Origin of the sequence: Atlantibacter sp. (assembly GCF_032062175.1) — a bacterium.
In the GTDB taxonomy this organism is placed as follows: domain Bacteria; phylum Pseudomonadota; class Gammaproteobacteria; order Enterobacterales; family Enterobacteriaceae; genus Atlantibacter.
The window spans coordinates 1-57,671 of the sequence record NZ_DAMBQK010000015.1; the positions used below are offsets into that span (position 1 = coordinate 1).

The window sequence follows — 57,671 nt, forward strand, 5'->3', positions numbered from 1 at the left end:
ACGACCTTCGGGTTATGAGCCCGACGAGCTACCAGGCTGCTCCACCCCGCGTCCGTGGATGCGCACTATACTCCGCTGACATTTCGATGCAACCCTTTTTGTAACAAAACCGCTGATTTTGGCTCTCCCAGGCTAAATATCTCGCCAGGTGCGCAATTTTTAGACGTTATGGCGATATTGGGCTGAGTGCGCATTTCATTAGCCGGAACGGTTTGCTATCTTCGCCTGCACGGCGCGGTAATCTGAGACTCAAGAATGAAAGGACGTTGGACAAAATTTTTACTCACAGGGGCGATGGTCGTAGTACTCGCCTCCTGTTCATCAAAACCGACCGATCGCGGTCAGCAATATAAAGACGGCAAATTAAACCAGCCGTTCTCTCTGGTTAACCAGCCCGACGCCATGGGCGCGCCGATTAACGCAGGGGATTACGCCCAGCAGGTTACGGAAATTCGTAATGCGTCGCCGCGCCTGTATAACAACCAGAGCAACGTCTACTCGGCGGTTCAGCAATGGCTGCGTTCCGGCGGCGATACGCGCACCATGCGCCAGTTCGGCCTTGATGCCTGGCAGATGGAAGGCGCGGATAACTACGGCAACGTCCAGTTTACCGGCTACTACACGCCGGTTATCCAGGCGCGACATACCCGCCAGGGCGAATTCCAGTACCCGATTTACCGCATGCCGCCGAAGCGCGGCGGGCGCTTGCCTTCACGTGCAGAGATTTACGCGGGCGCGCTGAGCGAATCCTATGTGCTGGCGTACAGTAACTCCCTGATGGATAACTTCATTATGGACGTGCAGGGCAGCGGCTATATCGATTTCGGTGATGGCAGCCCACTGACGTTCTTCAGCTATGCGGGAAAAAATGGTCATGGTTACTACGCCATTGGCAAAGTGCTGATCGACCGCGGCGAAGTGAAGAAAGAAGACATGTCGATGCAGGCGATTCGCCACTGGGGTGAAACTCACAGCGAAGCAGAAGTGCGCGAACTGTTAGAGAACAACCCCTCATTCGTATTCTTTAAACCGCAAAGCTATTCACCGGTGAAAGGCGCCAGCGCCGTGCCGCTGATTGGCCGCGCATCGGTGGCCTCCGATCGTTCCATCATTCCGGCGGGCACGACACTGCTGGCGGAAGTCCCGTTGCTGGACAACAACGGCAAGTTCAACGGACAATATGAACTGCGCGTGATGGTAGCGCTGGATGTCGGCGGGGCAATTAAAGGCCAGCACTTCGACATTTACCAGGGTATCGGCGCTGACGCCGGGCATCGCGCGGGTTGGTATAATCACTATGGCCGCGTCTGGGTGCTGAAAGCCGCACCGGGCACGGGCAACGTATTTAACGGTTAATCCTTTCTTATGGCGGGTCTCAGACCCGCCTTCTGGTTCTGAGGTTTTCATGGCTGTGGTAATGACGGACGCCTGGCGTAGCCGCTTTGGCGGCACGGCGCGTTTATATGGTCAACAGGCGCTGCAACTGTTTGCGGACGCGCATATCTGCGTGGTGGGTATCGGCGGTGTAGGCTCGTGGGCGGCGGAAGCGCTGGCGCGTACCGGTATTGGCGCCATCACGCTGATCGATATGGACGATGTCTGCGTCACAAACACCAACCGGCAAATCCACGCGTTGCGCGATAATGTCGGCCTGGCGAAAGCGGAAGTGATGGCGGAGCGTCTGCGGCAGATCAACCCGGAATGCCGCGTCACCGTGGTTGATGACTTCGTGACGGCGGATAACGTTGCCGCGCTGCTTGGCCAGGGCTTTAGCTATGTGATTGATGCCATCGACAGCGTACGGCCAAAAGCGGCGTTAATTGCTTATTGCCGCCGTAATAAAATCCCGCTGGTGACCACCGGCGGAGCGGGCGGGCAGATCGACCCGACGCAAATTCAGGTAACCGACCTGGCGAAAACCATTCAGGACCCGCTGGCGGCAAAACTGCGCGAACGACTGAAAAGCGATTTTGGCGTGGTGAAAAACAGTAAAGGTAAGCTGGGCGTGGATTGCGTGTTCTCAACCGAAGCGCTGGTTTATCCGCAGGCGGACGGGTCGGTTTGTGCGGCGAAAAGCACGGCTGAAGGGCCGAAGCGGATGGATTGTGCCTCCGGCTTTGGCGCGGCGACCATGGTCACGGCGACCTTTGGGTTTGTCGCCGTGTCCCATGCGCTAAAGAAAATGCTCGCTAAAGCGGCGCGCACCGCGTAAGGGCTACGCTTCCCGCGCCGCCTGCACCACCGCATTCGCCAGGGCGTCTAATCCCTGGCTGCGGGAAGCGCTAATCTGGGCGCGTAAACCTAACATATCGAACAGCGCCAGCGGATCCTGGCGGGTCAGTTGCTCCGGCGTTTTACCTTCAATCGCCGTCAGCAGGATCGCCAGCAGGCCGCGAACTATCCTGCCTTCGCTGTCACCATAGAAATGCAGCGTGCCGTCGGCCTGGCGGGTATGCCCTAACCAGACGCGGTTTTCACATCCGGCAATCTCGATATTTTCTTGTTTCAAATCCGCAGGCAGCGGCGGCAGCTGTTTGCCCAGTAAAATCAACTGGCGATACTTCTCTTCCCACTGGTTGAGCGGCGCAAACTGCTGGCGCAGCGTCTCTTCCGTGATCGAGGTGCCGAACGGGTGCCCGGCCAGAAATGTACTTGTCATTTAATCCACCAAAAGTTCCAGCGCCTGGTCCACAGCGGCAACCAGCGCGTCTACATCCTGACGGGTATTATAGGGCGCAAATGAGGCGCGCAGCGTACCGCTGACGCCAAGCTCCGCCAGCAACGGCTGGGCACAGTGTTGCCCGGCGCGCAGCGCGATGCCGGATTGCGCCAGCAGCGTGACCATGTCGCTATGGTGAACACCTGCAAAATCAAAGGCTAACAGGCTGGAGTCCTGACAGCGGAAACTGCGAAAACCAGGACGCTTAGCCAGCGCGTCTTCCGCCAGCGTTGCCAGCCCGCGGCTGTAATTTTCTGACTCCACGACATCTACCGTCGCCAGCCATTCCAGCACCGCGCTTAGCCCCATCACGCCCGCCACGTTCGGCGTACCGGCTTCAAAGCGCCAGGGGGCAGGCTTAGGTGTAAAGCCCTCGAACGACACCTCAGTGAGCATTTTTCCGCCGCCGAGCCAGGGTTCCATACCGTTTAGTAAGGCGGTTTTGCCGTATAGCACACCAATGCCGGTTGGGCCGTAAAGCTTGTGACCGGAGAAGGCATAAAAATCGATATCCAGCGCCTGGACATTGGCCGGGCAATGCACCACGCCCTGCGCGCCGTCCACCATCACAACCGCCCCTGCCGAATGAGCGATATCAACGGCTTTTGCCAGATCCGGGCAACCGCCCGTGACGTTGGACATTTGCCCCAGCGCCAGAATGCGGGTGCGTGGCGTGATTAACGCCGCCAGGCCGTCGACGTCCGGTACATAGCGGGCATTAAGCGGCAACTTGACGACTCGCGCCCCGGTTTGCTGCGCCACCATCAGCCACGGCACCAGATTGGCGTGGTGCTCGGCAACGCTGACGATAATTTCATCGCCCGGCTTGAGGCGCGGGCGCGCATAACACTGGGCGACAATATTAATGGCTTCAGTGGTGCCGCGCGTCCAGACGATGTCGTGACTTTGCGGCGCGTTAATCAGCCGGGCGACGCGGTCGCGTGCCGCTTCATACTGCGCGGTCAGGCGCTGGGCGCTGGCGAACTGGCTACGATGAACATTGCCAGCGCTTAGACTATAAAACTGCTGTGCGGCGTCGATGACTGCCTGCGGTTTCAAAGCCGTGGCGGCGCTGTCCAGATACACGCCTGCATCGGCCAGCGCGGGAAAGGCGCTGCGAAAAAGGGTGGGGTTGAATGCTGTCATGGCGATCCTCTCATTTCACCCGATCGTGGCGCATTTCACTGGCTGACACAAGGCGATTGATAATCCTCGGATTAGTCTGTTTATCCAGGCAACCCTGTGAAAGAACGTTATGCTAATTATTGTTTGGCAAATATTTTTGCCTGTTAGTAGATGAGCTTTACAGAGCATGAAACTCTACGAGGAGAAGAATATGAATAAGACAGCCGCAGTAGTATCCGCTTGTGTAATGGCCTTTGCCCTGAGCGCATGTTCAAGCCCGAACTATGTGATGCACACCAACGATGGTCGTTCGATTGTGTCTGAAGGTAAACCGCAGACCGATAAAGAAACCGGTATGATCAAGTACACCGACGCCAACGGCAATAAGCAGCAGATCAACCACAGTGATATCAAAGAAATGGTTGAGCTGGAGCGCTAAGCGTTCATAAACAGTAGATAAAAAAAAGCACCGCAATTTGCGGTGCTACATTAATCACTATGGACAGACAGGGTAAATGTACAGGAAGTGAAAAGGGGTAGTCTCGCTACCGAGGTCTGAATTCCAGACCAATTGCAAACACAACAACACAACATCACAACCGTAAGCCAAAAGCCCTCAGAACTATCGTTCACAACGACCATCCCAATGACTTTTCGTTCCGGCTCAGGAAGTGGCGCCATGATAGGTATTTGCTGGTGCAACCTCAACGGACAATTTATAATGGCTCAGATAAAAAAAACTAATAGGTTAACTCTTGTTTCCTGTTTGTTACTGAGCATTAACATACAAGTCCGGTGACCATGTCAAAGCGATTACCCCCACTAAACGCATTACGCGTATTTGATGCAGCAGCCCGCCATTTAAGCTTTACCAAAGCGGCGGAAGAACTGTTCGTTACCCAGGCGGCAGTGAGCCATCAAATTAAGTCTCTGGAAGACTTTCTCGGATTAAAACTATTTCGTCGACGCAATCGCTCGTTATTGCTCACGGAAGAGGGCCAGAGTTATTTTCTGGACATCAAAGAAATTTTCTCGCAGCTTACCGAAGCGACCCGTAAACTTCAGGCGCGCAGTGCGAAAGGCGCGTTGACGGTTAGCCTGCTACCGAGCTTTGCCATCCACTGGCTGGTGCCTCGTCTTTCCAGTTTTAATATGGCGTATCCCGGCATTGACGTGCGTATCCAGGCGGTCGATCGTCAGGAAGATAAGCTGGCGGACGATGTCGACGTGGCGATTTTCTACGGGCGCGGCAACTGGCCGGGACTGCGGGTTGAAAAACTGTATGCAGAATATCTGCTGCCGGTTTGTTCGCCGATGCTGTTAACCGGTGATAAACCGCTGAAAGTGCCGGAAGATCTGGGCCGCCATACGTTATTGCACGATGCATCGCGCCGCGACTGGCAAACTTATACGCGCCAGCTTGGTCTTACACATATTAACGTGCAGCAGGGACCGATTTTCAGCCACAGCGCCATGGTGCTGCAGGCGGCGATCCACGGCCAGGGCATTGCGTTGGCGAATAACGTGATGGCGCAAACCGAAATCGAAGCCGGGCGTCTGGCTTGCCCGTTTAATGATGTGCTGGTGAGTAAAAACGCGTTTTATCTGGTATGTCATGACAGTCAGGCAGAACTGGGTAAAATAGCGGCCTTTCGCCAATGGATCCTGTCGAAAGCAGCCAGCGAGCAGGAAAAATTCCGTTTTCGCTATGAGCAATAATCAATTTTTTGCGTACAACTGGTACGGATTACTTTAGGGCTAACACATGACCAGCCGATTCATGCTGATTTTTACTGCCGTTAGCGGCTTTATTTTTGTGGCGCTTGGGGCCTTTGGCGCACACGTATTAAGTAAAACCATTGGGCCGATGGAAATGGGATGGATCCAGACCGGCCTGCAATATCAGGCGTTCCATACCCTTGCGATTTTAGGGCTGGCGGTTGCCATGCAGCGCCGTATCAGCATTTGGTTTTACTGGAGCAGCGTGTTTATGGCGCTGGGTACCGTATTGTTCAGCGGCAGTCTGTATTGCCTGGCGCTGTCACATTTGCGCCTGTGGGCGTTTGTTACGCCGGTAGGGGGCGTCAGTTTCCTCGCCGGTTGGATATTGATGTTAATTGGCGCGGTGCGTCTGAAACGAAAAGGCAGTGGGCATGAATAAGGTAATTTTGTATTGCCGCCAGGGTTTTGAGAAAGAGTGTGCGGCGGAGATTACCGATAAAGCGGCTCTCCTGAACGTTTATGGGTTTGCACGCGTTAAAGAGCAATCCGGCTATGTGATTTTTGAATGCTACCAGCCAGAAGAGGCCGATAAACTGGCGCGCGAGCTGCCGTTCAGTTCGCTGATTTTTGCCCGCCAGATGTTTGTTGGCGGTGAACTGCTGCAAAATCTTCCCCCGGAAGACCGTATTACGCCGATTGTCGGCATGTTACAGGGCGTGGTGGAAAAGGGTGGCGATCTGCGCGTGGAAGTAGCCGATACCAACGAAAGCAAAGAACTGATGAAGTTCTGCCGCAAATTCACCGTGCCGCTGCGCGCTGCGCTGCGTGAAGCCAATGTGCTGGCGAAGTTCGAAACCCCGAAGCGCCCGGTGGTGCATGTTTTCTTTATCGCTCCTGGCTGCTGCTACACCGGCTATTCGTATACCAATAACAATTCCCCGTTCTATATGGGCATCCCGCGGCTGAAATTCCCGTCTGATGCGCCAAGCCGCTCAACGTTGAAACTGGAAGAAGCGTTCCACGTGTTTATTCCGGCGGATGAGTGGGACGAACGTCTGGCGAACGGCATGCACGCCGTCGACCTCGGCGCGTGCCCCGGCGGCTGGACCTATCAGCTGGTGAAACGCAATATGTGGGTGGCGTCAGTGGACAACGGCCCGATGGCGCAAAGCCTGATGGATACCGGGCAGGTAACCTGGCTGCGCGAAGACGGTTTCCGCTATCGCCCAAATCGTAACAACATCTCCTGGCTGGTGTGCGATATGGTGGAGAAGCCCGCCAAAGTGTCGGCGCTGATGGCGCAGTGGCTGGTGAACGGCTGGTGCCGCGAGGCGATTTTCAACCTCAAGTTGCCGATGAAAAAGCGCTACGAAGAAGTCTCGCAGAACATCGCGTTTATTCAGGAACAGCTGGATGCTAACAACATCAGCGCCCAGATCCAGGCACGTCAGCTTTATCACGACCGTGAAGAAGTGACCGTTCACGTGCGCCGTATGTGGGCAGCGGTGGGCGGACGCCGTGACGAGCGTTAAGTCACGTTCTCTTGCATTATCACAAAGGGCCTTCGGGCCCTTTGTTGTTTCTGAGGATCAGCGCCTCGTCAGGCGCAGCTGTTGTAAATTGCCGTCCAGTTGTAAATCCGTTTTCAACGTCGAGATGGCGCGGCTCATAAAGGCAGCTTCACGGTGCGCTTCAAGCTTTTTGCGCCATTTCTCCGGTACGCTTTCCAGATTGGCGTAAATGTTTTCCAGCGAGCCGAACTCGCCAATAAGTTGAGTGGCGCTTTTGGGCCCGATACCCGCTACGCCGGGGATTTTTGAACTGCTGATGCCCGCCAGGCCCCAGTAATCCGGCAGCATCTGCGGCGCAACGCCATATTCATTTTCGATAAACGGCGCATCCAGCCAGCGCTTCTGAAAGTAATCGCGGATCTGAATGGCCGGTGACAACAGCTGGCAATAGCCTTTATCGGTGGAAACAATCATCGCCTGGTGCCCGGCGCTGGCGATTTTTACGGCCAAAGTTGCGGCTAGATCGTCCGCCTCATTGCCTGGAGAGTGCCAGCACGCCACGCCGTAGTCGGTAAACGCCCGGCGCAGGGCAGGCATTTCGGCATGCAGATCGTCCGGCATCGGCGCGCGTCCGGCTTTGTAATCCGGGAAAAGTTGATGTCGCCAGCCGCTATCGCGCGCCTCGTCGTCAAACACGGCAACGGCGTGGGTCGGGTTACTGTGTACAATTAACTGCTGAAGCGCATGAACGCAGGTTTCAGCGCAGGGCGAACCCTGCACGGCATGAATGCGACGAATCAGATTGAGTGCGTCAACGATTAACAGTACTGCCATGTATTCCGCCTCCGTGTAAATGTGGGGCTACCCTATCATTTCTCGATAGCATGAACCACAAACGAGGGGAAATCAGGAAGATATGCCGCAAAAACAGCTCCGCCTTCACGGTGGAAGGCGGAGAAGGAAGGATTAATCGCAGGAGACTTTCATCGCCAGGCCGCCGCGTGAGGTTTCGCGGTACTTGGCGTTCATGTCTTTACCTGTTTCGTACATGGTTTCGATGACTTTATCGAGGCAGACGCGCGGCTCGCTGGTGCGGCGCAGCGCCATACGCGCGGCGTTTACCGCTTTAACTGCGGCAATCGCGTTACGCTCGATGCACGGCACCTGGACTTGTCCGGCAACCGGGTCGCAGGTCAGGCCAAGGTTATGTTCCATGCCGATCTCCGCCGCGATGCATACCTGCATCGGACTTGCGCCCAGCAGCTCCGCCAGACCCGCCGCCGCCATGGAGCAGGCTACGCCCACTTCGCCCTGGCAACCCACTTCCGCACCGGAAATGGACGCGTTCATCTTGTAAAGCGAGCCAATAGCGCTGGCAACCAGCAGGTAACGCGCCAGCGAGTTAGCGTTCACTTCGCGGATAAACTTGTCGTAGTACGCCAGCACCGCCGGAACAATGCCGCAGGCACCGTTGGTTGGCGCGGTGACGACGCGTCCGCCAGCGGCGTTCTCTTCGTTGACTGCCAGCGCGAACATGTTGATCCAGTCCACCACCGCCATTGGGTCCATGGTGGTTTTATCACTGCTGACCAGCATACGACGCAGCGCCGCGGCACGGCGTGGTACGCGCAGTTTGCCCGGCAGTACGCCTTCGGTGGTGATGCCGCGCTCAATACCGCCGCGCATCACTTCCCAGACCTGGGTCAGATGGGTTTCGAGCTCCTCTTTGCTGTGCAAAGCGAGTTCGTTTTTCATCATCAGGCCAGAGAGCGACAGGCCGGTTTCGCGGCAATGGCGCTGTAGATCCGCCGCGTTTTTATACGGATAAGGCACTTCAACGGGTGACGCACTGGTCACGCCGAAGTGGTCTTCATCCACAATAAATCCGCCGCCGATAGAGTAATAGGTTTGGCTGTAAACCACCTTGTCACCGGCAAGCGCGGAAATGCGCATCCCGTTTTCGTGCAGGGAAAGGTTATCAGCGTGGAAATTCATGCACTCATCGACCGGGAACTCGACTTCGTGTTCGCCGTTCGCCAGCAGCAGGCGTCCATGGGTATTAACGTCCTGGATAAAACCAGGGATGCTATCGATATCAACTGAGTGCGGCAGGTTGCCCGCCAGACCCATAATGATAGCAATATCAGTGTGGTGCCCTTTGCCCGTCAGGGAAAGTGAACCGTAAACATCAACAACGACACGGGTAACATCACGCAACAATCCTTGTGCGATTAAATCATCCGTAAACTGCTTGCCCGCTTTCATCGGCCCGACAGTATGGGAACTGGAAGGACCGATACCGATTTTGAAAATATCAAAAACACTGATCATGATGCATCCATTGCGTAGTGAGAGGTAAGGGCATGCGCCGCTCTGCGAGCGGCGCGGATGAGGCTATTAGCCGAACAGCGAGTAGAAGATAGCGGAGATGGCAATCAGGCCCATCACAACCACGAATACGTTGCTGATATGGCCGCTGTACTTGCGCATAGCCGGTACTTTCTGGATGGCATACATCGGCATCAGGAACAGGATCATTGCGATGATCGGGCCGCCCAGGGTTTCAATCATGCCCAGGATGCTCGGGTTCAGGGTTGCCACAATCCAGGTGGTAACCAGCATGAACAGTGCAGTGATGCGGTTCAGTTTGTTGATTTCGATAGATTTACCTTTGCCGCGCAGAGATTTAATCACCATACCGTTGAAGCCTTCACGTGCGCCCAGGTAGTGGCCAAGGAAGGATTTGGTGATAGCGATAATCGCAATGATCGGTGCCATCCAGGCGATGATCGGCGCGTTAAAGTGGTTAGCCAGATAAGACAGAATTGAGATGTTCTGCGCTTTTGCTTCCGCCAGGTCAGCCGGGGAGAGGCTCAGTACGCAGCTGAACACGAAGAACATCACCGTCAGCACCATCATGATGTGTGCGAAGGCCAGAATACGTGAACATTTTTTCTCGGCTTCCACGCCGTACTCTTCACGCTTCGCCACAGCGAAGGAGGAGATGATCGGGGAGTGGTTGAAAGAGAACACCATTACCGGGATCGCCAGCCACAGGGTCATCCACAGGCCGTTGCCGGTAGAGGTCGCCGCAGAGCTGAAGGAGAGAGTATCCAGCGCCGCACCGCTCCACTGTGGGATCAGGTAAAGCGCCAGCAGCATCAGTGCTGCGACAAACGGGAACACCAGCACGCTCATCGCTTTCACGATCATCTGCTCACCGAAACGCACGATGGTCATCATGCCGATAATCAGAAGAAGAGAAAGAATCGCACGTGGCGGCGCAGTCATGCCCAACTGGTGGGTAATGAAGCTGTCCACCGTATTGGTAATTGCCACGCTGTATACCAGCAGGATTGGGTAAATCGCGAAGAAGTAGAGCAGGGTAATCAGTTTACCTGCGCCAACGCCGAAGTGTTCTTCAACCACTTCCGTGATGTCTTCGCCCGGGTTTTTGCCTGACAGCACAAAGCGGGTCAGCCCACGGTGTGCAAAGAAGGTCATCGGGAAAGCAATGATCGCCATGATGATTAACGGGATCATGCCGCCGACACCGGCGTTAATAGGTAAGAAAAGAACACCTGCGCCGATTGCTGTGCCGTACAGGCCAAGCATCCACATGGTGTCGGTTTTGCGCCATGAACTGCGCGTCGCGGTTGACGCAATGGTGCTGGTTTGGGTGGTTTCCATCTGTTTCTCCTGGAGGAAGCATAAAAATCAGGCTTTTAGAGACATCCAATGCAAAAGCGCCTGACTGTAAAACGAAATACTGGTAAAGAGGGGATTTTTATAATTTTTTCCCGTAACTATTTTCGGGCGGAAAGATACATTTATGGCGTCAATCTATCAGTGATCGGGATCTCAATTGCCATAATCTACTTTTTATAAGGGTATTTTTTGGGCCTTTGCGCTGATTTTTTACTCCTTTGCCACATTATTGGACGCGAAGCCTAGCATTCGCAGGGTGGCGCAGGATACAGCCGGCGAGAGATATCAGATTTTACTCTGTTAAATTGAGGTTAAACGGGATTTATTAAGGAAAATTCATTAGTTAGGATGATGTTTTTCGCCAGGAACACCAAAGCAATCGTTTCCGTTTTGCCGTCAGGGCGAAAAAAAGGGCGGCTCATGGCCGCCCGGGTATTTTAGATTATGCTAGGTACAGATCTCATAGCAGGGGATATACGCACTGCCCGGCAATTTCATACGGTGCTGCGCGACAAAGCCCTGTAGCAGGTGATCCATCTGCTTCATCATGTGTGCATCGCCATGAATTTTATACGGGCCGTATTGCTCAATCGCGCGAATGCCGTTTTCCTTCACGTTACCCGCAACTATGCCGGAGAAGGCGCGGCGCAGATCCGCCGCCAGCACTTCTGTCGGCTGGTCAGGATAAAGTTTCAGGTTCGCCATGTTGGTGTGGGTCGGTTCAAACGGCACTTGCAGATCCGGCGAGATGCGAATTGACCAGTTAAAGCTGTACGCATCGCCAGTTTCACGACGGTTCTCTTTCACCTGCGGCATCGCTTTTTTCATCTGACGCGCCACTTCCGGTGCATCGTCAATAATGATGCGGTAGTAACGGCGCGCCTGCTCACCCAGGGTACTGACAATAAACTCGTCCAGAACCCGGAAATAATCCGCACTCTGCTTCGGCCCGGTGAGGATCAGCGGGAGTACCTGGTCCTGGTTGTGCGGGTTCATCAGAATGCCCAGTAAATAAAGCAGCTCTTCCGCCGTGCCCACGCCGCCGGGGAAGATGATGATCCCGTGGGCGATACGCACGAACGCTTCCAGACGCTTTTCAATATCCGGCATGATGATCAATTCATTGACCAGCGGGTTCGGCGGTTCCGCCGCGATAATGGATGGCTCGGTCATGCCAATAAAGCGGCCATCTTTATAGCGCTGCTGGGCATGGCCCACCGCCGCGCCTTTCATCGGCGCTTCCATCGCGCCCGGCCCGCAGCCGGTGCAGATATTCAGTTCGCGCAGACCCAATTGGGTGCCGACACGACGGGCATAAAGATACTCGGTTTCGTTGATGGAGTGACCGCCCCAGCACACCACCATATTCGGCGCTTCACCCACGTGAAGGGCACGGGCGTTGCGCAGGATCGAAAACACCATGTTGGTAATATGGGTAGAGTCTTCCAGGTCGAGATGATGAAACCGACCGGCGCTGGTGATTTGCCCGTTAACGAACAAAATATCGCGCAGTACCGCGAACAAGTTGGCCTGCAGCGAGCGGATAATGCGGCCGTCAACGAAAGCCTCATCCGGCGGATTAATGAGCTCGAGCTTCACGCCGCGCTCGCGACGCAGCACGTTAATGTCGAAGTTTTCGAAGCGAGAAAGCAGTTCTTTACTGTTGTCGGTCTGACTACCGGAATTCAGTACGGCCAGTGAACAATTGCGGAAAAGTTGATAAAGGTCGCTGCTGGCCGTGCGTTTAAGCATATCGACTTCCAGCTGCGACAACATATCCATTGAGCCAAGCGGGCTAATATGTGTAATCAAGTGAACTCCTTACGGGCACAACGCGCCGATCCCTGTGATTACAATAGCCCTGCCTGCTCCGGTTTAACAACTCGCTAACGTAAAATGGTGTGTCAAATGCGAGACATATTCCAGTTATTGGCGCACCAGCCGGCCCGTGGCGGGCGTGAAATCGGTATTACTGCGCCAGGGGTTGATATCCAGCCCGCCGCGACGAGTGTAGCGCGCATAGACACTCAGCGTTTGCGGGCGGCAGAATCGCATAATGTCGCTAAATATCCGCTCCACGCACTGTTCGTGGAATTCGTTATGGTGGCGGAAAGAAACCAGGTAACGCAGCAGTTTTTCGCGGTCGATTTGCGGGCCGCGGTAGCGGATTTGCACTGAACCCCAGTCCGGCTGATGAGTTATCAGGCAGTTGGATTTCAGTATATGGCTCACCAGCGTCTCTTCGACCTGTTGTTCCCCGGCTGCGCCTTCTAGATAAGCGGCATCAAATTCATAGCTATCAATGGTGATGGGCTGGTCATCAATACAAATGCCATCGAACGCGGCGACCGCCTGGCCTTCAATGTCATGCAGCCGATAGAGTTGAACTTCGACGTTGCCCTGGGCGCAGTGGCTTAAATCCCGCGCCAGGGTTTGTTGTACCTCATCCCAATTGGTGAAGCGGCTCTGGTTAAAGCTGTTGAGATAGAGTTTGAAACTCTTGGACTCCACCAGATTTACGCTGGTGGAATCAATACTGACGTGACCGACCGCCACTTGCGGTAAGCCGTTACTGTTAAGCCAGGATAGCTCATATAGCGTCCAGATATCCGCACCGTGAAACGGTAAGTTACCACCACTGAGCCCCAGCGGATCGCGGTTTAAACTGCGCGGCACCGGCTGCAACAGGCTGGCGTCATAGATATCCCGGTAATCCGTGGATTTGCCGAGCGTCAGTCCGCTTAACGCCGCGTGGTTTTCATAAGAAGTCATGTGTCACCAAAATAAAGCAGGTACAATATTCGGCCTAGTGTACCGTACCTGGCAAAGAGAGAGAAACGTGGTGGAAAGTGACGTGCAGCAAGCCCTGAAAGCCTTTACCCATCGATTTTGCGATGCGTGGCATGACGTTTATGCGACCTGGCCGCAAAGCGAGGAGCTGTATGGGGTGCCCTCGCCGTGCATCATTTCTACGTTGCAGGATAAGGTTATCTGGCAACCGCAGCCTTTTGAACCTGCCGCCGATCTCAGCGCCGTGGAACGTGCCATGGATATCGTCCTGCAAGCGGATTTCCATCGTTTCTATACTTCGCAATTTGCTGGCGATATGACGGCGCGTTTCGACGGCCAGCCGCTTACCCTGCTGCAAACGTGGAGCGAAGACGATTTTCGTCGCGTCCAGGAACACCTTATTGGACACCTCGTTACTCAGAAGCGTTTAAAGCTCTCCCCCACGCTGTTTATTGCGACGTGTGACGATGAAATGGACGTGATCTCCGTCTGTAATTTAACCGGGGAAGTGGTGCATGAAAAGATAGGCACACGCCAGCGGACCGTGCTTTCACCCACACTCGTCGCGTTCCTTTCGAGCCTTGAACCGCAGGTGTAAGCTTATTTTGCCAATCCGCTTGTGAGATATCTCTTACAAGTTTGTGAGAGATCGCCGCTAACACTTTAGGGTATTTACCTGCGTGTAAAATTTAATTACATATTTATCAGCGTATTGCGCGTTATTTTGTTGGTTTCGAATGAAACTTAACTGCAATTTGTGACCGCCGTTCGCTTGTAAGACGAGTCGTAATAGAGGATTCTATACGTGTCGACAGGACGTCGCGATATGAAGTGTACATCAGGAAGATGTTACTTCTACTGGGAACACACCGGGAAGGTGATTCAGGGAAGGCTTCAGGATGAAGCAAGGATAACGCAAGGCTGCGTTAAAGGACACCTCCAGGAGGGAGAACGAGAGCCGGTCGGGATGTTCGGTGGATCAGGATGATCAGGGACTCAGCGCCAGGAAGGTGCAAATAAGCCATCAGGATGATGTCGTGCAGGATGCATCGATAAGGATATTGAGCTCTTGAGCTCACAGGAAAAGTTGTCACGGATGAGCAGGGAGCAACAAAAGTAGCTGGACTGCTGCGAAACGAACCGGGAGCACTGTTTTTACAGTGCTCCCTTTTTTTATTCCCGCCATGAAATGCTATGCTTCGCGCCTGTTTGCCGGAATTGAGGTCATCATGAACAGAGCTGAAGCTGTTCGTCAGCAACTTTTACGTATTGAAGCCACGCTGCGCCAACATCAACAGTGGCAGGGTACATCTCCTGACGCCGCCGCGTTTACCAGCGATAAACCGTTTTGTCTGGATACCCTTGCGCCTTACGAATGGCTACAGTGGATATTTATTCCACGGATGCATGCACTACTCGACAGTAATAGCCCGTTGCCGCAGGCGTTTGCCATCGCGCCTTATTATGAAGTGGCGCTGCATCCCGGCCATCCGGCGCGGGAAATTATGCTTGAACTCCTTCAGGAATTAGACGCCTGGTTTACCGAGGAAAAAGAGTGAACCTGGAGATCCTTTATCAGGATGAATGGCTGGTGGCGGTGAATAAGCCTTCCGGCTGGCTGGTACACCGTAGTTGGCTCGATCGCGATGAAAAAGTGGTGGTGATGCAAACCGTGCGCGATCAGATTGGTCAGCACGTTTTTACCGCCCATCGGCTGGACAGGCCGACCTCCGGCATATTGCTGATGGGGCTATCCAGCGAGGCTGGACGGTTACTGGCCCAGCAGTTTGAACATCATCAGATCCGCAAACACTATTACGCCATTACCCGCGGCTGGTTGCAGGATGAGGCGGTGCTGGATTACCCGCTGACCGAAGAGCTGGATAAAATCGGCGATAAATTTTCCCGTACCGATAAAGGCCCACAGCCGGCGGTGACGCATTATCGCGGCGTCGCTACCGCTGAAATGCCCGTCGCGGTTGGCCGCTATACCACGGCGCGCTACAGCCTGGTGTCGTTATTGCCGCAAACCGGGCGCAAACACCAGCTACGTCGCCACTTAGCCCATCTGCGCCACCCCATTATTGGTGATAGCAAGCATGGCGACTTACGGCAAAACCGCGCTGCGGCGGAGCATTTTGGCTGCGATCGCCTGATGCTGCACGCCAGTTCGCTTGCGCTGAATCATCCGGTAACGGGTGAAGCCCTTACCATCACGGCTCCGCTGGATGCGGTCTGGATGTTGGCGTTATCACATTTCGGCTGGCGCGGAATTCTCCCCGATATTGAAAGGGTTGAGTTTCCCTCCCTCAACGGTCAGGATGGCTCTCATCAGGGTTAATCGTAAGGAGTCACAGCAATGGCTAAGATAGGGATTTTTGTCGGGACTATGTATGGCAATGCCTTACTGGTGGCGGAAGAGGCGGAAGCCATTTTGCGCGGCCAGGGGCACAGCGCCAGCGTGTATGAAGATCCAGAGCTTAATGACTGGCGGCAATATGAGAACGATCACGTGCTGGTCGTCACGTCGACAACCGGCCAGGGCGATCTACCGGACAGCATTGCGCCGCTCTTTCAGGGAATTAAAGACCAGCTCGGCTATCAGCCAGGGCTGCGCTATGGTGTGATTGCCCTGGGCGACAGCACCTACAAGCATTTCTGCGGTGCCGGAAAGCAGTTCGATGCATTGCTGGCAGAACAAAGCGCCACACGTGTGGGCGAGGTGTTGATGATTGACGCCAGCGAAGATCCAGAACCGGAATCCGTTTCCAATCCCTGGGTCGAAGCCTGGGGCGCGCTGTTAAAATAAGCATGAGCCCTCGCCCGGGGGCTCGCGTTGATTTTTTTGAATCAAGCGATAGTGGTTAATGCTATCGCATTACGCTGATAATTAATGGTTTTATCTCGGCGCTTTTATTTCCATTCTGCCCCGCCTTTTTCTTCGTCAAGCGACAAGCCTCACATTCTTTATCTTCATACCCGTTGAAACAACGTTTCATGTGCCTGCGGTTTCATTTCCGTGAAGCATCGCCCACTCCGTTGTGCGGATGCCATAAACCCTTAAGGTAATGCCCTGCAATGTTGTGGCGCTGCACGGTGAGCTCTTTTCGTCCCCTTCATATACTTTTTTCGCCAGTTCTTAAAACGCAGAAATCAGGGCGGTGACGCCTCTGGGCTAACAATACTGCGACTTACAACTAAAAAGCTCATTCTGATTACCCTCCAGGTTGTGCTGTTCAGAATGAATGTAGCAACACGCTATGATTCAGGAGTGCAACAATGAATACGATTAGCCAGACGGCGAGCGCCGTGCAAAAGCGCACCAATGCTCGTTATTGGATAGTGGTGATGCTGTTTATCGTCACCTCGTTTAACTATGGCGACCGCGCCACGCTCTCTATCGCTGGTTCAGAAATGGCCAAAGATATTGGGCTGGACCCGGTTGGGATGGGTTATGTGTTCTCCGCGTTTTCGTGGGCCTATGTAATCGGTCAGATCCCAGGCGGTTGGCTGCTTGACCGTTTTGGTTCAAAACGCGTCTACTTCTGGTCCATCTTTATCTGGTCGATGTTTACCTTACTGCAGGGTTTCGTCGATATCTTCAGTGGTTTCGGCATCATCATTGCGCTGTTTACCCTGCGCTTCCTGGTCGGGCTTGCTGAAGCGCCTTCTTTCCCCGGCAACAGCCGAATCGTCGCGGCCTGGTTCCCGGCGCAGGAAAGGGGCACGGCGGTCGCCATTTTTAACTCCGCGCAATACTTCGCCACCGTTATTTTCGCGCCAATTATGGGTTGGCTGACGCACGCTGTAGGCTGGTCGCACGTGTTCTTCTTTATGGGTGGTCTGGGGATTCTGGTCAGCTTCCTGTGGCTGAAAATGATCCATGAACCCAACCAGCATCCGGGCGTTAACCAGGCCGAGCTTGATTACATCGAAGCCGGTGGCGCGCTGATCAATATGGATCAGAAGAACAACAACAAACAGACCGTTCCGTTCAGCCAGAAATGGGGGCAGATCAAGCAACTGCTGAAGTCCCGTATGATGATCGGCGTGTATATCGGCCAGTATTGCATCAACGCCCTGACGTACTTCTTCATCACCTGGTTCCCGGTGTATCTGGTGCAGGCGCGCGGGATGTCGATTCTCAAAGCGGGTTTCGTGGCGTCTATCCCGGCTATCTGCGGTTTCGTGGGCGGTGTGTTAGGCGGCATTATTTCCGACTGGCTGATGCGCCGTACCGGCTCGCTGAACATCGCCCGTAAAACGCCTATCGTGCTCGGTATGCTGCTCTCCATGACCATGGTGTTCTGTAACTATGTGGATGCAGAGTGGATGATCATCGGCTTTATGGCCATGGCATTCTTCGGTAAAGGCATCGGCGCGCTGGGTTGGGCGGTGATGGCGGATACCGCACCGAAAGAGATCAGCGGCCTGAGCGGCGGTCTGTTCAACATGTTCGGCAACATCTCCGGTATCGTGACGCCGATCGCTATCGGTTATATCGTTGGGGTTTCCGGTTCGTTCAATGGCGCGCTCATTTACGTGGGTGTCCACGCCTTTATCGCGGTACTGAGCTATCTGGTGATCGTCGGTGATATCAAACGTATCGAACTTAAACCTGTTATCGGGAGCCGCGCATGACCACTCAATCCAGTCCCGTCATCACCGGAATGAAGGTGATCCCGGTTGCCGGCCACGACAGCATGCTGATGAATATCGGCGGCGCGCATAACGCCTGGTTCACCCGTAATATCGTGGTACTGACAGATAACGCCGGTAACACCGGCGTTGGTGAGGCCCCCGGCGGCGAAGTGATTTATCAGACCCTGGTGGATGCTATCCCCACCGTGGTCGGCCAGGAAGTGGCGCGTCTGAATCGCGTAGTGCAGCAGGTGCACAAAGGCAATCAGGCGGCGGACTTCGACACCTTTGGTAAAGGTGCCTGGACGTTTGAACTGAAAGTCAACGCCGTCGCAGCGCTGGAAGCGGCACTGCTCGATCTGCTGGGCAAAGCGCTGAACGTACCGGTGTGCGAACTGCTCGGCCCAGGTAAACAGCGCGACGCGGTGACGGTGCTGGGCTATCTGTTCTACATCGGCGATCGCACCAAAACCGACCTGCCTTATCAGGCGGGCGAGCAGGGCAAACATCCGTGGTATCACCTGCGCCATCAGGAAGCAATGGACAGCGCATCGGTGGTGCGTCTGGCGGAAGCGGCGCAGGATCGCTATGGGTTCAAAGATTTCAAACTCAAAGGCGGCGTACTGCCGGGCGAGCAAGAGATTGAAGCCGCTCGCGCCCTGAAAAAACGCTTCCCGGAGGCGCGCATTACCGTGGACCCGAACGGGGCCTGGCTGCTGGATGAAGCCATCGCGCTGTGCAAAGGGTTGAACGATGTACTGAGCTACGCCGAAGATCCGTGCGGTGCGGAGCAGGGCTATTCCGGCCGTGAAGTGATGGCGGAATTCCGCCGCGCCACCGGGTTGCCGGTCGCTACCAATATGATCGCCACTAACTGGCGTGAAATGGGCCACTCGATCATGCTCAATGCAGTAGATATCCCGCTGGCGGACCCGCATTTCTGGACGTTAAGCGGCGCGGTGCGCGTGGCGCAGATGTGCGACGACTGGGGCCTGACCTGGGGCTGCCACTCTAATAACCATTTTGATATTTCGCTGGCGATGTTTACCCACGTCGGCGCGGCGGCACCGGGCAACCCGACCGCCATTGACACCCACTGGATCTGGCAGGAAGGCGAATCACGGCTGACCCGCGATCCGCTGCAAATTAAAGACGGCAAAATTGCCGTACCAGATGCGCCGGGTCTGGGCGTGGAGATCGACTGGGATCAAATCCACAACGCCCACGAAGCGTATAAGAAGCTGCCCGGCGGCGCGCGCAACGATGCCGGCCCGATGCAGTATCTGATTCCTGGTTGGACATTTGACCGCAAACGCCCGGTATTCGGGCGTTCCTGAAGGCTTAGATAAAGGATTTACATGATGACGACTTATCAATCCACGCCCGTAGTCACCGAAATGCAGGTTATCCCGGTGGCGGGTTACGACAGTATGCTGATGAACCTGAGCGGTGCCCATGCCCCGTTCTTCACGCGTAATATCGTGATTATCAAAGACAACTCAGGCCATACCGGCGTGGGCGAAATCCCTGGTGGCGAAAAAATTCGCCAGACCCTGGAAGACGCCGCCGCGCTGGTGGTAGGCAAAACGCTCGGAGAATATAAAAATATCCTCAATACCGTGCGTGCCACTTTTGCCGACCGTGATGCGGGTGGCCGTGGTCTGCAAACCTTCGACCTGCGCACCACTATCCACGTGGTCACCGGTATTGAAGCCGCATTGCTGGACCTGTTAGGCCAACATCTGGGCGTTAACGTGGCGTCTCTGCTGGGCGATGGTCAGCAGCGCAGCGAAGTGGAAATGCTTGGCTATCTGTTCTTCGTCGGCGACCGCAAACGCACGCCGCTGCCGTACCAGAGCCAGCCGGACGATCCATGCGACTGGTATCGTCTGCGCCACGATGAAGCCATGACCCCGCAGGCGGTAGTACGCCTGGCCGAAGCCGCTTACGAGAAATACGGTTTCAACGATTTCAAACTCAAAGGCGGCGTCCTGGCGGGCGAAGAAGAAGCCGAATCCATTGTGGCGCTGGCGAAACGCTTCCCGCAGGCGCGAGTCACCCTGGATCCGAACGGCGCATGGTCGCTGAACGAAGCGATTAACATCGGTAAATACTTGAAAGGTTCGCTGGCTTACGCGGAAGATCCGTGCGGCGCTGAGCAAGGCTATTCCGGACGTGAAGTGATGGCTGAATTCCGCCGTGCCACCGGTCTGCCGACCGCCACCAATATGATTGCCACCGACTGGCGTCAGATGGGCCACACGCTGTCGCTGCAATCTGTTGATATCCCGCTGGCGGACCCGCACTTCTGGACCATGCAGGGCTCGGTACGGGTGGCGCAGATGTGCCATGACTTCGGCCTGACCTGGGGCTCGCACTCCAATAACCACTTTGATATTTCGCTGGCGATGTTTACCCACGTTGCGGCGGCCGCGCCGGGCAAAATCACCGCCATTGATACCCACTGGATCTGGCAGGAAGGCAATCAGCGCCTGACCAAAGCGCCATTCGAAATCAAAGGCGGCATGGTGCAGGTGCCGAGCGCGCCGGGCCTGGGCGTCGAGCTGGATATGGACCAGGTAATGAAAGCCAACGAGCTTTATCAAAAACATGGACTTGGCGCACGCGATGACGCCATGGGTATGCAGTATCTTATTCCTGAGTGGAAATTCGATAACAAGCGCCCCTGCATGGTGCGTTAATCGTCTCGGTGCCCTCGGGCACCGTTTTTTTTAACGGCAGGCGGCTGCCGTTATCGCCGCTTATGCTTGATCAAAAGAGGCGAAATAAAACCGCGCGAAAGGAACAGCTATGAAAATCGTTATCGCTCCTGATTCCTGGAAAGAGAGCCTGACTGCTCTGGAGGTCGCGACCGCCATTGAGGACGGCTTCCGGCAGATTTTCCCCGATGCGGAGGTGGTAAAAATCCCCATGGCCGACGGCGGTGAGGGCACCGTCGAGGCAATGGTGGCTGCAACGCAGGGACGCATTGTCAATCTTCGCGTCACCGGGCCGCTGGGCGAACCGGTAGAGGCGTTTTATGGGCTTTCTGGTGATGAGCAACAGGCCTTTATCGAAATGGCGGCGGCGAGTGGTCTGGAATCTGTACCGCCAGCGCGCCGCGACCCGCGCGTTACTACAAGCTGGGGCACCGGCGAGCTGATTGGCCATGCGCTGGATGCTGGCGTACGGCATATCATCATCGGCCTGGGCGGTAGCGCGACCAACGACGGCGGCGCAGGCATGGTACAGGCGCTGGGTGCGCAATTATTGGACGAGCGCGGCGAGCAACTGGGTTTTGGCGGTGAGACGCTGAACCAGCTGGCGCGTATCGACATCAGTCAGCTCGACAAGCGGCTGGCGGAGTGCCGTATTGAAGCGGCCTGCGATGTCACTAACCCCCTGACCGGCGCGGAAGGCGCAACGGCGATATTTGGCCCGCAAAAAGGGGCGACGCCGGAGATGATTAAACGACTCGACAAGGCGCTGACCCATTACGGGCAAATCATTGAACGCGATCTCGATAAATCGGTGATGACGTTAAAAGGCGGCGGCGCGGCGGGCGGTATGGGCGTGGCGCTGTACGCATTCTGCGGCGCGGATCTGCGCCAGGGCATCGAAATCGTCACCGAAGCGCTGGCGCTGGATGCCGCCGTGCGCGATGCGGATCTGGTCATTACTGGCGAAGGGCGTATCGACAGCCAGACGATCCACGGCAAAGTGCCTGTTGGCGTGGCACGCGTGGCGAAACGCTACGATATTCCGGTCATTGGCATTGCCGGAAGCCTGACGGAGGATGTTGACGTGGTTTACGACCACGGGCTGGACGCGATTTTCAGCGTGATCCCGCGTATTTGTACGCTGGATGAAGCCCTGGAGAACGCCGCCAAAAACCTGCGCATGAATGCCCGCAATATCGCTGCCGTAATCAAACTCTCCCCGCAGAACAGGTAACGCGATCCTCTCCCGCTGGGAGAGGATCAGCCGAGTATTTTCCGCGCTTCCCGCGCCACGTTATCCATCTCATCCAGCAGTTCGAGCATTTCTGGTTCCAGATCTGCGGGCGAGGTACCGCTTCGCAACTGTTGCTCAATCAACTGGCAGAGTTTTTTGAGCCGGGGAACGCCGCTATATCCTGAACTGCCGTGCAGCTTATGAATGGTATCCAGCAGATTTTCCGGGTTTTCGCCAACCAGTTGCTCTTCAAGGGTGTTGCGCACTTCGGGCAAAAACTCCAGCAACATATGCAGCATTTCCCGCGCCAGGTCAGGTTTATTGGCCGCCTGGCGCAGGGCCAGTTGCCAGTCGAGTGTCACATCCGGCGGCGGGTCCAGCACAACGGCGGCAGAGGCAGGTTGGCTGGCGACCACCTGGCCCGGCTGGTAGCGCAGCAGTAAAGCCCGCAGCTTTTCTTCCTCAATCGGCTTCGCCAGATAGTCGTTCATGCCTGCCGCCAGCAGTTTTTCTTTCTGGCCGGCCATGGCGTGCGCCGTTACCGCAATAACCGGCGTTTGTTGATGATGAGGCAACTGGCGGATCAGCTCGCAGGCGCGAATGCCGTCCATGCCCGGCATTTGAATATCCATCAGGATAATGTCCAGCGGCTGCGATTTGGCACGTTCAATCGCCTCAATACCGTTCTCGCACAGCTCAATATGCTGTACGTGATCGTTAAGCAGCGCGGCAATCAGCTTCAGGTTGGCCGGATTGTCATCCACCGCCATCACGGTCATCGGCAGTTTGCCTTGCTCGTCTACCGGCGGATGTATCGGCTGACCGTTAGGGCAATGTTCCAGCAGCAGCGGGATCAAGCGGGTGACGGTAATGGGCTTCAGTAAACAGCCTGCCGCCCCCTCTTTTTTCAGCGCTTCGGCGTCCACCTGGGCGTGGCAGGGCAGGGCCAGCAGCAAGCAGTCGGTCATAGTCGCCGCTTTCGCCAGCAGCTCATGCTGCATGGTGAGCGGTTCGCGCTGGGTGACCGACGTGGCGTAAAGCAGGATGTCGTAATGGCTTTCCGTCAGGCCGGTAAACGTGGGGCTATAGACCACGGTAAGCGGCGTGTTGGCTAACATATCCAGCGTACTTTGCGCGGCGGCATGGTTGGGTTCGACGTAAGCGATCCGGCGTCCAGCCAGGATTTCTGTGGTTTGACGATCGATAACCACGTTCTGGTTCAGGTCCAGATTGATATGGAACCAGAAGGTCGAGCCGCGATTAGGTTGGCTGTGGAACGAAATATCGCCGCCCATCTCATTGACCAGCCGCTGGGTGATCACCAGCCCCAGCCCGGTGCCGCCGTGTCGCCGTGAAATACTGGCGTCCGCCTGGCGGAATGCCTGGAACAGGCGCGACTGATCGCCCTCCGGGATACCGATGCCGGTATCCCGGATCTGCACCTCAATTTGCACCTTACTGTGGCTGATGGCCCGCTTTTCTACGAAAATGTCGATATTGCCGCTTTCGGTAAATTTGATGGCGTTGCCCACCAGATTCGTGATCACCTGTTGCAGGCGCAGGGGATCGCCAATCACGTTATCCGGCACATCGTTTTTGATGTTGATGGTCAGCTCAAGCCCTTTATCGTGCGCCGAATGGGCCAGCAACGTCATCACCTCATCCAGGGTATTACGCAGCAGGAACGGGATGCTTTCGAGGATCAGTTTCCCGGCTTCCAGCTTCGAGAAATCCAGCACATCGTTGATGATTGCCAGCAGGTTATTGGCCGAGCGTTCAATAGTATTCAGGTGGTCGCGCTGGGTCGGATTCAGATCGGTTTTCAGCGTCAGCCGGGTAAAACCAATCACGCCGTTAAGCGGGGTGCGCAACTCATGGGACATATTGGCGAGGAACTCGGATTTAATACGCGCGGCTTCCTGGGCGCGTTTTTTAGCGAGATCCAGCTCGACGTTCTGGATTTCCATCTGTTCCAGGGTTTCACGCAGATCTGAAGTCGCCTGGTCAACGTTATGCTGCATCTCCTCATGGTAGGCCGCCAGCGACATCGCCATCGAGTTGATGCCGTTCTTTAGCATATCCAGTTCGCCCAGCATAAAGCCTTCCACGCGGCTATCAAGCTGCCCGCGACGGATGCGGTCGACGGTATTCACCATATTGCGGATTGGCCCGGTGACGTCGCGCATCAGTCGCCAGGCGAATATCAATGCGCAAAAAATGCATAGCGACAGCATTAACACCGAGATAATCATCTCTTTATACTGTTGCAGCCGTACCGAACTGAGATCGAGCTCCAGCGCCACATAGCCGAGCATATTGCCTTCCGGCTTGGCATCAGTGGTGGCCGATTCGTCCGGAGAATAGCTCTCCGAGATAATCGGCGTGCGCATAATCATCATGTTGCCCTGACGCATGACCGTCAGGCTGGTTGGTAGAGCGCTCCCATCGCTGAGGCGCAGTCCTTCCGTTTTAGAATGGAAATTCGAGGTGACGAACAGGTTGTTATCCCGATCGTAAACCGAAATCGCCCGCACAATATCCGAATGACGGCGGTGCAGCACGCTAATGAGCTGCCGGACGGATTCACGGTTTTTTTGATTGATGCCGTATTCGCTGGATACCGCCAGCGGTTCGATAATGCTGGCGCCGGCATCTTCAAGTTGGCGCTGTAAATCGTGATAGCGGTGGACGACGAAGAAAATGCTCAGCAGCAACCCGATAAGAACGGTTGGCGCCAGGATCAGAATCATCATGCGTGCCCGCAGGCTGTAGTTGGTCATAGGCTTCCGTTATGGGACAATCATCGTCACTTAGTTTTAAGAATACCTGTAAGCAATGGCGCAATTCTACTCTGCAAAGCGACGCGTGACGACGCGTCAGATCATAACCGTCACGGTAAATGACCTTGACCCTTTTGGCCAGGGCGTAGCCCGTCATAACGGAAAGGCGTTATTTATTAATGGACTGCTTCCCGAAGAACGTGCGGAAGTAGCACTCACCCAGGATAAACGCACCTTTGCTCACGCAACGGTAAAAAAGCGGCTCACCGATAGCCCGGCGCGCGTAATGCCGCGTTGCCCGCATTTCGGCGTTTGTGGCGGGTGCCAACAGCAACACGCCAGCGTTGAGCTTCAGCAAACCAGTAAGGCCCAGGCGCTGGCGCGCATGATGAACCATCCGGTGGACGAAATCATTGCCGGGCCGGAATGGGGATATCGTCGTCGCGCGCGGTTGAGCTTGAATTATCTGGCCCGCGCACAAACCTTACAAATGGGTTTTCGCCAGTCTTCCTCCAGTGAACTGGTTGATATCCAGCAGTGCCCCGTTTTGGCTCCCCAGCTTGAGGCATTACTGCCAGCACTGCGTACCTGCCTGAACGAATTACAGGGCGCGCGCCGTCTGGGGCACGTAGAACTGGTGCTGGCGGATAACGGTCCGCTGATGGTGTTGCGCCATCCCGAGCCGTTGTCGGCAAAAGATAAACAAAAACTGGAACAATTCTCGCATCACCATGATGTGGCGCTGTTTTTAGCGCCGCAAAGTGATGTACTGGAACACGTGTCCGGCGAGGCGCCGTACTATCATTCAGACGGTCTACGCTTAACCTTTAGCCCGCGCGACTTTATCCAGGTGAATGACGCGGTCAACCAGCAGATGGTGGCGCGGGCCATTGAATGGCTTGAGGTACAACCCGACGATCGGGTGCTGGATCTGTTTTGCGGGATGGGTAATTTCACCCTGCCGCTTGCCCGGCGCGCCCACAGCGTTATCGGCGTGGAAGGGGTGCCTGCATTAGTGGCTAAGGCTCAGCGTAATGCTGAGGATAATGACCTAAAAAATGTCACCTTTTTTCATGAAAATTTGGAAGAAGATGTTACACGCCAGCCCTGGGCTGCGCAGGGGTTTGATAAGATATTACTGGACCCGGCCCGCGCTGGCGCACCCGGCGTGATGCAGCATATTGTGAAATTAATGCCGAGCCGCGTGGTCTATGTTTCCTGCAATCCGGCGACGCTTTCGCGCGACAGCGACGTATTACTGCAGGCGGGATACCAAATTCAGCGGCTGGCGATGCTGGATATGTTCCCGCACACTGGGCACCTGGAGTCTATGGTGCTGTTTGTACGGCATGAGTGAAGGCCTGGATAACAGGCCAGCGCGTCCCTGAAGGAGAGGACAATGGTTGCGGTAAGAAGTGCACATCTCAATAAAGCTGGTGAATTTGACCATGAGAAATGGGTTGCGAGTCTTGGGATCAATAACCAGCAGTCGTGTGAACGCTTAACCGAAACCTGGGCGTATTGCGAACAGCTCACCAAAGGGCACCCGCAGGCGGAGCTGCTGCTGTGGCGCGGCGTCGAGATGGTGGAAATCCTGTCGATGCTGAGTATGGACAACGACACGCTGCGCGCTGCGCTGCTTTTCCCGATTGCCGATGCCGACGTGGTGAGCGAAGAGGTGCTCACTGAGACGGTGGGGAAATCCATCGTCAACCTGATCCACGGCGTGCGCGATATGGACGCCATCCGCCAGCTTAAAGCCACCCATAATGATTCGGTATCGTCCGAACAGGTCGATAACGTGCGCCGTATGCTGTTGGCGATGGTGGATGATTTCCGCTGCGTGGTGATCAAACTCGCGGAGCGCATCGCGCATCTGCGTGAAGTAAAAGACGCGCCTGAAGATGAACGCGTACTGGCGGCGAAAGAGTGCACCAACATCTATGCGCCATTGGCCAACCGCTTAGGGATCGGCCAACTCAAATGGGAGCTGGAAGATTACTGCTTCCGCTATCTGCGGCCTGCGGAATATAAGCGCATCGCTAAACTGCTGCATGAACGGCGCATCGATCGCGAACACTACATCGATGAGTTCGTCGGCCAAATCCGTAAATCGATTAAAGAAGAGGGCGTCAAAGCCGAGGTTTACGGGCGTCCGAAGCATATCTACAGCATCTGGCGCAAAATGCAGAAAAAGCACCTCGCCTTTGACGAGCTGTTTGACGTGCGCGCAGTGCGCATCGTGGCTGAACGCTTGCAGGACTGCTACGCCTCGCTGGGGATTGTTCATACCCTGTTCCGCCATCTTCCTGACGAGTTTGACGACTATGTCGCGAACCCGAAACCCAACGGCTACCAGTCGATTCATACCGTGGTGTTGGGGCCGGGCGGTAAGACGGTGGAGATCCAGATCCGTACCCGCCAGATGCATGAAGACGCTGAGCTTGGCGTCGCAGCACACTGGAAATACAAAGAAGGTACCGTGAGCGGCGGTCATGCCGGTTATGAAGACCGCATCGCCTGGCTGCGCAAACTGATTGCGTGGCAGGAAGAGATGGCCGATTCCGGGGAAATGCTCGACGAAGTGCGCAGCCAGGTGTTCGATGACCGGGTCTACGTATTTACCCCGAAAGGTGATGTGGTTGATTTGCCAGCCGGCTCTACGCCGCTGGATTTCGCTTATCACATTCACAGCGACGTTGGGCACCGCTGCATCGGGGCCAAAATCGGCGGGCGTATCGTCCCCTTTACCTATCAGTTGCAGATGGGCGATCAGATTGAAATTATTACCCAGAAACAGCCGAACCCGAGCCGCGACTGGCTGAACCCGAACCTGGGCTACGTCACCACCAGCCGCGGGCGCTCTAAAATCCACGCCTGGTTCCGTAAACAGGATCGCGATAAAAACATTCTCGCCGGGCGTCAGATCCTTGACGACGAACTGGCGCATCTCGGTATCAGCCTGAAGGAAGCGGAAAAACATCTGCTGCCGCGCTACAACTTTAATGAAATCGAAGAGTTGCTGGCGGCCATCGGCGGCGGCGATATTCGCCTCAATCAGATGATCAATTTCCTGCAGGCGCAGTTTAATAAGCCGAGTGCCGCCGAGCAGGACGCCGCTGCGCTGAAGCAACTTCAGCAAAAAAGCTACCAGCCGCAGACGCGCAATAACAAAAATAATGGCCGTGTCGTGGTGGAAGGCGTCGGTAATCTGATGCACCACATCGCCCGTTGCTGCCAGCCAATCCCGGGTGACGATATTGTCGGATTTATCACCCAGGGGCGTGGGATTTCTATTCACCGCGCCGACTGCGATCAACTGACCGAGCTACAGTCGCACGCGCCGGAACGCATTGTTGATGCGGTATGGGGCGAAAGCTATTCTGCGGGCTATTCGCTGGTGGTGCGCGTCACCGCCAACGATCGCAGCGGATTGCTGCGCGATATCACCACCATCTTAGCCAATGAAAAGGTCAATGTGCTTGGCGTGGCGAGCCGCAGCGATACCAAACAGCAGCTGGCGACTATCGACATGGACATTGAAATCTACAACCTGCAAGTGCTGGGCCGCGTGTTAGGCAAACTGAACCAGGTGCCAGACGTCATCGACGCCCGCCGTTTGCACGGATAATTGTTCTCAGCCTCTGTTCGCCAGAGGGCCGGGGTGCAGCGGCAGGACGCTGCACCCCGTTTTTCTTAAAAGGATCTCATGATGAATCAACTCGATCGCCTGCTGGGCATTATGGAACGACTGCGCGATCCGCAAACCGGCTGCCCGTGGGATAAAGCGCAGACCTTTACCACCATCGCGCCTTATACCCTTGAGGAAACCTATGAAGTACTGGACGCTATTGCGCGTGAAGACTTCGACGATCTGCGCGGCGAACTGGGCGATTTATTGTTCCAGGTGGTGTTTTATGCCCGCATGGCTGAAGAGCAGGGGCGATTTAATTTCAGCGACATTTGCCGCGCCATCAGCGACAAACTGGAGCGCCGCCATCCGCATATCTTTGGCGATGCCAACTTTGCTGATAGCGAGCAAGTATTGGCTAACTGGGAAAAAACCAAAAGTGCTGAGCGGGCTGAAAAAGCGCAGCACTCTACTCTGGATGATATTCCTGAAAGTCTGCCAGCGCTGATGCGCGCGTATAAAATTCAGAAACGCTGCGCGGCGGTGGGTTTTGACTGGACGACTCTCGGCCCGGTGGTCGACAAAGTGCATGAAGAACTGGATGAAGTGATGCATGAAGCCAACCAGGCGGTGGTGGACGAGGCAAAGCTCGAAGAGGAGATTGGCGACCTGCTGTTTGCCACGGTAAACCTGTCCCGCCATCTGGGCAGTAAAGCGGAAATTGCGCTGCAAAAGGCTAACCGCAAATTCGAGCGCCGCTTCCGGGAAGTAGAGAGAATTATTGCCGCCCAGGGGCTAAAACTTGATGAAGCCTCGCTCGATCAGATGGAAAATGCCTGGGGCGAAGTAAAACGCCAGGAAGCTGATAAATAAATAGTTTTTGCGATCAAGCGCTTGTTGTTGCAAAACGTAACTGACAAGTGCTTGATTTACGTCAAAAACATTTCTGCCAGACGGGCTATTTTCTTCCGGCTTTATTAAGCGAGGTGTGGCGTTGATTGCTGAGAATGAAAGTTTGTGACCCCCGTCCTGTTCAGGTATACTACTTTCCCGTCCTGGTATTCCACCGTCTTTAAACCTAACTTCTCAGGTTCAGCATGACAACGAACTATATTTTTGTGACCGGCGGGGTCGTTTCCTCTCTGGGTAAAGGCATTGCCGCAGCCTCCCTCGCAGCCATTCTTGAAGCCCGTGGCCTCAACGTAACTATCATGAAACTGGATCCGTATATCAACGTCGATCCGGGCACCATGAGCCCCATTCAACACGGGGAAGTGTTCGTAACTGAAGACGGCGCTGAAACCGATTTAGACCTCGGCCACTATGAGCGTTTTATCCGCACGCGTATGACGCGCCGCAACAACTTCACCACCGGTCGCATCTATTCCGAGGTTCTGCGTAAAGAACGTCGCGGCGACTATCTGGGTGCCACCGTGCAGGTTATCCCGCACATCACCAACGCCATTAAAGAACGCATTCTGGAAGGCGGCGAAGGCCACGACGTGGTGCTGGTTGAAATCGGCGGTACCGTAGGTGATATCGAATCCCTGCCGTTCCTTGAAGCGATTCGCCAGATGGCGGTAGAAGTGGGCCGCGAGCACACCATGTATATGCACCTGACGCTGGTGCCGTATATGGCCGCAGCCGGTGAAGTGAAAACCAAACCGACACAGCACTCTGTAAAAGAGCTGCTCTCCATCGGTATTCAGCCAGATATCCTGATTTGCCGTTCCGATCGCGCAGTCCCTGCTAATGAACGCGCCAAAATTGCTTTATTCTGTAACGTTCCGGAAAAAGCGGTTATTTCTCTGAAAGATGTCGATTCAATCTATAAAATTCCGGGCCTGTTGAAATCCCAGGGGCTGGACGATTATATTTGTAAACGATTCAGCTTGAACTGCCCTGAGGCAAATCTGGCAGAATGGGAGCAGGTGATTTACGAAGAAGCCAACCCGGCGAGCGAAGTGACCATCGGTATGGTCGGCAAATACATTGAATTGCCGGACGCCTATAAATCGGTGATCGAAGCGCTGAAACACGGCGGGCTGAAAAACCGCGCGACGGTCAACATCAAGCTTATCGATTCGCAGGATGTTGAAACCCGTGGCGACGAAGTGCTGAAAGGACTGGACGCGATCCTGATCCCTGGCGGCTTCGGCTATCGCGGCGTGGAAGGCAAAATCGCCACTGCGCGCTATGCGCGTGAAAACAATATTCCTTACCTGGGCATTTGCCTGGGGATGCAGGTTGCACTGATTGAATTTGCCCGTAATGTGGCGAATATGGACAACGCCAACTCAACCGAATTTGTGCCAGACTGTAAGTACCCTGTCGTGGCGCTTATCACGGAATGGCGTGATGAAGACGGCAATGTCGAAGTCCGTTCTGAAAAGAGCGACCTCGGCGGCACCATGCGTCTGGGCGCACAGCAGTGCCAGTTAGATGATGAGAGCCTGGTTCGCAAGCTGTACGGCGCGCCGACCATCGTTGAACGCCACCGTCACCGTTATGAAGTCAACAACCTGTTACTGAAACAAATTGAAGCAGCGGGTCTGCGTGTTGCGGGTCGTTCTGGCGATGATCAACTGGTCGAAATCATCGAAGTGCCGAATCACCCCTGGTTTGTGGCGTGTCAGTTCCATCCGGAATTTACCTCCACACCGCGTGATGGACACCCACTGTTTGCAGGCTTCGTGAAAGCCGCAACTGAGTATCAGAAGCGTCAGGCGAAGTAAAACGAGTTAGTACGGCAGTGCACCCACATCCGGTGCACTGTTTGTCTGGAGTTTTAGTTAACTTGTGACTAGAGGAAAATCTAATGTCCAAAATCGTTAAAATCATCGGTCGTGAAATCATCGACTCCCGTGGTAACCCGACTGTTGAAGCTGAAGTTCACCTGGAAGGCGGTTTTGTCGGTATGGCTGCTGCGCCGTCAGGGGCTTCTACTGGTTCCCGCGAAGCGCTGGAACTGCGCGATGGCGACAAATCCCGCTTCATGGGCAAAGGCGTAACCAAAGCTGTTGGCGCGGTTAACGGCCCGATTGCTCAGGCTCTGCTGGGTAAAGACGCGAAAGACCAGGCTGGCCTCGACAAAATCATGATCGAGCTGGACGGTACCGAAAACAAATCTAACTTCGGCGCTAACGCGATTCTGGCTGTTTCTCTGGCTGCTGCTAAAGCTGCTGCTGCCGCTAAAGGCATGCCGCTGTACGAGCACATCGCTGAGCTGAACGGCACCCCGGGCAAATTCTCTATGCCGCTGCCGATGATGAACATCATCAACGGTGGTGAGCACGCTGACAACAACGTTGATATCCAGGAATTCATGATTCAACCGGTTGGCGCGAAAACCCTGAAAGAAGCGGTACGCATCGGTTCTGAAGTGTTCCACAACCTGGCGAAAGTGCTGAAGTCTAAAGGCATGAACACCGCTGTGGGCGACGAAGGCGGCTATGCGCCGAACCTGGGTTCCAACGCCGAAGCCCTGGCTGTTATCGCTGAAGCGGTAAAAGCAGCAGGCTACGAACTGGGTAAAGACGTTACCCTGGCGATGGACTGCGCAGCCTCTGAATTCTACAAAGACGGTAAATACGTTCTGGCTGGCGAAGGCAACAAAGCGTTCACCTCTGAAGAATTTACCCACTTCCTGGAAGAACTGACCAAACAGTACCCGATCGTGTCCATCGAAGATGGTCTGGACGAGTCTGACTGGGAAGGCTTCGCTTACCAGACTAAAGTTCTGGGCGACAAAATCCAGCTGGTTGGTGACGATCTGTTCGTAACCAACACCAAGATCCTGAAAGAAGGTATCGAGAAAGGCATCGCTAACTCTATCCTGATCAAATTCAACCAGATCGGTTCTCTGACCGAAACTCTGGCTGCGATCAAGATGGCGAAAGATGCAGGCTACACTGCCGTTATCTCTCACCGTTCTGGCGAAACTGAAGACGCAACCATTGCCGACCTGGCAGTAGGTACCGCTGCTGGCCAGATCAAAACCGGTTCTATGAGCCGTTCTGACCGTGTTGCTAAGTACAACCAGCTGATTCGTATCGAAGAAGCGCTGGGTGACCGCGCACCGTTCAACGGTCTGAAAGAAGTGAAAGGCCAGGCGTAATCGTCTGCACTTTTCCTGAAAAAGCCGGGCAGCGATGCCCGGTTTTTTTGTTTCCAAACGCGGTTAGATGATTAAGTCCAGTAGCAACACGATCAGCAAGCCTACCACCGAGTTCGTCAATTCCAGCAAGCCCCAGGTCTTAAACGTATCTTTAATCGACAGGCCGAAATACTCTTTAAACAGCCAGAAGGCGGCGTCGTTAACATGCGTCAGGGTGTTACTCCCGGACGCGGTCGCGAGCACCATCAGCGCCGGGTCGACGTTAAACGTCGTGATCATCGGCCCGACAATCCCGGCAGCAGTAATTGCCGAAACCGTACCGGCACCCGTCGCCAGACGTAACAGCACGGTGATGAACCATGCCATGATCAGCGGCGACACCGATGAGGTGCGCATCATATCGGCAATGTAGTCACCCACGCCGGTATCCATAATGATCTGCTTAAACGCGCCGCCTGCACCGATGATAAACACCACCAGTGCGACTTTCTCAATCGCGGTGGAATAAGAGAGCATCACGTCGGTCATCGATTTACCGCGCGCGGTACCGAAGGCGTAAAGCGCTACCAGTACGGCAATCAGCATACTGATTTGCGCACTGCCGACGAAGTTCAGCAGCGAAGTGATGTGCGGATTCGCCGGGACCACCAGTTTAATAAGCGTCACGCCGGTAATGATAATTGCCGGGATCAGCGGCACCAGTAAGCTGACGGCGAAAGAGGGCATTTCATCATCGCGAAACACTTTCTGCGATTCGAGCAACTGTGGGATTGGGCGGTCCAGGTTGCCCAGCAGTTTCGGCAAAATAATCCCTGAGCAAATCACCGTCGGGATCGCCACGATCACGCCGTAGATATACACCATCCCCATATCCGCATGGAATGCGGCCACCAGTGCGGTAGGGCCTGGCTGAGGCGGAAACAGGCTGTGCGCGGTAGTTGCTGCGGCGACCATAGTGATGCCAAGTTTCAGGAACGGGATTTTCGCTTCCCGGGCGATACTGATCACCAGTGGCGCGAGGATTAAGAACGCCACCTCATAGAACATGGCGAGGCCGAAAATCAGGCCGATAACCATGATCGCCCATTGCACTTTTTTCGGTCCAAAGCGCTGTAGCAGCGTTGAAGAAACCCGTTGGGCCGCGCCGGAATCCACCATCAGTTTACCGAGGATCGCACCAAACAGAATGATCAGCGCCAGGTGCCCGAGGGTACTTCCTATACCAGTTTCAATGGACTTGCCGATGGCTTCGAGCGGCAGGCCTTCACAAACCCCAACGAAGATCGCCGCCAGCAGTAACGCCAGCATCCCATTGATTTTGAACTTCATATTCAATATCAGCAGTACCACAACGCCAAGTGCCACCCAGATGACCGGCATGGCTTCAACAAGAGTGTTCATCCAGTTTCCTTGCTAACAATTATAATTGGTATGATATGTAGGTGAGGTTGGATATTACTCGGCTGAATGTGTTATACCAATTTAATTAGCAGGGTAAGTTTTAAAAGGTGACGCACCTCAAATAATGATGAAAAAGTGGCTTCGGTTTCATTGATGATGCTTGGTTGTGTCACATAATGTGCTTTTACGTTAACAAAGGTCGGATTGACGGCCTTAACCCGCCTTCCCGCCGGGAACTGCGCAAGCGCCAGCAGCGGGAATATGCGATAATAATGGTTTACCACCAACGAAGAGCCGAAGATGCAGTACCCGATAAATGAGATGTTCCAGACCCTGCAAGGCGAGGGTTATTTCACCGGCGTTCCCGCCATATTTATTCGCTTACAGGGATGCCCGGTAGGCTGTGCCTGGTGCGACACCAAACACACCTGGGACAAGCTTGCCGATCGGGAAGTGTCGCTATACAGCATCCTAGCCAAAACCAAAGAGAGCGACAAATGGGGTTCCGCCAACCCGGAAGAGTTGTTGGCGGTGATCGAACGCCAGGGCTGGACCGCACGTCATGTGGTGATCACCGGCGGCGAACCCTGCATTCACGATCTTATCCCGCTGACCCATCTGCTTGAGAAAAGCGGCTTCAGTTGCCAGATTGAGACCAGTGGCACCCATGAAATCCGCGCTGTTGCCACCACATGGGTAACGGTATCGCCGAAAGTGAATATGCGCGGTGGGTACGATGTGCTGCACCAGGCACTGGAACGCGCCGATGAAATCAAACACCCGGTAGGGCGGATGCGCGATATTGAAGCGCTGGATGAACTGCTGGCCACGCTTAACGACCAGAAACAGCGCGTGATTGCGCTTCAACCGATCAGCCAGAAAGAAGACGCCACGCGCCTGTGCATTGAAACCTGCATCGCCCGCAACTGGCGGTTCTCAATGCAGACGCATAAGTATTTGAATATTGCCTGATTGAGCTTTGCGCCCGAACGAAATGTGAAACGTTCGGGCGACGTCTCTTACTCGCCGCGATACACGCAGCCTGCGGTACAGGTTTCTTTAATCATCACCGCGCTCAGCAGCGGCATTTTCGGCTTCATCTGCTGCCAAATCCAGCGCGCCAGCACTTCACTGGTGGGGTTCTCCAGGCCTGGAATATCATTCAGATAATAGTGATCCAGCCGATCGTAGATCGGTTTAAAGGCCGCTTTTAACTCAGCGAAATCCACAATCCAGCCGGTATGCGGGTCCACTTCGCCGGTGATGTCCAGGCGCACCAAAAATGAGTGTCCATGCAGACGACCGCACTTATGGCCTTCCGGTACATGGGGTAAACGGTGGGCGGCTTCGAAGATGAATTCTTTAAAAATTGTGGTTGGCATGACGGGATCCTGGTGCAAAAAAACCGCCGTAGGGTACAGGAAACCACTTTTTTTAGCATTAACTAAAACCGGCATACGCTGGTGAAGTGGGATTTTTGTTATTTATTCTCTTTAATTATTTTATTAATCAAAGCCTTATTTAATCTGTTTTATCGCTAATATGTACCTGTAAAAACGGTTAGTCATTTTGGTTATTTGATATTTCAACCGCTTATTTAATAGATATCATGTCGCCCGGTAACCTTACATTCTGTTCTGTTTTTATAACGAAGACAGCTTTAATACTGGACATAACGACGCATGACGACTCAGGCCCCTCCGAACGCTTTGCTCCCGCTGAGCCCGGAACAACTGGCGCGCCTTCAGGCGGCCACTACGGACTTTTCCCCCACACAGCTGGCATGGGTTTCCGGCTATTTCTGGGGCGTGATTAATCAACAGAACGCAGCACCGGGTGCGGTAGTGCAAAACGCGCCAGAAGCCGCAGCCATTACGCTCATCTCTGCGTCGCAAACCGGCAACGCGCGCCGCGTGGCAGAAGCGCTGCGTGACGATCTGCTGGCTGCGAAGCTGAATGTGACGCTGGTAAACGCGGGCGACTATAAATTTAAGCAAATCGCCCAGGAAAAATTGCTGATCGTCGTGACGTCTACCCAGGGCGAGGGCGAACCGCCGGAAGAAGCGGTCGCATTGCACAAGTTCCTGTTCTCTAAAAAAGCGCCAAAGCTGGATAACACCGCGTTTGCCGTGTTCGGCCTGGGCGACAGTTCTTACGAATTTTTCTGCCAGTCCGGTAAAGACTTCGACAGCAAACTGGCGGAGCTGGGCGCAGAGCGCTTACTGGATCGCGTTGACACCGACGTTGAATTCCAGCCAGCCGCCCAGGCGTGGCGCGAGCGCATCGTCGAGGTGCTGAAATCCCGTGCGCCTGCCTCAACGGGCGCTGTGCCGCAAACGGCAATAGGCGCGGTGAATGATATAACCAGCACGCCGTACACCAAAGACGTGCCGCTGACCGCCAGCCTGGCGGTAAACCAGAAAATCACCGGGCGTGATTCTGAGAAAGACGTGCGTCATCTGGAAATCGACTTAGGCGATTCCGGCTTGCGTTACCAGCCGGGCGATGCGCTGGGCGTGTGGTATCAGAACGATCCGGAGTTGGTCGACGAACTGGTAGGCCTTCTGTGGCTGAAAGGGGATGAACCCGTTGAGATCGACGGCAAAACGCTGCCGCTGCGTGAAGCCCTGCAGTGGCATTTCGAGCTGACCGTTAACACCGCCAATATCGTTGAGAACTACGCCACGCTGACCCGCGCCGAAACCCTGCAGGATCTGATGGGCGATAAAAACAAATTACAGCATTACGCCAGCATCACCCCGATTGTCGATATGGTGCGTTTCGCCCCGGCGCAACTGGATGCTTCGCAACTTATCGGCCTGCTGCGCCCGCTGACGCCGCGTCTGTACTCTATCGCGTCTTCCCAGGCCGAAACGGAAAACGAAGTGCATATCACCGTTGGCGTGGTGCGCTACGACGTTGAAGGCCGCGCCCGCGCAGGCGGTGCCTCCAGCTTCCTGGCGGACCGCGTGGAAGAAGATGGCGAAGTCCGCGTGTTTATCGAACATAACGATAACTTCCGCCTGCCGGCTAATCCAGAAACGCCGGTTATCATGATCGGGCCTGGCACCGGTATCGCGCCGTTCCGCGCCTTTATGCAGCAGCGTGCTGCCGAAGGGGCGGGCGGTAAAAACTGGCTGTTCTTCGGCAATCCGCACTTTACCGAAGACTTCCTGTACCAGGTTGAATGGCAGAGCTATGTGAAAGAGGGCCTGCTGACCCGTATCGATCTGGCCTGGTCGCGGGATCAAAAACAAAAAATATACGTACAAGACAAACTGCGCGAACAGGGCGCGGAATTGTGGCGCTGGATTAATGACGGTGCCCATATTTATGTCTGCGGCGACGCCAACCGTATGGCGAAAGACGTAGAAAAAACGTTACTGGACGTGATTGCCGAATTTGGTGGCATGGATACCGAAGCGGCAGATGAATATTTAAGTGAGCTGCGCGTTGAGCGCCGTTATCAGCGAGATGTCTACTAATGAGCGAAAAACACCCTGGCCCACTGGTGGTCGAAGGCAAACTGTCTGACGCCGAGCGTATGAAGGTTGAAAGCAACTACCTGCGCGGCACCATTGCCGAAGATTTAAACGACGGCCTGACCGGCGGTTTTAAAGGCGACAACTTTCTGCTGATCCGCTTTCACGGCATGTATCAGCAGGACGATCGCGATATCCGCGCCGAGCGCGCCGCACAAAAGCTGGAGCCGCGTCATGCGATGCTGCTGCGCTGCCGCCTACCGGGTGGGATTATCACCACTAAACAGTGGCAGGCGATCGACAAGTTCGCACACGACAACACGATTTACGGCAGTATCCGTCTGACCAACCGTCAAACCTTCCAGTTCCACGGCATTCTGAAGAAGAACGTCAAGCCAGTGCACCAGATGCTGCACTCGGTTGGGCTGGACGCGCTGGCGACCGCCAACGACATGAACCGTAACGTACTGTGTACTTCCAACCCGTACGAATCCGAGCTGCACGCCGAGGCGTACGAATGGGCGAAAAAGATCTCCGAACATCTGCTGCCGCGTACCCGCGCTTATGCAGAGATCTGGCTCGACCAGGAAAAAGTAGCGACCACCGATGAAGAACCGATCCTCGGCCAGACCTATCTGCCGCGTAAGTTCAAAACCACGGTAGTGATCCCGCCGCAGAACGATATCGATCTGCACGCAAACGACATGAACTTCGTGGCGATTGCCGAGAACGGCAAGCTGGTCGGCTTTAACCTGCTGGTGGGCGGCGGCCTGTCCATTGAGCACGGTAACAAGAAAACCTATGCGCGCACCGCGAGCGAGTTTGGCTATCTGCCGATTGAGCATACGCTGGCGGTGGCGGAAGCCGTTGTTACCACCCAACGTGACTGGGGCAACCGTACCGATCGTAAAAACGCCAAAACTAAATACACCCTGGAACGCGTCGGCCTGGATACTTTTAAAGAAGAAGTGGAACGTCGCGCGGGTATTAAATTCGAACCGATCCGCCCGTATGAATTTACCGGACGCGGCGATCGCATCGGCTGGGTAAAAGGCATCGACAATAAATGGCACCTGACGCTGTTTATCGAAAACGGCCGTATTCTGGATTATCCAGGCCGTCCGCTGAAAACCGGCCTGCTGGAGATCGCGAAGATCCATAAAGGCGAATTCCGTATTACCGCCAACCAGAACCTGATTATCGCTGGCGTGCCGGAGAGCCAGAAAGCGAAGATCGAGAAACTGGCGCGCAATCATGGGCTAATGGATGCGGTCACGCCGCAGCGTGAAAATTCCATGGCCTGCGTGTCGTTCCCGACCTGTCCGCTGGCGATGGCGGAAGCCGAACGTTTCCTGCCGTCTTTTACGGATAAAGTCGAAGCGGTACTGGAAAAGCATGGCATCGGCGATGAGCATATTGTGTTGCGCGTCACCGGTTGCCCGAACGGCTGTGGCCGCGCGATGCTGGCGGAGGTCGGGCTGGTAGGCAAAGCGCCGGGCCGTTACAACCTGCACCTGGGCGGTAACCGTATCGGCACGCGTATTCCGCGGATGTATAAAGAAAACATCACCGAGCCGGAAATTCTGGCATCGCTGGACGAACTGATTGGCCGTTGGGCCACAGAGCGTGAAGATGGCGAAGGGTTTGGTGATTTCACCGTGCGTACCGGCATCATCCGCCCGGTCCTCGATCCGGCGCGTGATTTCTGGGAATAACCGGCCACGGCGGCACAACTAAAGAGGTCATTATGTCCAATTTGGATCTACAGGCGCTGAATGAATTACCGAAAGTGGATCGGATTCTGGCGCTGGCGGAAACCAACGCCCAACTGGAAAAGCTGAGCGCCGAAGAGCGTGTCGCCTGGTCGCTGGAAAACCTGCCGGGCGAGGTGGTGCTGTCGTCCAGCTTTGGTATCCAGGCGGCGGTGAGCCTGCATTTAATCACCCAGCAGCGCCCGGATATTCCGGTGATCCTGACGGATACCGGCTATCTGTTCCCGGAAACCTATCAGTTTATCGACGAGCTTACGGAGAAGCTGAAGCTGAATCTGAAGGTTTATCGTGCGGAGCAAAGCCCGGCCTGGCAGGAAGCGCGTTACGGCAAGCTGTGGGAGCAGGGCGTGGAAGGCATTGAGAAATACAATGACATCAACAAAGTGGAGCCAATGAACCGGGCATTGAGCGAGCTGAACGCCAAAACCTGGTTTGCCGGCCTGCGCCGCGAGCAGTCCGGTAGCCGTGCTAACTTGCCGGTGCTGGCGATTAGCCGGGGCATCTTTAAAGTGCTGCCGATCATCGACTGGGATAACCGCACGGTGTACCAGTACCTGCAAAAACACGGGCTGAAATACCATCCGCTGTGGGATCAGGGTTATTTGTCGGTGGGAGATACTCACACCACCCGCAAATGGGAACCGGGTATGGCGGAGGAAGAAACCCGCTTCTTCGGCCTGAAGCGCGAATGCGGACTGCACGAAGGTTAAATTTCGGAAACTATTCAATGCCTCCGCCATCATGCCGGGGGCTTTTTTTATCTTGCGAGCCGTCTTCCGTAACGGAGCGAGAAATACAGACAAAGATGGGATCGGGAATAAAATTGCGGCGGGTGCTTGAGGCTGTCTGGCTTTGAGCATTTGCAGGGTTCAGATAGTTAAAAGCCCCAGGAGATATTTCTATCAACCTGAGGCTACCAACCAAACCAGCAATTTGGATGTTAGTCTCTTCTTTATCTGGAGGCAAGACATGCTGTCAAAGTACGCTCTTGTGGCAATCATTGCGCTGTGTATCACCGCGCTGGGGTTCACGTTGATGGTGCGCGACTCGCTATGCGAGCTGCGCATTAAAGAGCGTGGTATGGAATTCAGCGCTGTTCTCGCTTACGAACCGAAGAAGTAGCTGAAACGCGGGGGCAACCCCGCGTATCGAAGGGTGAAGGTTTGGCCTCATGCACCCATTTTTACGTTTTGCCTGCTTTCGCCAGTTCTTTCACCAGCGGCAGCATAATCCGCATCACATCGCGGCTGCGTTTTTCAATTCTGCCAGGCAGGGCGCGATCGATATACTGCTGGTTATCCAGTTGGGCATTATGCCAGCTGGTGCCCGCAGGGAACTGCGCGCTCTTCGCCCGCTGTTGATAGCCGTCTTTCCGGCCTAACGACCAGTTGGTCGCTTCCACGGATAACACCGGAATTCCGGCCTTATCAAACACTTCTGCATCGTTGCAGCAGCCTGTGCCTTTTGGATAATGGTCATTAAGCCCAGGATTGGTGCTGGCGGCGATATGATTACTGCGCGCAATGGCCAGCGCCCGATCGCGAGTTAGCTTTCGCACCGCCGTCGGCGTGGATTGCCCGCTGTTGAAATAGAGTTTGTCCCCGACAATCAAATTATCCAGATTGATCACCAGCAGGGTGTTTTTCCGCTCCTGGGCGCTCATTCGTTTAAGGATATTTTCCGCGCCCAGTTTGCCTTCTTCTTCAGCACTGGTGGCGATAAAACGAATGCCGTACTGGGTTGGCGTGTCTTTCAGTTTTTCTGCCAGTTCCAGCATCACCCCAAGCCCGGCGGCGTTATCGTCGATGCCCTGTAACGTCAGGCCCCCCAGATTGGTGTCGATATCCGCATCGCTTTGCGGCGCGTAGGTATCAAGGTGCGCCATGATGATGATTTGCTGGGGCAGTTTGCCTTCATGGGCGGCAATAACGCTGGATCCCGTGACGTTCTGCCAGTTGGTCAGCTTATTGGCGCGGGTAAAAACGTAGCGGGTATTAAAGGTGCGGATGTCGCTTTGATATCCCCATTGAGCGAACTGCTGGCGGATATAGTCTGCGGAGAGCATTTCGGCAGGTGTGCCGGTCATGCGGCCAGGAAAATAGGTGGCAATATGGCGAGCCTGGGCGCTGGCGGTTTCACCGGGCACGGCGGCCTGGGCAAACACCGGAAAAAGAGCACCAACACTGAGCGCCAGACCGATTGCACACTCGATCGCACCACGGCGCAATGCGGGAAACATAGATAATCCTTAATCATGAAAACGCGGAAAAATTTTTTCGCCTAGTATGAAACTGTGATGTACGTTACACAATTTCATTTGCTCTGAAACCCCCGAAAAATCACGCCTTAAGCACTTTTTGAACTTTGCTTTGCCAGTGGCTTATTCCTTTGTGGAACTACTCATGCCAATTGGTAATTTCATTCGTTTTAAGGTGCCCCCTATAGTCGCTTCTGGATTCTGATGTTGAGTGAGCCAGCGAGTGGACTATCTTCCCCTGTTTGCAGACCTGAAAGCGCGCCCGGTGTTAGTCGTCGGCGGCGGCGAAATCGCGGTGCGTAAAATTAGCTTGCTGCGCCGGGCCGGCGCGGTGGTGCGCGTGGTTGCCAAAAAGCTGGCGGCAGAGCTACAGCGTGACGTTGATGCCGGTCATGTTGAATGGCTGGCCGCTGAGTTTGACGAGCAGCAGCTCGACAACGTTTTTCTGGTCATTGCCGCGACCAACAACCGCGAACTCAATCGCCAGGTGTTTGATGCGGCTAATGCGCGCCACCGGCTGGTCAACGTGGTGGACGATCAGCCGCTGTGCTCATTTATTTTCCCTTCGATTGTCGATCGGTCGCCGTTAGTGGTGGCGGTCTCTTCCGGTGGCAATGCGCCAGTGTTAGCGCGTTTGCTGCGTGAAAAGCTGGAGTCGCTGCTGCCGCAAAGCCTTGGACGTATGGCGACGGTGGCGGGCAGTTTCCGCGAGCGCATTAAAGGCGCGCTAACCACCACCGATGCGCGGCGGCGTTTCTGGGAGCAGGCGTTTCGCGGCCGCTTCGCCAGCCTGATGGCGGCGGGTAACGAACGTGCGGCGATTGAAACCCTGGAAGCCACGCTGGCAAACCCGCAGCAGCAACCCGGAGAAATCATTCTGGTGGGCGCGGGGCCGGGCGATGCCGGACTGCTGACGCTACGCGGCTTGCAGGTGCTTCAGCAGGCGGACGTGGTGCTGTATGACCATCTGGTCAGCGACGATGTGCTTGAACTGGTACGCCGCGATGCCGATCGCATTTGCGTGGGCAAACGCGCGGGAGAGCATGCCGTTCCTCAGCATGAAACCAACCAGATGCTGGTGGATTTGGCGCGTGAAGGCAAAACCGTGGTGCGCCTGAAAGGCGGCGACCCGTTTATTTTTGGCCGCGGCGGCGAAGAGTTGCAGGCGGCCCAACAGGCTGGGGTGGCGTTCCAGGTGGTTCCGGGGATCACTGCCGCCGCGGGTGCGACGGCTTACGCAGGCATTCCGTTGACCCATCGCGAGCATGCCCAGAGCGTGACTTTTGTGACCGGTCATTACAAACCGGACAGCCAGCCGTTCGACTGGGCGCATCTGGCCCAAGGCCGTCAAACGCTCGCGATCTACATGGGCACCATGAAGGCCGCGCAAATCAGTGAACAGCTTATACAACATGGCCGCGCTGCCGACACGCCGGTGGCGGTCATCAGCCGCGGCACCCGGAAAGACCAGCAGGTACTGACCGGCACATTACAACAACTCGATGACCTGGCGAAACGCTCGCCGATGCCCGCTTTACTGGTGATTGGCGAAGTGGTGGCGCTCAGTGAGCAATTAGCCTGGTTTCAACCGACCACTCAGGCAGAGGGCGATTCCTCTTCCGTAGTGACTTTGGCTTAGGTACTGGTGCGACAGGCCGTCATACAACGCCTGCGGTGTCAGGCCTTATAAGGAAAGGTTATGGATCAAAAACGACTCACTCACCTGCGACAACTGGAGGCGGAAAGCATCCATATCATTCGTGAAGTTGCCGCAGAATTCGCGAATCCGGTGATGATGTACTCAATCGGCAAAGACTCCAGCGTGATGCTGCACCTGGCGCGTAAAGCGTTCTATCCGGGTACGCTGCCTTTCCCGCTACTGCATGTTGATACCGGCTGGAAATTCCGCGAGATGTACGAGTTCCGTGACCGTACCGCTAAAGCCTATGGCTGCGAACTGCTGGTGCACAAAAATCCGGAAGGCGTGGCGATGGGCATTAACCCGTTCGTCCACGGTAGCGCCAAACATACCGACATCATGAAAACCGAGGGCCTGAAGCAGGCGCTGAATAAATACGGTTTTGATGCAGCCTTTGGCGGCGCGCGCCGCGATGAAGAGAAATCCCGCGCTAAAGAGCGTATTTACTCGTTCCGCGATCGCTTCCACCGCTGGGACCCGAAAAACCAGCGCCCGGAATTGTGGCACAACTACAACGGCCAGATTAACAAGGGCGAAAGCATCCGCGTATTCCCGCTGTCTAACTGGACCGAGCTGGATATCTGGCAATACATCTACCTTGAAAATATCGACATTGTCCCGCTGTACCTGGCCGCTGAGCGCCCGGTGCTGGAGCGCGACGGCATGCTGATGATGATCGACGACGACCGTATCGATCTTCAGCCTGGCGAAGTGATCGAAAAACGGATGGTGCGCTTCCGTACCCTGGGCTGCTGGCCTCTGACCGGCGCGGTGGAATCCGATGCGCAAACGCTGCCGGAAATCATCGAAGAAATGCTGGTTTCCACCACCAGCGAACGGCAGGGCCGCATGATTGACCGCGATCAGGCAGGCTCTATGGAGCTTAAAAAACGTCAGGGTTATTTCTAAGGAGCCGGCGAATGAACACCACGATTGCCCAACAAATTGCTAACGAAGGTGGCGTTGAGGCTTACCTGCACGCACAACAGCACAAAAGTCTGCTGCGATTCTTGACCTGCGGAAGCGTTGATGACGGGAAAAGCACCCTGATAGGCCGCCTGCTGCACGATACCCGCCAGATTTATGAAGATCAGCTCTCTTCACTGCATAACGACAGCAAACGCCACGGCACCCAGGGTGAAAAACTCGACCTGGCGCTGCTGGTGGATGGCCTACAGGCCGAGCGCGAGCAGGGCATCACGATCGATGTGGCGTACCGCTATTTCTCTACTGAGAAGCGCAAATTTATTATCGCCGACACCCCAGGCCATGAGCAGTACACCCGCAACATGGCGACAGGCGCATCAACCTGCGATCTGGCGATCCTGCTGATTGACGCCCGTAAAGGCGTGCTCGATCAGACCCGTCGCCACAGTTTTATCTCCACGCTGCTGGGGATTAAGCATCTGGTGGTGGCGATTAACAAAATGGATCTGGTGGAGTTCAGCGAACAAACCTTCGAGCAGATCAAACAGGATTATCTAACCTTCGCCGAACAGTTGCCGGGCTCGCTGGATATCCGTTTCGTGCCGCTGTCGGCGCTGGAGGGCGATAACGTTGCCAGCCAGAGCGACAAAATGTCATGGTACAGCGGCCCGACGCTGCTGGAAGTGCTGGAAACCGTCGAAATCCGCAAAGACGTAGAGCAGCAGTCTTTCCGCTTCCCGGTACAGTACGTTAACCGTCCGAACCTCGATTTCCGGGGTTATGCCGGTACCGTGGCGTCCGGTGTGGTGAAAGTGGGCCAGCGTATTAAAGTGCTGCCCTCTGGCGTGGAGTCCAGCGTCGCGCGTATCGTTACCTTTGATGGCGATCTGGAACAAGCGGCGGCAGGGGAAGCCATCACGCTGGTGCTGAAAGATGAAATCGACATCAGCCGCGGTGATGTCTTGCTGGACGCCAGTGAAAATCTGGCTATCGCGCAGGCCGCGAAAGTTGACGTGGTCTGGATGGCGGAACAACCGCTAACGCCGGGCCAGAGCTACGACATTAAAGTCGCCGGTAAAAAGACCCGCGCCCGGGTCGACAATATTCAGTTCCAGGTAGACATCAACAACCTGACCCAGCGCGTGGTGGAAACTCTGCCGCTGAACGGTATCGGGCTGGTGGATCTGACTTTTGACGAACCGCTGGTGCTGGATCCCTATCAGCATAACCCGGTAACCGGCGGCCTGATCTTTATCGACCGTCTGTCTAACGTGACCGTAGGCGCAGGTATGGTGCTTGAACCGCAGGTAGACCTCTTCCAGGAGCCTTCGGCTTACAGCGCATTTGAGCTGGAGCTGAACGCGCTGGTACGCCGTCATTTCCCGCACTGGGGCGCGCGCGATTTGCTGGGAGGCAAGTAATGGCCGCCCATGACGAAAATGTCGTCTGGCATACGCATCTGGTGACCCAGCAGGCCCGTGAGCAGCTTCACGGGCACCGGGGTGCTGTGCTGTGGTTTACCGGGCTTTCGGGCTCGGGTAAATCCACCCTCGCAGGGGCGCTGGAAACGGCGCTTCACGAGCGCGGCGTCAGCACCTATTTGCTGGATGGCGATAATGTGCGCCACGGCCTGTGCAGCGACCTCGGCTTTAGCGATGCTGACCGTAAAGAAAATATTCGCCGGGTAGGAGAAGTCGCTAACCTGATGGTGGATGCCGGGCTGGTAGTATTGACGGCGTTTATATCTCCGCACCGCGCAGAACGTGCAATGGTGCGCGAGCGGGTAGGGGAAGGGCGCTTTATCGAAGTGTTTGTTGATACCCCGCTGGAAGTCTGCGAAGCGCGCGATCCTAAGGGATTGTATAAAAAAGCCCGCGCCGGCGAGTTGCGCAACTTTACCGGTATCGACGCGGTATATGAAGCCCCTGACCGCCCGGAAATCCATTTAGATGGTGAACAATTAGTAACAAATTTGATTGCGCAAATATTAGACCTGCTGCGGCGGGACGATATTATCAAATTCTGAGACAGCGCCGGGAGACTCTCTCTTCCGGCAAGTCAGGTCACAGGATCGGGTATGCGCAATTCAACAAACATGATTATCTCGCAGGCATCTGTCCCGCCTGCTGCTGAAGAGACAACCTGGACATTCCCTGGGGCTATTCTTGGGTTTTTGGCGTGGCTGTTGGCGTTGGGTTTTCCTTTCCTGTTCTATGGTTCCAACACCCTGTTCTTCTTTCTCTATACCTGGCCTTTCTTCCTGGCGTTGATGCCCGTGGCGGTGGTTATCGGCATTGCGCTACATTCATTGCTTGATGGTCGGCTGATCGTCAGTTGCGTGATGACTATCCTGACCGTCGCGCTCATGTTTGGCGTATTGTTCCTCTGGTTAATGAGCTAAGTTAAGACATACTTCCAGGCGTAACGAGTTATTAATTCCGCTCCCGGTCCGCACCTGGAGGCGCATATTGCCGTGTTATGTGATACATTTTGCCGCTGTTTTTTTGGAGTCGGATTGGGCCAGGTAGTGCCCGATGGAAAGTTATGGGATGATTATGCCGTTTTTCAGGGGGCAGAATGGGTAAACTAACACTGCTATTGCTGGCATTAGTCGTCTGGCTACAATATTCATTGTGGTTTGGTAAAAACGGCGTTCATGACTACACCCGCGTCAGCGATGACGTGGCGGCCCAGCAGGCAACCAACGCAAAACTCAAAGCGCGTAATGACCAGCTTTTCGCCGAAATTGACGATCTCAACGGCGGACAAGAAGCGATTGAAGAACGCGCGCGTAACGAATTGAGCATGACCAAACCGGGCGAAACCTTCTTTCGTCTGGTGCCCGACGCCTCTAAGCAGGCGGCGGGGTCACGGCAGAATAATCGATAACAGGCTCAGGTTTCACACATGGCATCTTCCTGTGCGGACGTGATTGCCGTGGTGCCGGCTGCCGGGATTGGCAGCCGCATGCAATCAGACTGTCCCAAACAATATCTCACCATTGGCGACCACACGATCCTTGAACATGCGGTGGCGAGTTTACTGCGCCACCCTCGCGTGGGCCGCGTGATCGTAGCCGTCAGCCCTTCTGACAGGCAATTTGATGCGCTGCCGCTGGCGCACAATCCACGCGTAATGCGCGTTGACGGTGGCCGCGAGCGGGCGGATTCGGTGCTGGCGGGTTTAAAAATGGCCGACAATGCCGCATGGGTGCTGGTGCATGACGCCGCACGGCCTTGCCTGCATCCAGACGATCTGGACGCGCTGCTGGCGATCACGGCGCACAGCTGCGTCGGTGGAATTTTGGCCGCGCCGGTGCGCGACACCATGAAACGCGGCGAGCCGGGAAAAGCGTTAATCGCCCATACCGTTGAGCGAACCGATCTCTGGCATGCGCTGACCCCGCAACTCTTTCCTCTTGAATTACTGCGCGACTGCCTGGTCCGCGCCCTCAACGAAGGAGCGACGATCACCGACGAGGCGTCGGCGCTGGAACACTGCGGCTACCATCCTGAACTGGTGGCCGGACGTGGCGATAATATTAAAGTGACACGTCCTGAAGACCTTGCCCTTGCGGCATTTTATCTTACCCGTTTAACCCAGATGGAGAATGCATAATGCGGATCGGACATGGCTTCGATGTACACGCCTTTGGCGGCCCAGGCCCACTGATCATTGGGGGAGTGCGTATCCCTTATGAAAAAGGCCTGCTGGCCCATTCGGACGGTGACGTGGCATTGCATGCTTTGACCGACGCGCTGTTAGGTGCAGCGGCGCTGGGCGACATCGGCAAACTGTTCCCGGATACCGACCCGGCGTTTAAAGGTGCTGACAGCCGCGAGCTGCTGCGCGAAGCCTGGCGCCGTATTCAGGCCAAAGGTTACACGCTTGGCAACGTCGATGTGACGATCATCGCCCAGGCCCCGAAAATGCTGCCGCACATTCCGCAAATGCGCGTGTTTATCGCTGAGGATCTGGGCTGCCATATGGATGACGTTAACGTCAAAGCCACCACTACCGAGAAGCTGGGCTTTACCGGGCGCGGCGAAGGTATTGCCTGCGAAGCGGTGGCGCTGTTGGTGAAGGTAAAAGCCTGATGGATTTTGAACAACTCAGTTGGCTGCATGGCAAACCGCAGGGCTCGGGCACGCTGAAAGCCTCGCCGGAAGATTTCGTGGTCGTGGAAGATTTAGGCTTTGCACCGGACGGCGAAGGCGAGCAACTGCTGGTGCGCATTGTAAAAAAAGGCTGCAACACCCGCTTTGTGGCCGATGCGCTGGCTAAATTCCTTAAAGTGCCAGCCCGCGAAGTCAGCTTCGCCGGACAAAAAGACAAACATGCCGTCACTGAGCAGTGGCTTTGCGTTCGCTTACCCGGCAAGGACATGCCAGATTTAAGTGGCTTTGCAGTGGAAGGCTGCCAGGTGCTGGAGTACGCGCGTCATAAGCGCAAACTGCGCACCGGGGCATTAAAAGGCAATCATTTCACGTTGATATTGCGCGACATTACCCGGCGCGATGAGCTGGAAACTCGCCTCAATGCGGTAAAAAACGACGGCGTGCCTAACTATTTCGGCCCGCAGCGTTTTGGGCGCGGCGGCAGTAACCTGATTCAGGCGCGGGTATGGGCGCAAAATAACATGCCGCTGCGCGATCGAAATAAACGCAGTTTTGCGTTGTCAGCAGCCCGCAGCGCGTTGTTTAATCAGCTTGTCAGCGAGCGGCTTAAAAAAACAGACTTTAATCAAGTTGTTGACGGCGATGCGCTACAATTAGCGGGGCGCGGAAGCTGGTTTGTGGCGACGCAGGAAGAACTGCCCACGCTCCAGGAGCGTGTGAATAATCATGAACTGTTAATTACGGCGGCGCTGCCGGGCGCCGGCGAGTGGGGAACCGTGCGTCAGGCGCTGGAAAATGAACAGCAACGCATTTCGCAAGAGGCGGATTTACAGGCTTTATTAGAGCGTGAGAAAGTAGAAGCCGCCCGTCGCGCGATGCTGATGTATCCCCAGGCGATGAGCTGGGTGTGGCAGGATGACGCGACCGTAGAAGTGCGTTTTTGGTTGCCTGCGGGTAGTTTTGCCACCAGTGTGGTAAGGGAATTGATAACAACGTCGGGTGATTATGCGGATATTGCTGAGTAACGATGATGGAATCCATGCGCCGGGGATCCAAACCCTGGCGAAAGCCTTACGCGAATTCGCCGAGGTGCAGGTTGTCGCACCCGATCGCAACCGCTCCGGCGCGTCAAACTCGCTGACGCTTGAGTCTTCTCTGCGCACTTTCGAATACCCCAACGGTGATATCGCCGTGCAAATGGGCACGCCTACCGACTGCGTTTATCTCGGCGTCAATGCGCTGATGCGCCCGCGTCCTGACGTGGTGGTGTCTGGTATCAATGCCGGGCCGAATCTTGGTGATGACGTTATCTATTCGGGCACGGTAGCGGCGGCGATGGAAGGGCGTCACCTCGGTTTCCCCGCCCTGGCGGTATCGCTAAACGGCTTTGAGCATTATGAAACCGCGGCGGCAGTCACCTGTTCCATCCTGCGGGCGCTAGAGCGCGAACCGTTGCGCACTGGTCGCATTCTGAACATCAACGTTCCTGACCTACCGTTGTCTGAGATTAAAGGCATCCGCGTAACGCGCTGCGGCAGCCGTCATCCGGCAGATAAAGTCATTCCTCAGCAGGACCCGCGCGGTAATACGCTGTACTGGATCGGGCCGCCCGGCGAAAAGCACGATGCCGGACCGGAAACCGATTTTGCTGCTGTGGATGAAGGTTATGTTTCGGTAACGCCTCTTCACGTTGACCTGACGGCTTATAGCGCGCAGGAGGTTGTCTCCACCTGGCTTGATCGTGCGGGAGTGGATGGGCAATGGTAAGTAATCGCGTACAAACACTTTTAAAACAGTTGCGTGCGCAAGGAATTAGCGACGAGCGCGTGCTTGAGGCATTAGCTCAGGTTCCGCGCGATAAGTTCGTGGACGAGGCGTTTGAACATAAAGCCTGGGATAACGTCGCGCTGCCGATAGGCCAGGGGCAGACCATTTCGCAACCTTATATGGTTGCCAGAATGACAGAGCTGCTGGAGCTGACGCCTGAATCACGGGTGCTGGAAATTGGTACTGGCTCGGGTTATCAAACCGCCATTCTGGCGCATCTGGTTCATCATGTCTGTTCGGTAGAGCGCATTAAAGGGCTTCAGTGGCACGCCAGACGCCGCCTGAAACAGCTCGATTTACACAACGTTTCAACCCGTCACGGTGATGGTTGGCAAGGCTGGAAAGCACGCGCGCCGTTTGACGCTATTATTGTCACAGCAGCGCCGCCTGAGATCCCTGCCGCCTTAATGGCGCAGTTGGACGACGGCGGTATTCTTGTTTTGCCTGTGGGCGATGAACACCAGCTGTTAAAGCGGGTTCGTCGGCGGGGCGACGAGTTCATTATCGACACCGTGGAAGCCGTTCGCTTCGTACCTTTAGTTCGGGGTGAACTGGCATAACCAGGAGTTTTTCCTGTTTCCTTATCGGCTTTTCGGCGTATGGTGAGGCGAATTTTCACTTTGCTGATAGCCGGGCACGGTTGTCTTCATTTTAAGCAGTAAAGACCATCTTTTGGGGGAACAATGAGCGCGGGAAGCCATAAATTCACATCACGCCGGGTGGCGACACTTTCTCTTATTTCACTTCTTGTTGCCGGGTGTTCATCCAACAATCAATCACAAGCGCCGATCAGTTCCGTTAACGGCGGCAATAGCGGCGGCAGCACCAGCAGCGGAATGTTGATCACACCGCCGCCAAAAATGAATACGCCAGCCCCGACGCCTGCGCCACAAATTCAACCGGTACAGCGTCCTGTTACCCAACCTGCGCAGGTACAGGCCATTTCCGAGGAGCCAGTTCGTACAGAAAATGGTCGAATTGTTTATAATCGTAAATATGGGAACATTCCGAAGGGAAGTTATGCGGGCGGTAGCACCTATACCGTTAAGCGTGGTGATACACTCTTCTACATTGCCTGGATAACAGGTAATGATTTCCGTGACTTAGCGCAGCGTAACAACGTCCAGCCCCCTTATGGTTTGAACGTCGGACAGACGCTGCAGGTTGGAAACGCATCGGGAACGCCTATCACTGGCGGTAATGCAATTACCCAGGCCGATGCTACTGCGCAGGGGATCATTACCCCACCTGCACAAAATTCCACCACGGTAGTTGCGTCGAAACCAACAATTACGTATTCTGAGTCCTCAGGTGAACAAAGTGCTAACAAAATGTTGCCGAACAATCCGGGTACTGGGACTGTTGTCACAGCACCGGTTACGGCACCTGTGGTTAGCTCTACTGAACCGACTGTCAGCAGCACGACAACCAGTTCGCCGATTTCTACATGGCGCTGGCCGGCTGAAGGCAAGGTTATCGAGAACTTCTCCGCTAACGAAGGCGGTAACAAAGGGATCGATATCGCAGGCAGTAAAGGGCAGGCTATCATCGCCACAGCGGACGGGCGGGTAGTTTATGCCGGTAATGCACTGCGCGGTTACGGTAATCTAATCATCATAAAACATAACGATGATTACCTGAGTGCCTACGCCCATAACGATACGATGCTGGTCCGGGAACAACAAGAAGTTAAGGCGGGGCAAAAAATAGCTACCATGGGTAGCACCGGAACCAGTTCTACACGCTTGCATTTTGAAATTCGTTACAAGGGGAAATCCGTAAACCCGCTGCGTTACTTACCGCAGCGATAATTTAGTAAAGCGGTTTGTCACTCTGCTTTGAAGGACGTTACTGACTGTTGTTGTCATGGTGTCCAAACGAGAAAGTGCCAGTTGCTTTACTTAGGGATCACGGGTAGGAGCCACCTTTATGAGTCAGAATACGCTGAAAGTTCATGATTTAAATGAAGACGCGGAATTTGATGAGAACGGAGTAGAGGCTTTTGACGAAAAAGCCTTAGTAGAAGAGGAACCCAGTGATAACGACTTAGCTGAAGAAGAGCTGTTGTCGCAGGGTTCAACACAGCGTGTGCTGGACGCGACTCAACTGTATCTGGGGGAAATTGGTTATTCCCCGCTGTTAACAGCAGAAGAAGAAGTCTATTTCGCGCGCCGCGCTCTGCGTGGTGATGTCGCCTCCCGCCGCCGCATGATCGAAAGTAACCTGCGTCTGGTGGTAAAAATTGCTCGTCGCTACAGCAATCGTGGTCTGGCTTTGCTGGATCTGATTGAAGAGGGCAACCTGGGGCTGATTCGCGCTGTCGAGAAATTTGACCCGGAACGCGGGTTCCGCTTCTCAACCTACGCTACATGGTGGATTCGTCAAACGATTGAACGGGCGATCATGAATCAAACCCGTACCATCCGTCTGCCGATTCATATTGTTAAAGAGTTGAACGTTTATCTGCGTACTGCACGTGAACTTTCCCACAAGCTGGACCATGAGCCCAGCGCGGAAGAGATTGCCGAGCAGTTGGATAAACCGGTTGATGACGTAAGCCGTATGCTGCGTCTCAACGAGCGCATTACCTCTGTTGACACCCCGCTGGGTGGCGACTCAGAGAAAGCGCTGCTGGACATCCTGGCCGATGAAAAAGACAACGGCCCGGAAGACACCACGCAAGACGATGACATGAAACAAAGTATCGTCAAATGGCTGTTCGAACTGAACGCCAAACAGCGTGAAGTGTTGGCGCGTCGTTTCGGCCTGCTGGGCTATGAAGCGGCGACGCTCGAAGATGTGGGTCGTGAAATCGGCCTGACTCGCGAGCGTGTTCGTCAGATTCAGGTCGAAGGGTTGCGCCGTCTGCGCGAAATTCTTCAGACTCAGGGTCTGAACATTGAAGCGCTGTTCCGCGAATAAGTTTTGCTCTTAAAAAGGCGGTGAATTTCACCGCCTTTTTACTCAGAAAATCTCTCCTGGCGAGAGATTTTTTTATGCGCGTCGTAAAGCGCGAACACGCGTTTTCACCCTTCTCCGCGCTTTCTTTGCCATCGTTAGACTAAGTTTTTCAGCCGGTAAACCCATTCCAGCGCCTGACGCGGCGACAGCGAGTCGGGATCCAGTGCCTCCAGCGCTTCTACCGCCGGGCTGGTTTCTTCCGCTACGGCAAGCAGCGACATCTGCGTACCGTCAATTTGCGTTGCCGATGCGTTGCCTGAAAGATTCTCAAGCTCACGCAGCTTCTGACGCGCGCGTTTGATCACGTCTTTCGGTACGCCAGCCAGTGCCGCTACCGCCAGGCCATAGCTCTTACTGGCCGCGCCTTCCTGCACGGTATGCATAAAGGCGATAGTATCACCATGCTCGATGGCATCCAGATGTACGTTGGCGACGCCTTCCATTTTTTCAGGCAGCGTAGTGAGTTCAAAATAGTGCGTCGCGAACAGGGTAAACGCCTTAATACGGTTCGCCAGGCTTTCCGCACAGGCCCACGCCAGGGATAACCCGTCGTAAGTAGAGGTACCTCGGCCAATCTCATCCATAAGCACCAGACTGTACTCGGTGGCGTTATGCAGAATATTGGCGGTTTCGGTCATTTCAACCATAAAGGTTGACCGGCCCGAGGCCAGGTCATCCGCAGCGCCAACACGGGTAAATATCCGGTCAATGGGGCCGATTTCCGCCTGCGTTGCGGGTACGAAGCTACCGATATAGGCCATTAAGACGATCAGCGCGGTCTGGCGCATATAGGTACTTTTACCGCCCATGTTCGGACCGGTAATAATCAACATCTTGCGCTGGGCAGACAGGGCCAACGGGTTAGCGATAAAGGGTTCGTTAAGCACCTGTTCCACCACCGGGTGACGCCCTTCGACAATGTTAATGCCAGGTTTATCACTCAGGGTGGGGCAGCAGTAATTAAGCGTTAACGCGCGCTCGGCGAGGTTTACCAGAACATCCAATTCGGCAAGCGTGCTGGCGCTTTGCTGCAAATCAGCCAAATGCGGTAGTAGCATATCGAACAGCTGATCGTAGAGCTGTTTTTCCAGCGACAGCGCTTTTCCTTTTGAGGTGAGGACTTTGTCTTCGTACTCTTTTAACTCAGGGATGATGTAGCGCTCGGCGTTTTTCAGCGTCTGACGGCGTACATAATTCATCGGCACCAAATGGCTTTGCCCGCGGCTGACCTGAATGTAATAACCGTGGACGGCATTGAAGCCGACCTTCAGCGTATCCAGCCCCAGTTTTTCACGCTCGCGGATTTCCAGACGATCAAGATAATCAGTCGCACCGTCTGCCAACGCGCGCCACTCATCCAGCTCTTCGTTATAGCCAGGAGCAATGACCCCGCCGTCACGAATTAACACAGGCGGAGAGTCAATAATGGCGCGCTCCAGCAATGAACATAGCTCGCTAAACTCGCCCATATTTTGACGCAGGGTTTGCACGTGCTCGCTGTCTATTTCGCCAAGCAGTTCGTTCAGAATCGGCAACTGCTGGAATGCATGACGCATGCGCGCTAAATCGCGAGGACGCGCGGTACGCAGCGCCAGGCGAGCCAGAATACGCTCCAGATCGCCCACCTGACGCAGCACAGGCTGGAGTTCGCTGGTGCGATCCATCAGCGCGGCGATGGTTTGCTGGCGCGAACGCAATGTTTCGTGATGGCGTACCGGCATATGCAGCCAGCGTTTCAGCATACGGCTGCCCATAGGCGTGACGGTGCTATCCAGCACAGAAGCCACAGTATTTTCAATGCCACCACTCAGATTCAGGGTGATTTCCAGATTGCGGCGCGTGGCGGCATCCATGATGATGCTGTCCTGCTGGCGCTCCATCGTGATAGATCGAATATGAGGCAGCGAGGTGCGTTGCGTATCTTTGACGTACTGCAGCAGACAACCGGCGGCGCATAGCCCGCGCGGCGCGTTTTCCACGCCAAAGCCCGTCAGGTCCCGGGTGCCGAACTGCATAGTGAGCTGTTGGCGCGCCGTGTCGATTTCAAATTCCCATAGTGGGCGGCGACGCAAACCGCGACGGCCCTCGATCAGCGACATTTCGGCAAAATCTTCGGCGTACAGCAGTTCCGCAGGATTGGTGCGCTGCAACTCCGCAGCCATGGTTTCCCGATCCTGCGGCTCGCTAAGGCGGAACCGGCCAGAGCTAATATCCAGCGTGGCGTAGCCAAACCCTTTGCTGTCCTGCCACAGTGCGGCTAGCAGGTTATCCTGGCGCTCCTGTAACAGCGCTTCGTCGCTAATGGTGCCTGGCGTAACGATGCGTACCACTTTGCGCTCAACCGGCCCTTTACTGGTGGCTGGATCGCCGATTTGTTCGCAGATCGCCACAGACTCGCCGAGATTGACCAGCTTCGCCAGATAGTTTTCTACCGCATGATGGGGGACGCCCGCCATTGGGATAGGCTCGCCTGCCGATGCGCCGCGTTTGGTCAGCGAAATATCCAGCAACTGCGACGCGCGTTTCGCATCATCGTAAAACAGCTCATAGAAATCGCCCATTCGATAGAAAAGCAGGATTTCTGGATGCTGTGATTTAAGACGCAGGTACTGCTGCATCATGGGCGTATGGTCGGTAAAGTCCTTGTCAGTAGACTCAATCATCTGATTTTGCTCGTTTTAAATCGCACAGCGGGAAAAGAGTTTTTAGAGTGCACATCTTAACACTCTTTATTAGTGTGATTCACCCGAGGCGGCGGGTGACTGACGACGCCACGTTACCAGAAGCCTGGCAAGGGTTGTAAACGCATTTGTGCAGAAAAAATCATTCTTGCGAGGCAACGTCTAAAAGCGTGGCAGGCAGTGCAGGGGATTACAGCAGGTTTACGCTGCGGCTCGTAAGAGATGATGCGGCAAGGGCGCATCATCTCTTCATAGCGGTGTTAAAGCTTCATGGTAGTGAGGCAGGTCTGGCTCTCGCTGTTGGTCGCGATAGGCGAGGAGGCGGTTTTTCCCTGATAGCTCACATCCAGAGTGCCCTGCATATCGCGCGGCAGCCACAACCCCACAAAGCCGTTCTGATAGCTCTTCACGCTTTTTTGCAGCACCACATTGCCTTTAAGATCGGTCACTTTAACGTCGAAGGTGGTGTTCGGCATTTCTCCCTGGCAACCCGACAAACTGTGGTTGAAACAAGGATGGGTCTGATGTTCGTAAGGTGCGACGGAGAGATAAAATTTATCCGCTAACGGGAACGCGTAAGCCTGTTTACCGTCCGATAATTTTAACTCGGTACTGGTGATTGACGCGCTAAACGGCAGCGGGCGCGCTTGCGGATTCTGGTCGATAGCCTCAACCATTTGCTGGGTGTTTTTACCCGCAAGGCCATACTGGGCCAGAAAGTCAGTTTGCGACGTTGCGGCCAGGGCACTGCCGGAAACGGCAAGGCCAAGCAGAGAAAGCAGGAATGTGCGACGCATGATAATTTCCTTTGGGTACGATTTGTCGCCAAACTCTAAACCTTCCCCTTAGGGGAGAGTCAAAACCGTGCCGCCCAAAGTTGTGTAAGGTTTTGTATGACCACAACTTTGTTTGATTTTCATCAAATTTTAGCGAGGGCAGCCGGCCGCTGTGATTCCGATAATTTCCCATTAGGGCGCTCTGCGCTTCGCCTCCCGCTCTGAATGTTCTACCATGATATTCACTCGTTTGATTTGCTTTATGGACAACTCATGATTAAGCGTCGTTATGCTGCTCTTTTGCCTCTTCTGGTGCTGCTTTCCGCATGCAGCAGTAAACCTAAAACCACTACAGAAACTGCCGCCGCCAATACTGTGGGTACGCCGCAAGGCGGATTTTTACTTCAGCCGCAGCATGATGTTTATCTCTCCAGCGGAGATTTTGCTAATAACCCCGCCGCTGAAAAATTCATCGATATGATGGTCAGCAAACACGGCTTTAACCGCCAACAGCTTCACGAGGTGCTTTCTCAGGCCAAGCGGCTGGACTACGTGCTGCGCCTGATGGACCGACAAGCGCCGACCACGCTGCCGCCTTCCGGGCCTAACGGGGCATGGCTGCGTTATCGCGATAAATTCATTACCCCGGACAACGTCCAGAACGGCGTTGTTTTTTGGAATCAATACCAGGACGCGCTGAATCGCGCCTTTATGGTGTACGGCGTACCGCCGGAAATTATCGTTGGTATTATCGGTGTGGAAACCCGCTGGGGGCGCGTGATGGGCAAGACCCGCATTCTGGATGCGCTGGCAACCCTTTCATTCGCTTATCCGCGCCGCGCCGAATATTTCTCCAGCGAACTGGAAACCTTTTTGCTGATGTCGCGTGATGAAGGCGACGACCCGTTGGAGCTGAAAGGTTCGTTTGCCGGTGCGATGGGCTACGGACAGTTTATGCCATCCTCCTATAAAGAATATGCCGTTGATTTTAATGGAGATGGCCATATTAATCTCTGGGATCCGGTTGATGCCATCGGCAGCGTAGCAAATTACTTCAAAGCACACGGCTGGG

The 57,671-nt window shown here is 55.0% G+C and carries 51 protein-coding genes (1 of these 51 running past the window's edge); 38 read left to right on the forward strand and 13 right to left on the reverse strand.

What is annotated here, in order from left to right:
• Positions 1 to 255: 255 nt before the first annotated feature.
• Entirely contained in the window at positions 256 to 1,356 is a 1,101-nt protein-coding gene (mltA, locus tag RT120_RS13880) for a murein transglycosylase A (protein WP_312983380.1), read from the forward strand.
• A 49-nt stretch (positions 1,357 to 1,405) separates the two neighbouring features.
• A complete protein-coding gene (gene tcdA / locus RT120_RS13885; protein ID WP_312983382.1) occupies positions 1,406 to 2,212 on the forward strand; it encodes a tRNA cyclic N6-threonylcarbamoyladenosine(37) synthase TcdA in 807 nt (268 codons plus the stop codon).
• 3 nt (positions 2,213 to 2,215) lie between these two features.
• Here the strand turns inward: tcdA and csdE are convergent, their stop codons facing one another.
• Both csdE and csdA read right to left on the reverse strand, forming a co-directional pair.
• Positions 2,216 to 2,659 (reverse strand): cysteine desulfurase sulfur acceptor subunit CsdE, encoded by a 444-nt coding sequence (gene csdE, locus RT120_RS13890; protein ID WP_312983384.1) that lies wholly within the window; start codon positions 2,657 to 2,659, stop codon positions 2,216 to 2,218.
• Positions 2,660 to 3,865, reverse strand: coding sequence for a cysteine desulfurase CsdA (gene csdA, locus RT120_RS13895; protein WP_312983386.1), 1,206 nt, complete (start codon positions 3,863 to 3,865; stop codon positions 2,660 to 2,662).
• 190 nt (positions 3,866 to 4,055) lie between these two features.
• On the opposite strand from csdA, the gene RT120_RS13900 reads away from it, so the two are divergent.
• The 4 genes from RT120_RS13900 to rlmM all read left to right on the forward strand — a co-directional run bounded on the left by RT120_RS13900 (position 4,056) and on the right by rlmM (position 7,098).
• On the forward strand, positions 4,056 to 4,283 hold the full coding sequence (locus tag RT120_RS13900) for a YgdI/YgdR family lipoprotein (protein WP_125295576.1): 228 nt from the start codon (positions 4,056 to 4,058) through the stop codon (positions 4,281 to 4,283).
• Positions 4,284 to 4,645: 362 nt separating this feature from the next.
• Positions 4,646 to 5,563: a glycine cleavage system transcriptional regulator GcvA gene (gene gcvA, locus RT120_RS13905; RefSeq protein WP_183170085.1), complete on the forward strand. Its 918-nt coding sequence runs from the start codon at positions 4,646 to 4,648 to the stop codon at positions 5,561 to 5,563.
• A gap of 46 nt (positions 5,564 to 5,609) precedes the next feature.
• Positions 5,610 to 6,005 (forward strand): DUF423 domain-containing protein, encoded by a 396-nt coding sequence (locus RT120_RS13910; protein WP_161660265.1) that lies wholly within the window; start codon positions 5,610 to 5,612, stop codon positions 6,003 to 6,005.
• A complete protein-coding gene (rlmM, locus tag RT120_RS13915) occupies positions 5,998 to 7,098 on the forward strand; it encodes a 23S rRNA (cytidine(2498)-2'-O)-methyltransferase RlmM (protein WP_312983389.1) in 1,101 nt (366 codons plus the stop codon). Before RT120_RS13910 ends, rlmM begins: the two co-directional genes overlap by 8 nt.
• 57 nt (positions 7,099 to 7,155) lie before the next feature.
• Here rlmM and xni read toward each other — a convergent pair whose 3' ends face one another.
• The 5 genes from xni to queF all read right to left on the reverse strand — a co-directional run bounded on the left by xni (position 7,156) and on the right by queF (position 13,557).
• Positions 7,156 to 7,911 (reverse strand): flap endonuclease Xni, encoded by a 756-nt coding sequence (gene xni / locus RT120_RS13920; RefSeq protein ID WP_312983390.1) that lies wholly within the window; start codon positions 7,909 to 7,911, stop codon positions 7,156 to 7,158.
• A gap of 132 nt (positions 7,912 to 8,043) precedes the next feature.
• The gene (locus RT120_RS13925; RefSeq protein WP_312983392.1) at positions 8,044 to 9,408 is read right to left on the reverse strand and encodes an L-serine ammonia-lyase; all 1,365 of its coding nucleotides are present in this window, start codon (positions 9,406 to 9,408) and stop codon (positions 8,044 to 8,046) included.
• Between the two features lie 66 nt (positions 9,409 to 9,474).
• A complete protein-coding gene (locus tag RT120_RS13930) occupies positions 9,475 to 10,767 on the reverse strand; it encodes an HAAAP family serine/threonine permease (protein ID WP_312983394.1) in 1,293 nt (430 codons plus the stop codon).
• Between the two features lie 465 nt (positions 10,768 to 11,232).
• The gene (gene ppnN, locus RT120_RS13935; protein ID WP_312983396.1) at positions 11,233 to 12,597 is read right to left on the reverse strand and encodes a nucleotide 5'-monophosphate nucleosidase PpnN; all 1,365 of its coding nucleotides are present in this window, start codon (positions 12,595 to 12,597) and stop codon (positions 11,233 to 11,235) included.
• A 114-nt stretch (positions 12,598 to 12,711) separates the two neighbouring features.
• The gene (gene queF / locus RT120_RS13940; protein ID WP_312983399.1) at positions 12,712 to 13,557 is read right to left on the reverse strand and encodes an NADPH-dependent 7-cyano-7-deazaguanine reductase QueF; all 846 of its coding nucleotides are present in this window, start codon (positions 13,555 to 13,557) and stop codon (positions 12,712 to 12,714) included.
• A gap of 70 nt (positions 13,558 to 13,627) precedes the next feature.
• Here queF and syd point away from each other — a divergent pair, with 70 nt between their 5' ends.
• The 8 genes from syd to RT120_RS13980 all read left to right on the forward strand — a co-directional run bounded on the left by syd (position 13,628) and on the right by RT120_RS13980 (position 22,170).
• A complete protein-coding gene (gene syd / locus RT120_RS13945) occupies positions 13,628 to 14,173 on the forward strand; it encodes a SecY-interacting protein (protein WP_312983534.1) in 546 nt (181 codons plus the stop codon).
• 631 nt (positions 14,174 to 14,804) lie between these two features.
• Positions 14,805 to 15,134, forward strand: a complete 330-nt coding sequence (locus RT120_RS13950) for a YqcC family protein (RefSeq protein ID WP_312983400.1) — start codon at positions 14,805 to 14,807, stop codon at positions 15,132 to 15,134.
• A gap of 2 nt (positions 15,135 to 15,136) precedes the next feature.
• Complete coding sequence (gene truC, locus RT120_RS13955) at positions 15,137 to 15,916, forward strand: tRNA pseudouridine(65) synthase TruC (protein ID WP_312983536.1); 780 nt, start codon at positions 15,137 to 15,139, stop codon at positions 15,914 to 15,916.
• 18 nt (positions 15,917 to 15,934) lie between these two features.
• Positions 15,935 to 16,384 (forward strand): flavodoxin, encoded by a 450-nt coding sequence (locus tag RT120_RS13960; protein ID WP_312983402.1) that lies wholly within the window; start codon positions 15,935 to 15,937, stop codon positions 16,382 to 16,384.
• 470 nt (positions 16,385 to 16,854) lie between these two features.
• Positions 16,855 to 18,216, forward strand: coding sequence for an MFS transporter (locus tag RT120_RS13965; protein WP_312983404.1), 1,362 nt, complete (start codon positions 16,855 to 16,857; stop codon positions 18,214 to 18,216).
• Positions 18,213 to 19,553, forward strand: a complete 1,341-nt coding sequence (locus RT120_RS13970) for an enolase C-terminal domain-like protein (protein ID WP_312983406.1) — start codon at positions 18,213 to 18,215, stop codon at positions 19,551 to 19,553. Before RT120_RS13965 ends, RT120_RS13970 begins: the two co-directional genes overlap by 4 nt.
• Positions 19,554 to 19,577: 24 nt before the next feature.
• Entirely contained in the window at positions 19,578 to 20,918 is a 1,341-nt protein-coding gene (gene gudD, locus RT120_RS13975; RefSeq protein ID WP_312983538.1) for a glucarate dehydratase, read from the forward strand.
• 109 nt (positions 20,919 to 21,027) lie between these two features.
• On the forward strand, positions 21,028 to 22,170 hold the full coding sequence (locus tag RT120_RS13980) for a glycerate kinase (RefSeq protein WP_312983408.1): 1,143 nt from the start codon (positions 21,028 to 21,030) through the stop codon (positions 22,168 to 22,170).
• Positions 22,171 to 22,196: 26 nt separating this feature from the next.
• Here the strand turns inward: RT120_RS13980 and barA are convergent, their stop codons facing one another.
• A complete protein-coding gene (gene barA / locus RT120_RS13985; protein ID WP_312983410.1) occupies positions 22,197 to 24,950 on the reverse strand; it encodes a two-component sensor histidine kinase BarA in 2,754 nt (917 codons plus the stop codon).
• A gap of 55 nt (positions 24,951 to 25,005) precedes the next feature.
• Between barA and rlmD the strand changes: the two genes are divergently transcribed.
• The 5 genes from rlmD to eno all read left to right on the forward strand — a co-directional run bounded on the left by rlmD (position 25,006) and on the right by eno (position 32,698).
• Positions 25,006 to 26,307, forward strand: coding sequence for a 23S rRNA (uracil(1939)-C(5))-methyltransferase RlmD (rlmD, locus tag RT120_RS13990; RefSeq protein ID WP_312983412.1), 1,302 nt, complete (start codon positions 25,006 to 25,008; stop codon positions 26,305 to 26,307).
• Positions 26,308 to 26,349: 42 nt separating this feature from the next.
• Positions 26,350 to 28,581, forward strand: a complete 2,232-nt coding sequence (relA, locus tag RT120_RS13995) for a GTP diphosphokinase (RefSeq protein ID WP_312983414.1) — start codon at positions 26,350 to 26,352, stop codon at positions 28,579 to 28,581.
• Between the two features lie 81 nt (positions 28,582 to 28,662).
• Complete coding sequence (gene mazG / locus RT120_RS14000) at positions 28,663 to 29,454, forward strand: nucleoside triphosphate pyrophosphohydrolase (protein WP_312983540.1); 792 nt, start codon at positions 28,663 to 28,665, stop codon at positions 29,452 to 29,454.
• Between the two features lie 224 nt (positions 29,455 to 29,678).
• Positions 29,679 to 31,316: a glutamine hydrolyzing CTP synthase gene (gene pyrG, locus RT120_RS14005; RefSeq protein ID WP_312983416.1), complete on the forward strand. Its 1,638-nt coding sequence runs from the start codon at positions 29,679 to 29,681 to the stop codon at positions 31,314 to 31,316.
• 83 nt (positions 31,317 to 31,399) lie between these two features.
• Positions 31,400 to 32,698, forward strand: coding sequence for a phosphopyruvate hydratase (gene eno / locus RT120_RS14010; protein WP_312983418.1), 1,299 nt, complete (start codon positions 31,400 to 31,402; stop codon positions 32,696 to 32,698).
• Positions 32,699 to 32,761: 63 nt separating this feature from the next.
• Here eno and RT120_RS14015 read toward each other — a convergent pair whose 3' ends face one another.
• Entirely contained in the window at positions 32,762 to 34,099 is a 1,338-nt protein-coding gene (locus RT120_RS14015) for a gluconate:H+ symporter (protein WP_312983420.1), read from the reverse strand.
• 300 nt (positions 34,100 to 34,399) lie between these two features.
• On the opposite strand from RT120_RS14015, the gene queE reads away from it, so the two are divergent.
• Complete coding sequence (queE, locus tag RT120_RS14020) at positions 34,400 to 35,071, forward strand: 7-carboxy-7-deazaguanine synthase QueE (RefSeq protein ID WP_312983422.1); 672 nt, start codon at positions 34,400 to 34,402, stop codon at positions 35,069 to 35,071.
• Positions 35,072 to 35,118: 47 nt separating this feature from the next.
• Here queE and queD read toward each other — a convergent pair whose 3' ends face one another.
• A complete protein-coding gene (queD, locus tag RT120_RS14025; RefSeq protein ID WP_312983423.1) occupies positions 35,119 to 35,481 on the reverse strand; it encodes a 6-carboxytetrahydropterin synthase QueD in 363 nt (120 codons plus the stop codon).
• 300 nt (positions 35,482 to 35,781) lie between these two features.
• On the opposite strand from queD, the gene cysJ reads away from it, so the two are divergent.
• The 4 genes from cysJ to RT120_RS14045 all read left to right on the forward strand — a co-directional run bounded on the left by cysJ (position 35,782) and on the right by RT120_RS14045 (position 40,475).
• Positions 35,782 to 37,584, forward strand: coding sequence for an NADPH-dependent assimilatory sulfite reductase flavoprotein subunit (gene cysJ, locus RT120_RS14030; protein ID WP_312983424.1), 1,803 nt, complete (start codon positions 35,782 to 35,784; stop codon positions 37,582 to 37,584).
• Complete coding sequence (cysI, locus tag RT120_RS14035) at positions 37,584 to 39,296, forward strand: assimilatory sulfite reductase (NADPH) hemoprotein subunit (protein WP_312983426.1); 1,713 nt, start codon at positions 37,584 to 37,586, stop codon at positions 39,294 to 39,296. Before cysJ ends, cysI begins: the two co-directional genes overlap by 1 nt.
• 32 nt (positions 39,297 to 39,328) lie before the next feature.
• Positions 39,329 to 40,063, forward strand: coding sequence for a phosphoadenosine phosphosulfate reductase (cysH, locus tag RT120_RS14040; RefSeq protein ID WP_312983429.1), 735 nt, complete (start codon positions 39,329 to 39,331; stop codon positions 40,061 to 40,063).
• Positions 40,064 to 40,322: 259 nt separating this feature from the next.
• Positions 40,323 to 40,475 (forward strand): Hok/Gef family protein, encoded by a 153-nt coding sequence (locus RT120_RS14045; RefSeq protein ID WP_144130645.1) that lies wholly within the window; start codon positions 40,323 to 40,325, stop codon positions 40,473 to 40,475.
• A 61-nt stretch (positions 40,476 to 40,536) separates the two neighbouring features.
• On the opposite strand, the gene RT120_RS14050 is transcribed toward RT120_RS14045, so the two are convergent.
• Positions 40,537 to 41,592 carry an aminopeptidase gene (locus tag RT120_RS14050; protein WP_312983431.1) on the reverse strand — a complete coding sequence of 352 codons (1,056 nt, stop codon included), beginning with the start codon at positions 41,590 to 41,592 and terminating at the stop codon, positions 40,537 to 40,539.
• A 241-nt stretch (positions 41,593 to 41,833) separates the two neighbouring features.
• On the opposite strand from RT120_RS14050, the gene cysG reads away from it, so the two are divergent.
• The 13 genes from cysG (at position 41,834) to rpoS (ending at position 53,103) form a co-directional block, all read left to right on the forward strand.
• Positions 41,834 to 43,249 carry a siroheme synthase CysG gene (gene cysG / locus RT120_RS14055; protein WP_312983542.1) on the forward strand — a complete coding sequence of 472 codons (1,416 nt, stop codon included), beginning with the start codon at positions 41,834 to 41,836 and terminating at the stop codon, positions 43,247 to 43,249.
• A 60-nt stretch (positions 43,250 to 43,309) separates the two neighbouring features.
• Positions 43,310 to 44,218 carry a sulfate adenylyltransferase subunit CysD gene (gene cysD, locus RT120_RS14060; protein ID WP_312983433.1) on the forward strand — a complete coding sequence of 303 codons (909 nt, stop codon included), beginning with the start codon at positions 43,310 to 43,312 and terminating at the stop codon, positions 44,216 to 44,218.
• Between the two features lie 11 nt (positions 44,219 to 44,229).
• Positions 44,230 to 45,657: a sulfate adenylyltransferase subunit CysN gene (gene cysN, locus RT120_RS14065; protein WP_312983436.1), complete on the forward strand. Its 1,428-nt coding sequence runs from the start codon at positions 44,230 to 44,232 to the stop codon at positions 45,655 to 45,657.
• Positions 45,657 to 46,262, forward strand: coding sequence for an adenylyl-sulfate kinase (gene cysC / locus RT120_RS14070; RefSeq protein ID WP_312983438.1), 606 nt, complete (start codon positions 45,657 to 45,659; stop codon positions 46,260 to 46,262). The genes cysN and cysC overlap by 1 nt, the downstream gene beginning before the upstream one ends.
• A gap of 51 nt (positions 46,263 to 46,313) precedes the next feature.
• Positions 46,314 to 46,637 (forward strand): DUF3561 family protein, encoded by a 324-nt coding sequence (locus RT120_RS14075; protein ID WP_312983439.1) that lies wholly within the window; start codon positions 46,314 to 46,316, stop codon positions 46,635 to 46,637.
• A 176-nt stretch (positions 46,638 to 46,813) separates the two neighbouring features.
• Positions 46,814 to 47,125 carry a cell division protein FtsB gene (ftsB, locus tag RT120_RS14080; RefSeq protein WP_125295616.1) on the forward strand — a complete coding sequence of 104 codons (312 nt, stop codon included), beginning with the start codon at positions 46,814 to 46,816 and terminating at the stop codon, positions 47,123 to 47,125.
• Positions 47,126 to 47,143: 18 nt separating this feature from the next.
• Positions 47,144 to 47,854: a 2-C-methyl-D-erythritol 4-phosphate cytidylyltransferase gene (gene ispD, locus RT120_RS14085; RefSeq protein WP_312983442.1), complete on the forward strand. Its 711-nt coding sequence runs from the start codon at positions 47,144 to 47,146 to the stop codon at positions 47,852 to 47,854.
• Positions 47,854 to 48,333, forward strand: a complete 480-nt coding sequence (gene ispF, locus RT120_RS14090) for a 2-C-methyl-D-erythritol 2,4-cyclodiphosphate synthase (protein ID WP_183170052.1) — start codon at positions 47,854 to 47,856, stop codon at positions 48,331 to 48,333. Before ispD ends, ispF begins: the two co-directional genes overlap by 1 nt.
• Positions 48,333 to 49,379, forward strand: a complete 1,047-nt coding sequence (gene truD, locus RT120_RS14095; protein WP_409515052.1) for a tRNA pseudouridine(13) synthase TruD — start codon at positions 48,333 to 48,335, stop codon at positions 49,377 to 49,379. The genes ispF and truD overlap by 1 nt, the downstream gene beginning before the upstream one ends.
• Positions 49,360 to 50,121 (forward strand): 5'/3'-nucleotidase SurE, encoded by a 762-nt coding sequence (surE, locus tag RT120_RS14100; RefSeq protein ID WP_161660302.1) that lies wholly within the window; start codon positions 49,360 to 49,362, stop codon positions 50,119 to 50,121. The genes truD and surE overlap by 20 nt, the downstream gene beginning before the upstream one ends.
• Positions 50,115 to 50,741, forward strand: a complete 627-nt coding sequence (locus RT120_RS14105; protein ID WP_125294887.1) for a protein-L-isoaspartate(D-aspartate) O-methyltransferase — start codon at positions 50,115 to 50,117, stop codon at positions 50,739 to 50,741. Before surE ends, RT120_RS14105 begins: the two co-directional genes overlap by 7 nt.
• A gap of 123 nt (positions 50,742 to 50,864) precedes the next feature.
• Positions 50,865 to 51,992: a murein hydrolase activator NlpD gene (gene nlpD, locus RT120_RS14110; RefSeq protein WP_312983445.1), complete on the forward strand. Its 1,128-nt coding sequence runs from the start codon at positions 50,865 to 50,867 to the stop codon at positions 51,990 to 51,992.
• A 118-nt stretch (positions 51,993 to 52,110) separates the two neighbouring features.
• Positions 52,111 to 53,103: an RNA polymerase sigma factor RpoS gene (rpoS, locus tag RT120_RS14115; protein ID WP_312983447.1), complete on the forward strand. Its 993-nt coding sequence runs from the start codon at positions 52,111 to 52,113 to the stop codon at positions 53,101 to 53,103.
• Positions 53,104 to 53,237: 134 nt separating this feature from the next.
• Here the strand turns inward: rpoS and mutS are convergent, their stop codons facing one another.
• Together mutS and cueP are read right to left on the reverse strand one after the other, a co-directional pair.
• Entirely contained in the window at positions 53,238 to 55,805 is a 2,568-nt protein-coding gene (gene mutS / locus RT120_RS14120) for a DNA mismatch repair protein MutS (RefSeq protein ID WP_312983449.1), read from the reverse strand.
• Positions 55,806 to 56,083: 278 nt separating this feature from the next.
• Complete coding sequence (gene cueP / locus RT120_RS14125; protein ID WP_312983451.1) at positions 56,084 to 56,620, reverse strand: copper-binding periplasmic metallochaperone CueP; 537 nt, start codon at positions 56,618 to 56,620, stop codon at positions 56,084 to 56,086.
• 252 nt (positions 56,621 to 56,872) lie between these two features.
• Between cueP and mltB the strand changes: the two genes are divergently transcribed.
• Positions 56,873 to 57,671 carry the 5' portion of a lytic murein transglycosylase B gene (mltB, locus tag RT120_RS14130; RefSeq protein WP_312983453.1) on the forward strand. The gene runs 290 nt beyond the window's last position, so 799 of the gene's 1,089 nt are visible here — the first part of the coding sequence; the start codon lies at positions 56,873 to 56,875; its stop codon lies beyond the right edge, outside the window.

Excerpts from the sequence above, each read along its gene's own strand:
- mltA (WP_312983380.1), top strand. The coding sequence starts at position 256 with ATGAAAGGACGTTGGACAAAATTTTTACTCACAGGGGCGATGGTCGTA.
- tcdA (WP_312983382.1), top strand. The coding sequence starts at position 1,406 with ATGGCTGTGGTAATGACGGACGCCTGGCGTAGCCGCTTTGGCGGCACG.
- csdE (WP_312983384.1), bottom strand. The coding sequence starts at position 2,659 with ATGACAAGTACATTTCTGGCCGGGCACCCGTTCGGCACCTCGATCACG.
- csdA (WP_312983386.1), bottom strand. The coding sequence starts at position 3,865 with ATGACAGCATTCAACCCCACCCTTTTTCGCAGCGCCTTTCCCGCGCTG.
- RT120_RS13900 (WP_125295576.1), top strand. The coding sequence starts at position 4,056 with ATGAATAAGACAGCCGCAGTAGTATCCGCTTGTGTAATGGCCTTTGCC.
- gcvA (WP_183170085.1), top strand. The coding sequence starts at position 4,646 with ATGTCAAAGCGATTACCCCCACTAAACGCATTACGCGTATTTGATGCA.
- RT120_RS13910 (WP_161660265.1), top strand. The coding sequence starts at position 5,610 with ATGACCAGCCGATTCATGCTGATTTTTACTGCCGTTAGCGGCTTTATT.
- rlmM (WP_312983389.1), top strand. The coding sequence starts at position 5,998 with ATGAATAAGGTAATTTTGTATTGCCGCCAGGGTTTTGAGAAAGAGTGT.
- xni (WP_312983390.1), bottom strand. The coding sequence starts at position 7,911 with ATGGCAGTACTGTTAATCGTTGACGCACTCAATCTGATTCGTCGCATT.
- RT120_RS13925 (WP_312983392.1), bottom strand. The coding sequence starts at position 9,408 with ATGATCAGTGTTTTTGATATTTTCAAAATCGGTATCGGTCCTTCCAGT.
- RT120_RS13930 (WP_312983394.1), bottom strand. The coding sequence starts at position 10,767 with ATGGAAACCACCCAAACCAGCACCATTGCGTCAACCGCGACGCGCAGT.
- queF (WP_312983399.1), bottom strand. The coding sequence starts at position 13,557 with ATGACTTCTTATGAAAACCACGCGGCGTTAAGCGGACTGACGCTCGGC.
- RT120_RS13950 (WP_312983400.1), top strand. The coding sequence starts at position 14,805 with ATGAACAGAGCTGAAGCTGTTCGTCAGCAACTTTTACGTATTGAAGCC.
- RT120_RS13960 (WP_312983402.1), top strand. The coding sequence starts at position 15,935 with ATGGCTAAGATAGGGATTTTTGTCGGGACTATGTATGGCAATGCCTTA.
- RT120_RS13965 (WP_312983404.1), top strand. The coding sequence starts at position 16,855 with ATGAATACGATTAGCCAGACGGCGAGCGCCGTGCAAAAGCGCACCAAT.
- RT120_RS13970 (WP_312983406.1), top strand. The coding sequence starts at position 18,213 with ATGACCACTCAATCCAGTCCCGTCATCACCGGAATGAAGGTGATCCCG.
- gudD (WP_312983538.1), top strand. The coding sequence starts at position 19,578 with ATGACGACTTATCAATCCACGCCCGTAGTCACCGAAATGCAGGTTATC.
- RT120_RS13980 (WP_312983408.1), top strand. The coding sequence starts at position 21,028 with ATGAAAATCGTTATCGCTCCTGATTCCTGGAAAGAGAGCCTGACTGCT.
- barA (WP_312983410.1), bottom strand. The coding sequence starts at position 24,950 with ATGACCAACTACAGCCTGCGGGCACGCATGATGATTCTGATCCTGGCG.
- rlmD (WP_312983412.1), top strand. The coding sequence starts at position 25,006 with ATGGCGCAATTCTACTCTGCAAAGCGACGCGTGACGACGCGTCAGATC.
- relA (WP_312983414.1), top strand. The coding sequence starts at position 26,350 with ATGGTTGCGGTAAGAAGTGCACATCTCAATAAAGCTGGTGAATTTGAC.
- mazG (WP_312983540.1), top strand. The coding sequence starts at position 28,663 with ATGAATCAACTCGATCGCCTGCTGGGCATTATGGAACGACTGCGCGAT.
- pyrG (WP_312983416.1), top strand. The coding sequence starts at position 29,679 with ATGACAACGAACTATATTTTTGTGACCGGCGGGGTCGTTTCCTCTCTG.
- eno (WP_312983418.1), top strand. The coding sequence starts at position 31,400 with ATGTCCAAAATCGTTAAAATCATCGGTCGTGAAATCATCGACTCCCGT.
- RT120_RS14015 (WP_312983420.1), bottom strand. The coding sequence starts at position 34,099 with ATGAACACTCTTGTTGAAGCCATGCCGGTCATCTGGGTGGCACTTGGC.
- queE (WP_312983422.1), top strand. The coding sequence starts at position 34,400 with ATGCAGTACCCGATAAATGAGATGTTCCAGACCCTGCAAGGCGAGGGT.
- queD (WP_312983423.1), bottom strand. The coding sequence starts at position 35,481 with ATGCCAACCACAATTTTTAAAGAATTCATCTTCGAAGCCGCCCACCGT.
- cysJ (WP_312983424.1), top strand. The coding sequence starts at position 35,782 with ATGACGACTCAGGCCCCTCCGAACGCTTTGCTCCCGCTGAGCCCGGAA.
- cysI (WP_312983426.1), top strand. The coding sequence starts at position 37,584 with ATGAGCGAAAAACACCCTGGCCCACTGGTGGTCGAAGGCAAACTGTCT.
- cysH (WP_312983429.1), top strand. The coding sequence starts at position 39,329 with ATGTCCAATTTGGATCTACAGGCGCTGAATGAATTACCGAAAGTGGAT.
- RT120_RS14045 (WP_144130645.1), top strand. The coding sequence starts at position 40,323 with ATGCTGTCAAAGTACGCTCTTGTGGCAATCATTGCGCTGTGTATCACC.
- RT120_RS14050 (WP_312983431.1), bottom strand. The coding sequence starts at position 41,592 with ATGTTTCCCGCATTGCGCCGTGGTGCGATCGAGTGTGCAATCGGTCTG.
- cysD (WP_312983433.1), top strand. The coding sequence starts at position 43,310 with ATGGATCAAAAACGACTCACTCACCTGCGACAACTGGAGGCGGAAAGC.
- cysN (WP_312983436.1), top strand. The coding sequence starts at position 44,230 with ATGAACACCACGATTGCCCAACAAATTGCTAACGAAGGTGGCGTTGAG.
- cysC (WP_312983438.1), top strand. The coding sequence starts at position 45,657 with ATGGCCGCCCATGACGAAAATGTCGTCTGGCATACGCATCTGGTGACC.
- RT120_RS14075 (WP_312983439.1), top strand. The coding sequence starts at position 46,314 with ATGCGCAATTCAACAAACATGATTATCTCGCAGGCATCTGTCCCGCCT.
- ftsB (WP_125295616.1), top strand. The coding sequence starts at position 46,814 with ATGGGTAAACTAACACTGCTATTGCTGGCATTAGTCGTCTGGCTACAA.
- ispD (WP_312983442.1), top strand. The coding sequence starts at position 47,144 with ATGGCATCTTCCTGTGCGGACGTGATTGCCGTGGTGCCGGCTGCCGGG.
- ispF (WP_183170052.1), top strand. The coding sequence starts at position 47,854 with ATGCGGATCGGACATGGCTTCGATGTACACGCCTTTGGCGGCCCAGGC.
- truD (WP_409515052.1), top strand. The coding sequence starts at position 48,333 with ATGGATTTTGAACAACTCAGTTGGCTGCATGGCAAACCGCAGGGCTCG.
- surE (WP_161660302.1), top strand. The coding sequence starts at position 49,360 with ATGCGGATATTGCTGAGTAACGATGATGGAATCCATGCGCCGGGGATC.
- RT120_RS14105 (WP_125294887.1), top strand. The coding sequence starts at position 50,115 with ATGGTAAGTAATCGCGTACAAACACTTTTAAAACAGTTGCGTGCGCAA.
- nlpD (WP_312983445.1), top strand. The coding sequence starts at position 50,865 with ATGAGCGCGGGAAGCCATAAATTCACATCACGCCGGGTGGCGACACTT.
- rpoS (WP_312983447.1), top strand. The coding sequence starts at position 52,111 with ATGAGTCAGAATACGCTGAAAGTTCATGATTTAAATGAAGACGCGGAA.
- mutS (WP_312983449.1), bottom strand. The coding sequence starts at position 55,805 with ATGATTGAGTCTACTGACAAGGACTTTACCGACCATACGCCCATGATG.
- cueP (WP_312983451.1), bottom strand. The coding sequence starts at position 56,620 with ATGCGTCGCACATTCCTGCTTTCTCTGCTTGGCCTTGCCGTTTCCGGC.